Annotated in this window: 44 protein-coding genes, 4 tRNA genes and 1 riboswitch (1 of these 49 cut by a window edge); of the genes, 29 read left to right on the top strand and 19 right to left on the bottom strand. The window is 68.6% G+C overall.

The window, feature by feature from the left end; all coding sequences use genetic code 11:
* The 3 genes from AACH10_RS10790 to AACH10_RS10800 form a co-directional block, all read left to right on the top strand.
* Window positions 1-334, top strand: partial view of an integration host factor subunit alpha gene (locus AACH10_RS10790; protein ID WP_341410393.1) — the 3' portion only. It extends 29 nt beyond the left edge of the window; the window shows 334 of its 363 coding nt (coding positions 30-363); its start codon lies beyond the left edge, outside the window; its stop codon occupies window positions 332-334.
* A gap of 34 nt (window positions 335-368) precedes the next feature.
* Window positions 369-833 (top strand): MerR family transcriptional regulator, encoded by a 465-nt coding sequence (locus tag AACH10_RS10795; protein ID WP_341410394.1) that lies wholly within the window; start codon window positions 369-371, stop codon window positions 831-833.
* A gap of 35 nt (window positions 834-868) precedes the next feature.
* A tRNA-Pro gene (locus AACH10_RS10800) sits at window positions 869-945 on the top strand.
* A 76-nt stretch (window positions 946-1,021) separates the two neighbouring features.
* Here AACH10_RS10800 and AACH10_RS10805 read toward each other — a convergent pair.
* Together AACH10_RS10805 and AACH10_RS10810 are read right to left on the bottom strand one after the other, a co-directional pair.
* Window positions 1,022-1,414, bottom strand: a complete 393-nt coding sequence (locus AACH10_RS10805) for a hypothetical protein (RefSeq protein ID WP_341410395.1) — start codon at window positions 1,412-1,414, stop codon at window positions 1,022-1,024.
* 193 nt (window positions 1,415-1,607) lie between these two features.
* On the bottom strand, window positions 1,608-3,809 hold the full coding sequence (locus tag AACH10_RS10810; RefSeq protein WP_341410458.1) for a sodium-translocating pyrophosphatase: 2,202 nt from the start codon (window positions 3,807-3,809) through the stop codon (window positions 1,608-1,610).
* A gap of 241 nt (window positions 3,810-4,050) precedes the next feature.
* On the opposite strand from AACH10_RS10810, the gene ppa reads away from it, so the two are divergent.
* Complete coding sequence (gene ppa / locus AACH10_RS10815) at window positions 4,051-4,590, top strand: inorganic diphosphatase (protein ID WP_341410396.1); 540 nt, start codon at window positions 4,051-4,053, stop codon at window positions 4,588-4,590.
* A 65-nt stretch (window positions 4,591-4,655) separates the two neighbouring features.
* Here ppa and AACH10_RS10820 read toward each other — a convergent pair whose 3' ends face one another.
* Both AACH10_RS10820 and AACH10_RS10825 read right to left on the bottom strand, forming a co-directional pair.
* The gene (locus AACH10_RS10820; RefSeq protein WP_341410459.1) at window positions 4,656-7,334 is read right to left on the bottom strand and encodes a bifunctional acetate--CoA ligase family protein/GNAT family N-acetyltransferase; all 2,679 of its coding nucleotides are present in this window, start codon (window positions 7,332-7,334) and stop codon (window positions 4,656-4,658) included.
* A gap of 129 nt (window positions 7,335-7,463) precedes the next feature.
* Window positions 7,464-8,585 (bottom strand): GNAT family N-acetyltransferase, encoded by a 1,122-nt coding sequence (locus tag AACH10_RS10825; RefSeq protein WP_341410397.1) that lies wholly within the window; start codon window positions 8,583-8,585, stop codon window positions 7,464-7,466.
* Between the two features lie 207 nt (window positions 8,586-8,792).
* Here AACH10_RS10825 and AACH10_RS10830 point away from each other — a divergent pair, with 207 nt between their 5' ends.
* Entirely contained in the window at window positions 8,793-9,131 is a 339-nt protein-coding gene (locus AACH10_RS10830) for a P-II family nitrogen regulator (RefSeq protein WP_260787924.1), read from the top strand.
* 93 nt (window positions 9,132-9,224) lie between these two features.
* Here AACH10_RS10830 and AACH10_RS10835 read toward each other — a convergent pair whose 3' ends face one another.
* From AACH10_RS10835 to AACH10_RS10860, 6 genes are read right to left on the bottom strand one after another with little or no spacing between them, the layout of a single operon-like run.
* Window positions 9,225-9,815 (bottom strand): LOG family protein, encoded by a 591-nt coding sequence (locus AACH10_RS10835; RefSeq protein WP_341410398.1) that lies wholly within the window; start codon window positions 9,813-9,815, stop codon window positions 9,225-9,227.
* A gap of 48 nt (window positions 9,816-9,863) precedes the next feature.
* Window positions 9,864-10,316, bottom strand: coding sequence for a diacylglycerol kinase (locus AACH10_RS10840; RefSeq protein ID WP_341410399.1), 453 nt, complete (start codon window positions 10,314-10,316; stop codon window positions 9,864-9,866).
* Window positions 10,313-10,885, bottom strand: coding sequence for an RDD family protein (locus AACH10_RS10845; RefSeq protein ID WP_341410400.1), 573 nt, complete (start codon window positions 10,883-10,885; stop codon window positions 10,313-10,315). The genes AACH10_RS10840 and AACH10_RS10845 overlap by 4 nt, the downstream gene beginning before the upstream one ends.
* 10 nt (window positions 10,886-10,895) lie before the next feature.
* On the bottom strand, window positions 10,896-11,693 hold the full coding sequence (locus tag AACH10_RS10850; RefSeq protein ID WP_341410401.1) for a DUF3106 domain-containing protein: 798 nt from the start codon (window positions 11,691-11,693) through the stop codon (window positions 10,896-10,898).
* A 31-nt stretch (window positions 11,694-11,724) separates the two neighbouring features.
* Window positions 11,725-12,186 (bottom strand): DUF3619 family protein, encoded by a 462-nt coding sequence (locus AACH10_RS10855; protein ID WP_341410402.1) that lies wholly within the window; start codon window positions 12,184-12,186, stop codon window positions 11,725-11,727.
* Window positions 12,183-12,749: an RNA polymerase sigma factor gene (locus tag AACH10_RS10860; RefSeq protein WP_341410403.1), complete on the bottom strand. Its 567-nt coding sequence runs from the start codon at window positions 12,747-12,749 to the stop codon at window positions 12,183-12,185. The genes AACH10_RS10855 and AACH10_RS10860 overlap by 4 nt, the downstream gene beginning before the upstream one ends.
* A gap of 262 nt (window positions 12,750-13,011) precedes the next feature.
* Here AACH10_RS10860 and AACH10_RS10865 point away from each other — a divergent pair, with 262 nt between their 5' ends.
* The 7 genes from AACH10_RS10865 to pbpG all read left to right on the top strand — a co-directional run bounded on the left by AACH10_RS10865 (window position 13,012) and on the right by pbpG (window position 22,204).
* Window positions 13,012-14,808 (top strand): acetolactate synthase 3 catalytic subunit, encoded by a 1,797-nt coding sequence (locus AACH10_RS10865; RefSeq protein ID WP_341410404.1) that lies wholly within the window; start codon window positions 13,012-13,014, stop codon window positions 14,806-14,808.
* Window positions 14,809-14,981: 173 nt separating this feature from the next.
* Window positions 14,982-15,473: an acetolactate synthase small subunit gene (ilvN, locus tag AACH10_RS10870; RefSeq protein WP_341410405.1), complete on the top strand. Its 492-nt coding sequence runs from the start codon at window positions 14,982-14,984 to the stop codon at window positions 15,471-15,473.
* 35 nt (window positions 15,474-15,508) lie between these two features.
* Window positions 15,509-16,525: a ketol-acid reductoisomerase gene (gene ilvC / locus AACH10_RS10875; RefSeq protein WP_341410406.1), complete on the top strand. Its 1,017-nt coding sequence runs from the start codon at window positions 15,509-15,511 to the stop codon at window positions 16,523-16,525.
* A gap of 75 nt (window positions 16,526-16,600) precedes the next feature.
* Window positions 16,601-17,458, top strand: a complete 858-nt coding sequence (gene pssA, locus AACH10_RS10880; protein ID WP_341410407.1) for a CDP-diacylglycerol--serine O-phosphatidyltransferase — start codon at window positions 16,601-16,603, stop codon at window positions 17,456-17,458.
* Window positions 17,459-17,740: 282 nt separating this feature from the next.
* Window positions 17,741-19,465 (top strand): 2-isopropylmalate synthase, encoded by a 1,725-nt coding sequence (gene leuA / locus AACH10_RS10885; protein ID WP_341410460.1) that lies wholly within the window; start codon window positions 17,741-17,743, stop codon window positions 19,463-19,465.
* Window positions 19,466-19,497: 32 nt separating this feature from the next.
* Window positions 19,498-21,039: a 2-isopropylmalate synthase gene (locus AACH10_RS10890; protein WP_341410408.1), complete on the top strand. Its 1,542-nt coding sequence runs from the start codon at window positions 19,498-19,500 to the stop codon at window positions 21,037-21,039.
* Between the two features lie 130 nt (window positions 21,040-21,169).
* Window positions 21,170-22,204, top strand: a complete 1,035-nt coding sequence (gene pbpG, locus AACH10_RS10895) for a D-alanyl-D-alanine endopeptidase (protein ID WP_341410409.1) — start codon at window positions 21,170-21,172, stop codon at window positions 22,202-22,204.
* Window positions 22,205-22,309: 105 nt separating this feature from the next.
* Here the strand turns inward: pbpG and AACH10_RS10900 are convergent, their stop codons facing one another.
* The 4 genes from AACH10_RS10900 to hpnC all read right to left on the bottom strand — a co-directional run bounded on the left by AACH10_RS10900 (window position 22,310) and on the right by hpnC (window position 26,203).
* On the bottom strand, window positions 22,310-23,080 hold the full coding sequence (locus AACH10_RS10900; RefSeq protein WP_341410410.1) for an IclR family transcriptional regulator: 771 nt from the start codon (window positions 23,078-23,080) through the stop codon (window positions 22,310-22,312).
* Window positions 23,081-23,155: 75 nt separating this feature from the next.
* On the bottom strand, window positions 23,156-24,451 hold the full coding sequence (gene hpnE, locus AACH10_RS10905; protein ID WP_341410411.1) for a hydroxysqualene dehydroxylase HpnE: 1,296 nt from the start codon (window positions 24,449-24,451) through the stop codon (window positions 23,156-23,158).
* Between the two features lie 22 nt (window positions 24,452-24,473).
* Window positions 24,474-25,340 carry a presqualene diphosphate synthase HpnD gene (hpnD, locus tag AACH10_RS10910; protein ID WP_341410412.1) on the bottom strand — a complete coding sequence of 289 codons (867 nt, stop codon included), beginning with the start codon at window positions 25,338-25,340 and terminating at the stop codon, window positions 24,474-24,476.
* Window positions 25,337-26,203 (bottom strand): squalene synthase HpnC, encoded by an 867-nt coding sequence (gene hpnC, locus AACH10_RS10915; protein WP_341410413.1) that lies wholly within the window; start codon window positions 26,201-26,203, stop codon window positions 25,337-25,339. The genes hpnD and hpnC overlap by 4 nt, the downstream gene beginning before the upstream one ends.
* A gap of 192 nt (window positions 26,204-26,395) precedes the next feature.
* On the opposite strand from hpnC, the gene AACH10_RS10920 reads away from it, so the two are divergent.
* The 10 genes from AACH10_RS10920 (at window position 26,396) to AACH10_RS10965 (ending at window position 39,505) form a co-directional block, all read left to right on the top strand.
* Window positions 26,396-27,514, top strand: coding sequence for an efflux RND transporter periplasmic adaptor subunit (locus AACH10_RS10920; RefSeq protein WP_341410414.1), 1,119 nt, complete (start codon window positions 26,396-26,398; stop codon window positions 27,512-27,514).
* Window positions 27,515-27,542: 28 nt separating this feature from the next.
* On the top strand, window positions 27,543-30,686 hold the full coding sequence (locus tag AACH10_RS10925) for an efflux RND transporter permease subunit (protein WP_341410415.1): 3,144 nt from the start codon (window positions 27,543-27,545) through the stop codon (window positions 30,684-30,686).
* A 90-nt stretch (window positions 30,687-30,776) separates the two neighbouring features.
* Window positions 30,777-30,863, top strand: a tRNA-Leu gene (locus AACH10_RS10930).
* Window positions 30,864-30,890: 27 nt separating this feature from the next.
* Window positions 30,891-32,198: a trigger factor gene (tig, locus tag AACH10_RS10935; RefSeq protein WP_341410416.1), complete on the top strand. Its 1,308-nt coding sequence runs from the start codon at window positions 30,891-30,893 to the stop codon at window positions 32,196-32,198.
* A gap of 154 nt (window positions 32,199-32,352) precedes the next feature.
* The gene (gene clpP / locus AACH10_RS10940) at window positions 32,353-32,961 is read left to right on the top strand and encodes an ATP-dependent Clp endopeptidase proteolytic subunit ClpP (RefSeq protein ID WP_341410417.1); all 609 of its coding nucleotides are present in this window, start codon (window positions 32,353-32,355) and stop codon (window positions 32,959-32,961) included.
* 78 nt (window positions 32,962-33,039) lie between these two features.
* On the top strand, window positions 33,040-34,311 hold the full coding sequence (clpX, locus tag AACH10_RS10945) for an ATP-dependent Clp protease ATP-binding subunit ClpX (RefSeq protein ID WP_341410418.1): 1,272 nt from the start codon (window positions 33,040-33,042) through the stop codon (window positions 34,309-34,311).
* 215 nt (window positions 34,312-34,526) lie between these two features.
* On the top strand, window positions 34,527-36,959 hold the full coding sequence (gene lon / locus AACH10_RS10950) for an endopeptidase La (RefSeq protein ID WP_341410419.1): 2,433 nt from the start codon (window positions 34,527-34,529) through the stop codon (window positions 36,957-36,959).
* Between the two features lie 161 nt (window positions 36,960-37,120).
* Window positions 37,121-37,196 (top strand) — tRNA-Gly (locus AACH10_RS10955).
* Window positions 37,197-37,289: 93 nt separating this feature from the next.
* Window positions 37,290-37,363, top strand: a tRNA-Cys gene (locus AACH10_RS10960).
* Window positions 37,364-37,573: 210 nt separating this feature from the next.
* A riboswitch (cyclic di-GMP riboswitch) is annotated at window positions 37,574-37,674 on the top strand.
* A gap of 40 nt (window positions 37,675-37,714) precedes the next feature.
* Window positions 37,715-39,505 (top strand): S8 family serine peptidase, encoded by a 1,791-nt coding sequence (locus AACH10_RS10965; RefSeq protein ID WP_341410420.1) that lies wholly within the window; start codon window positions 37,715-37,717, stop codon window positions 39,503-39,505.
* A gap of 113 nt (window positions 39,506-39,618) precedes the next feature.
* Here AACH10_RS10965 and bamC read toward each other — a convergent pair whose 3' ends face one another.
* The 5 genes from bamC to AACH10_RS10990 form a co-directional block, all read right to left on the bottom strand.
* A complete protein-coding gene (gene bamC, locus AACH10_RS10970) occupies window positions 39,619-40,791 on the bottom strand; it encodes an outer membrane protein assembly factor BamC (RefSeq protein WP_423228592.1) in 1,173 nt (390 codons plus the stop codon).
* Window positions 40,792-40,874: 83 nt separating this feature from the next.
* On the bottom strand, window positions 40,875-41,756 hold the full coding sequence (dapA, locus tag AACH10_RS10975) for a 4-hydroxy-tetrahydrodipicolinate synthase (protein WP_341410422.1): 882 nt from the start codon (window positions 41,754-41,756) through the stop codon (window positions 40,875-40,877).
* A 110-nt stretch (window positions 41,757-41,866) separates the two neighbouring features.
* Complete coding sequence (locus AACH10_RS10980; RefSeq protein ID WP_341410423.1) at window positions 41,867-42,421, bottom strand: class I SAM-dependent methyltransferase; 555 nt, start codon at window positions 42,419-42,421, stop codon at window positions 41,867-41,869.
* A gap of 22 nt (window positions 42,422-42,443) precedes the next feature.
* The gene (locus tag AACH10_RS10985) at window positions 42,444-42,569 is read right to left on the bottom strand and encodes a hypothetical protein (protein ID WP_341410424.1); all 126 of its coding nucleotides are present in this window, start codon (window positions 42,567-42,569) and stop codon (window positions 42,444-42,446) included.
* 24 nt (window positions 42,570-42,593) lie between these two features.
* Complete coding sequence (locus AACH10_RS10990; protein ID WP_341410425.1) at window positions 42,594-43,820, bottom strand: MFS transporter; 1,227 nt, start codon at window positions 43,818-43,820, stop codon at window positions 42,594-42,596.
* A 132-nt stretch (window positions 43,821-43,952) separates the two neighbouring features.
* Between AACH10_RS10990 and AACH10_RS10995 the strand changes: the two genes are divergently transcribed.
* The 7 genes from AACH10_RS10995 (at window position 43,953) to AACH10_RS11025 (ending at window position 53,956) form a co-directional block, all read left to right on the top strand.
* Window positions 43,953-45,929 carry a DNA topoisomerase IV subunit B gene (locus AACH10_RS10995; RefSeq protein ID WP_341410426.1) on the top strand — a complete coding sequence of 659 codons (1,977 nt, stop codon included), beginning with the start codon at window positions 43,953-43,955 and terminating at the stop codon, window positions 45,927-45,929.
* 49 nt (window positions 45,930-45,978) lie between these two features.
* Window positions 45,979-46,227: an AbrB/MazE/SpoVT family DNA-binding domain-containing protein gene (locus AACH10_RS11000; protein ID WP_341410427.1), complete on the top strand. Its 249-nt coding sequence runs from the start codon at window positions 45,979-45,981 to the stop codon at window positions 46,225-46,227.
* A 14-nt stretch (window positions 46,228-46,241) separates the two neighbouring features.
* Window positions 46,242-46,634, top strand: a complete 393-nt coding sequence (locus AACH10_RS11005) for a PIN domain-containing protein (protein WP_341410428.1) — start codon at window positions 46,242-46,244, stop codon at window positions 46,632-46,634.
* Window positions 46,635-46,680: 46 nt separating this feature from the next.
* Window positions 46,681-49,017, top strand: coding sequence for a DNA topoisomerase IV subunit A (gene parC / locus AACH10_RS11010; RefSeq protein WP_341410429.1), 2,337 nt, complete (start codon window positions 46,681-46,683; stop codon window positions 49,015-49,017).
* 198 nt (window positions 49,018-49,215) lie between these two features.
* On the top strand, window positions 49,216-51,057 hold the full coding sequence (locus AACH10_RS11015) for an FAD-dependent oxidoreductase (RefSeq protein WP_341410430.1): 1,842 nt from the start codon (window positions 49,216-49,218) through the stop codon (window positions 51,055-51,057).
* Window positions 51,054-52,904, top strand: coding sequence for a 2-oxoacid:acceptor oxidoreductase subunit alpha (locus tag AACH10_RS11020; protein ID WP_341410431.1), 1,851 nt, complete (start codon window positions 51,054-51,056; stop codon window positions 52,902-52,904). Before AACH10_RS11015 ends, AACH10_RS11020 begins: the two co-directional genes overlap by 4 nt.
* On the top strand, window positions 52,901-53,956 hold the full coding sequence (locus AACH10_RS11025; protein ID WP_341410432.1) for a 2-oxoacid:ferredoxin oxidoreductase subunit beta: 1,056 nt from the start codon (window positions 52,901-52,903) through the stop codon (window positions 53,954-53,956). Before AACH10_RS11020 ends, AACH10_RS11025 begins: the two co-directional genes overlap by 4 nt.
* Window positions 53,957-53,993 lie beyond the last annotated feature (37 nt).

A 53,993-nucleotide genomic window follows, 5' to 3' on the forward strand; every position in this document is an offset into this window, starting at 1 on the left:
CGTGATCCTGCCGTCGTTGGAGACGCCCACGCTGACCAAGGCCGAACTGGCCGAGCTGCTGTTCGAGCGCCTGGGGCTGAACAAGCGCGAATCGAAGGACATGGTCGAGGCCTTCTTCGAGATCGTGCACCAGACCCTGGTGGACGGCAGCGACGTCAAGCTCTCGGGCTTCGGCAACTTCAACATCCGCCGCAAGGCGCCCCGCCCGGGGCGCAACCCGCGCACCGGCGAGGCGATCCCGATCAAGGCGCGCAACGTGGTGACGTTCCACGCCAGCCACAAGCTCAAGGCCATCGTGCAAGGCGATACCCCGCTGGGGGAGGACTTCGAGTAGAGTCTGAGCTCGCCCGGCTACCGCCTTGATCCATATGGAGAATTCGCTTCCCGCGATTCCCGCCAAGCGCTACTTCACCATTGGTGAGGTGAGCGAGTTGTGCGGCGTCAAGCCGTATGTGCTGCGCTATTGGGAGCAGGAGTTCACCCAGCTCAAGCCCATGAAGCGCCGCGGCAACCGCCGCTATTACCAGCACCATGAGGTGCTGCTGATCCGCCGCATCCGCGATCTGCTGTACGACCAGGGCTTCACGATCAGCGGTGCGCGCAACCAGCTGGGCGAGCTGGCCGCTGCGGCCCGTGCGGTGGGCGCCGCGGGCCTGTCCCTCGACGGCGCGGCGGGTCTGGACATGGGCGATGCCGGGCTGCCGGACGACGAGGTGCTGGCCGATTCGGCGGGGTCGGGCGACGAGCCGATTCCGGTGCCCGAAGTGATGGAACTGGCCCCATCCCAGCTGCGCGCTGAACTGATGTCGATTCGTGCGCTGCTGGCTTTCTGAAACGCGTTTTTTCTGTCTATAATGTGAGGCTCAGTCGGGGTGTAGCGCAGCCTGGTAGCGCACTTGCATGGGGTGCAAGGGGTCGCGAGTTCGAATCCCGCCACCCCGACCATTGAACGAGAGGCCCGAGTTCGCAAGAACTCGGGCTTTGTCGTTTCTGGGCCCTGCCGATTCAGCGGCGTTGCGTGTCAGTGACCCGACCAGAACTGACGCAGCAGGCTCCAGCGGCCATGCTCGGGCAGGTCTTCGGTGGCGCGGTCCAGGTAGTCGCGCAGGCGGCGCAGTTCCAGCGCCACCGGGCGCGGAAAGCCCTGGCGGCCGCCGCGACGGTCGATCAGCAGGTTGTCCAGCACGTCACGCGCCTCGGCGGGATCGCGCCAGTACCAGGCGATCTGGTTGGCCACGCGGGGAAACAGTTCGCACAGTCGCTGCGGCCGACGGCCTGCGGGCAGGCGGCGCAGCCACTGCCGGGTGGTGCCGGTGAGTGATTCATCGGAGTGCCGGCCGGGACGGCGCATGGCCTCCCAGCCCTCCAGCGAGGGCACCGGGGCGGTGGGATCGGAGTTCCAGGGAGCGCGCATCTGCCGGATATCGACGAAGTGCGCGGCAGCTTGAGGGGCTGCATCGGGTGATGCGGGAAAGTCCCTGTGCGTGGCGTCTGGCACTTGATGCTTTGTGTCGTACGAGCTGCAGAAGCGACCAGGCCAGCCCGTGGGCTGGCCTGGCAGGGCACTGCACCGGCCTGGCTGCGCAGGCCGGTGCGCGCTCACGCGGTCATTGCGACGCGGCGGAGGCCGGCGCAGCGGGCGCTGCAGCCGTTGATGCAGCCGGTGGTGTGGCTGTCGGTGTGGCCGTTGCCGTGGCGGCGGGCGCCCCGGCATGGTTGTCGGCCGGCTTGCTGGTACCGGTCATCGGCAGCAGCGGCACGATCAGCAGCGCCACGATGTTGATGATCTTGATCAGCGGGTTGACGGCGGGGCCGGCGGTGTCCTTGTACGGATCGCCCACGGTGTCGCCGGTGACGGCGCTCTTGTGCGCGTCGGAGCCCTTCTTGTGCAGCTTGCCATCGGCGTCGGTGAAGCCTTCCTCGATCAGCTTCTTGGCGTTGTCCCAGGCGCCGCCACCCGTGCACATGCTGATGCCGACAAAGAGGCCCGTGACGATGGTGCCCATCAGCAGGCCTCCGAGTGCGGCCGGACCCAGCAGCATGCCCACCAGGATGGGCACCACCACCGGCAGCAGCGACGGCACGATCATTTCCTTGATCGCGGCCGTGGTCAGCATGTCGACGGCGGCGCTGTAGTCCGGCTTCTTCTTGCCGGCCATGATCTCGCCGCCCTGGAACTGGCGGCGCACCTCCACCACCACGCTGCCGGCCGCGCGGCCCACGGCCTCCATGGCCATGGCGCCGAACAGGTAGGGGATCAGGCCGCCGATGAACAGGCCCACGATCACCATGTGGTTGCTCAGGTCGAAGCTGACGTGCATGCCCTGCGATTCGAGCGCGTGCGTGTAGTCGGCAAACAGCACCAGCGCGGCCAGGCCGGCCGAGCCGATGGCGTAGCCCTTGGTCACCGCCTTGGTGGTGTTGCCCACGGCGTCCAGCGGGTCGGTGACGTCGCGCACGCTGTCGGGCAGTTCGGCCATCTCGGCGATGCCGCCACCGTTGTCGGTGATCGGGCCGTAGGCGTCCAGCGCGACGATGATGCCGGCCATGCTCAGCATGGCCGTGGCACCGATGGCGATGCCGTACAGGCCGGCCAGCCAGTAGGCACCGACGATGGCCAGGCAGACGAAGATCACCGGCCAGGCGGTGGACTTCATGCTGACGCCCAGGCCGGCGATGACGTTGGTGCCGTGGCCGGTGGTGGAGGCCTGCGCCACGTGCTGCACCGGGGCGAACTGCGTGCCGGTGTAGTACTCGGTGATCCACACCATCGCCGCGGTGAGCAGCAGGCCGACCACGCAGGTGCCGAACAGCGCCATCGCCGACACCTTGCCACCGGCGGCCAGTTCAAGGCCGTTCGGGAACAGTGCGGTGGTCACGCCGTAGAACGCCACCAACGAGATGACGCCGGCGATGATCAGGCCCTTGTAGAGCGCGGGCATCACGTTCTTCATGCCGGGGCTGGCCTTGACGAAGCCGCAGCCGATGATCGACGCGATGATCGACACGCCGCCCAGCAGCAGCGGGTACACCGCGGCCGTCATGCTGGCGGCCGTGGTGACCATCAGCGCGCCCAACGCCATGGTGGCGATCAGCGTGACCGCGTAGGTCTCGAACAGGTCGGCGGCCATGCCGGCGCAGTCGCCCACGTTGTCGCCCACATTGTCTGCAATCACCGCCGGGTTGCGCGGGTCGTCCTCGGGGATGCCGGCCTCGACCTTGCCCACCAGGTCGGCGCCCACGTCAGCGCCCTTGGTGAAGATGCCGCCGCCCAGCCGCGCGAAGATCGAGATCAGGCTGGAGCCGAAGGCCAGGCCCAGCAACGGCTTGAGCGTGGCCGGGTCGGCCTTGGCGCCACCGCTCAGGTACCAGAAGAACATGCCCACGCCCAGCAGGCCCAGGCCCACCACCAGCATGCCGGTGATGGCGCCGCCCTTGAAGGCGACATCCAGCGCCGGGCCGATGCCCTTGGTGGCCGCCTGCGTGGTGCGCACATTGGCGCGCACCGAGACGTTCATGCCGATGAAGCCGCAGGCGCCCGAGAGCACGGCACCGAGCACGAAGCCGATGGCCGTGGCCGTGCCCAGTTGCCAGAGGATCAGCACCGCCAGCACGACGCCGACGATGCCGATGGTGCGGTATTGACGCGCAAGGTACGCGGCCGCACCTTGCTGGATGGCGCCAGCGATCTCCTGCATGCGGGCGTTGCCCGCGTCCTGGTTCAAGATCCAGCTTCGCTGTACGAAGCCATACAACACGGCCGCCAGGCCGCACGCAAGCGCGATGTAGAGCGCCATCGTGGTGGAAATCAAGGTATCTCCTTCCTCGTCGGTTCAGGCCCTGTGATTTGCGCCGCGAATCTCTTGGCTACCGGGCAGACCCGGCCATGGCAGCGGTCGCCGGACCAATGTAAGGGAAGCGTCATCGATCGGACCCCGTGTTTTCCTGCGGTAGCGCAAGACCGCTGTCCGTCAGGGCGGGGTCATCCGGCATCCGTAGAATGGGGGTTTCCCCGCAAACTGCACCGGCACTGCCGCTACGAGCACAACCATGAGCCTGCACAACGTGACCCCCGGCGCCAAGGCGCCCGACGAGTTCAACGTGATCATCGAGATCCCGATGAACGGCGACCCGATCAAGTACGAGGTCGACCATGAGTCCGGCGCCCTGTTCGTCGACCGCTTCATGAGCACCTCGATGCACTACCCGTGCAACTACGGCTACATCCCCAACACGCTGGCCGACGACGGCGATCCGGTGGATGTGCTGGTGATCACGCCGGTGCCGCTGATCCCGGGCGTGGTGGTGACCTGCCGTCCGCTGGGCATGCTGAAGATGGACGACGAAGCCGGTGGCGACAACAAGCTGCTGGCCGTGCCCATCGACAAGATCCTGTCGGTCTACAGCCAGTGGCAGAAGCCGGAAGACCTGAACCCGCTGCGCCTGAAGACCATCCAGCACTTCTTCGAGCACTACAAGGACCTCGAAGCCGGCAAGTGGGTCAAGGTGATCGGCTGGGAAGGCCCCGAGGCCGCCAAGGGCGAAGTCACCGAGGGCATGGCCCGCTACCAGGCCGACGCCAAGAAGTAAGCCGCTGCCGCGGCCATGAACAACGGGCCCCGCGGGGCCCGTTGTCGTTTCTGTCGGGTGGGGGGCTACAGCGCCTTGCTCACCAGCTTGAAGTCGGGGTCTTCGGTGAAGCTGCGGGTCTCGAAGCCCAGGCTGCTCATCAGGCGCAGCATGTTGGGGTTGTTGGCCAGCACCAGGCCGTCGATCTCGGCCAGGCCCTTGGCGCGGGCGAAGTCCATGATGCTGAGCATCAGCCGCGAGCCTAGGCCCTGGCCCTTGTAGGCGTCGCTCACCACCAGCGAGAACTCGCAACTGGTCTGGTCGGGGTTGGTGATGTAGCGCGACACGCCGATGATCTGCTCGCGCTCGACGAACACGCCGTCCTCGCCGGCCTCGCGGTTGCGGTGCACGGCCACCAGGGCCATCTCGCGGTCGTAGTCGATGAGCGTGTAGCGCGCCAGCATGCGTGCCGGCAGTTCCTGGATGGTGCTGGCGAAGCGGAAGTAGCGGCTCTCCTCCGACAGCCCGCGCACGAAGGCCTGCAGCATGTCGGCGTCGTCGGGCCGCACCGGGCGGATGGTGTAGAGGCCGCCGCCCTTCATCGGCCACTCGCGCTCGTAGGCGCTGGGGTAGGGCAGGATGGCCAGGTGGTTGTACTCGCCCACGCTGGGCGGGGCGTGATCGATCACCACGCGCGCATCCACGGCCACCGCGCCGGTCTCGTCGACGATGATCGGGTTGATGTCCATCTCGCGCAGTTGTGGCAGCTGGCACACCATCTCCGAGACGCGCAACAGCACCTGCTCGATGGCATCGATGTCGGCCGCCGGGTGGCCGCGCCACTCGCCCAGCATGGCCGCCACGCGCGAGCGCTCGATCAGCCGCCGCGCGAGGAACTGGTTCAATGGCGGCAGCTCCATCGCGCGGTCGGCGATCAGCTCGATCATCGTGCCGCCGGCGCCGAAGGTGATCACCGGTCCGAACGGGTCGTCGGTGGTCAGGCCGATGTAGATCTCGCGGCCACGGCGCTTGGCGGCCATCGGCTGGATGGTCACGCCATTGATGCGCGCGTTGGGCTGGGCACGCTTCACTGCGGCCAGCATGTCGTTGTAGGTGTCGCGCACCTGTGTGGCGGTCATCACGTTCAGCGCCACGCCCTGCACGTCGCTCTTGTGGCTGATGTCGGGCGAGTCGATCTTCAGCGCCACCGGGTAGCCCAGCTGGCTGGCGATCAGCATGGCCTCGTTGGCGCTGCGCGCCAGCATGGTGCGCGTCACCGGAATGTGGAAGGCCGCCAGCAGCGCCTTGCTCTCCATCTCGGTCAGCACCTTGCGGCGTTCGGCCAGCACGCCCTCGATCAGCAGGCGTGCGCCCTCGGTGTCGGGCTGGTTCAGCGTGGACAGCGGCGGCGGCGTCTGCTGCAGCAACTGCTGGTTCTGGTAGAAGCTGGCGATGTTGCCGAAGGCGTCCACCGCCGCCTCGGGCGTTCGGAAGTTGGGGATGGCCGCGGCATTCAGCACGTCACGCGCCTCGCGCACCGATTCGTCGCCCATCCAGCAGGCCAGCACCGGCTTGGCCACCGGCCGGAACACCTCGACGATGGCCCGCGCCACCTCGGCCGGATCGCTGTCGGGCTTGGGGCTCAGGATCACCAGCACGCCATCGATGCCGCGGTCCTTGCCGCAGGCCTGCAGCGCGGCCTTGAAATGCTCGGGCCGGGCATCTTCGCCCAGGTCGACCAGCGACTGCAGCGTGGCGCCTTCGGGCAGGCGCGGCGCCAGGTCAATGCGCGCGGCATCGCCGAAGGCCGCCACCTCCAGGCCGATCTCGTTGGCCCAGTCGGCGGCCAGCACGCCGGGGCCGCCGCCGTTGGTGATGATGGCCATGCGCTTGCCGACCGGCCGGTAGCGTGAGGCCAGGCACTTGGCGGCCGAGAACAGCTGCGTGAACACGCGCACCCTTACCGCACCGGCCCGGCGCAATGCCGACTCGAACACGTCGTCCGAGCCGACGATGGCGGCCGAGTGCGTGAGTGCGGCGCGCGAGCCCGCCGGCTTGCGCCCGGCCTTCATCACCACCACCGGCTTGACGAAGGCGGCGGCGCGCAGCGCGCTCATGAAGCGTCGCGCATGGCGTATGCCTTCCATGTAGACCAGGATGCTCTGCGTGCTGGCGTCGTTGGCCAGGAAGTCCAGCACCTGCGGCAGATCGACCGCCGTGTTCGGGCCCAGTGACACCACGGCCGAGAAGCCCACGCCGTTGCGGCCCGCCCAGTCCAGGATCGACGAGGTGAGGGCGCCCGACTGCGACACGAGTGCCAGCGGCCCCGGCGCCGCCAGCGGGCCGGCAGCGGCCGCGTTGAGCTTCAGGTGCGGCCGCTGGAAGCCCAGGCTGTTGGGGCCCAGCATGTGCACGCCATGGCGCCGCGCGATGGCGTGCAGCTCGGTGCACTGCGCGCCCGACACACCGGCACCCAACACCAGCGCGGCGCGGCAGCGGATGCGGCCGGTCACCTCCAGCGCAGCAGCCACCTGATCGGGCGGCAGCGCGATGATGGCCAGGTCGGCGCGCGAGTGCGCCAGATCGGCCAGCGTGCCGGTCATCGAGATGTCGAGGAAGGTGACCGGCCCCTTGTAGCCGCGGCTCTGCAACTCGGCCAGCAGCGCGCGGGCATGGGCGGTCTGTGCGGCAGGCTGGTCGGGATCGCCGGCGAAAACGACGATCGATTCGGGCGAGAACAGCGGGGTGAGGTAATGCTTGTCCATGGGCACGGCACGGCGCTCGTGACGCCGGATCAGGGTTTGCCCGAGCATAGACCCCACGGCGTGCCGCACGGGGGCGCTTGGCATCGGGGCTTGCCCTGCATCAAGGGGCGGGCGGCCGGCCCGCGGCGCTCAGGCCTTGAACGGGCTGTGCTCGTGCAATTCGTCGATGTAGGCCGCGATGCCTTGGCCTTCCTGCGCCAGATGTTCGGCCACCGCCCGGTTGAACTCGGGATGCGCCAGCCAGTGTGCCGAGCGCGTGGGCGCCGGCATCAGGCCGCGGGCCATCTTGTGCTCGCCCTGCGCGCCGCCCTCGAAGCGTGTGTAGCCCTGGGCCAGGCACCAGGCCAGCGGCTGGTAGTAGCAGGCCTCGAAGTGCAGGCATGGCACATACTCGGTGGCGCCCCAGTAACGGCCGAAGGCCGCGCGGCGTGCCGGATCCAGCGCCACCAGCGAGGCGGCGACCGGCGTGCCTGCGGCGCCATCGCGCCGCGCCACGAACAGCAGCCAGTGTTCGGGCAAGGTGCGGCCGACGGTCTGGAAGAAGTCCAGGTTCAGGTAGGGCTTGGAATGGTGCAGGCGGTAGGTGCCGGTGTAGCAGGCATGGAAGAAGCGCCACAGGTCATCGCCGATCTCCGCCCCACAGTGCGTGGTGAAGGTGATGCCGGCTTCGGCCACGCGCCGGCGCTCCTGCAGGATCTTCTTGCGCTTCTCGCGCGCCAGGCTGGCCAGGAAGGCGTCGAAATCGGGCCAGGGCGCCTGGGCCTGCTGCTGCCAGTGGAACTGCACGCCGTGGCGCGCCAGGCCGCCGGCCTGTGCCACGGCCGGTGTCTCGGCCTCGGTGTGGAACAGCACGTGCAGCCCCGAGGCCTTCGCCTGCGCCGCCACCGCACGCAGCCCGGCCAGCAGGGCGTGGCGCGCCGCGTCGTCACGGGCCATCAGGCGGGTGCCCGGCACCGGCGTGAAGGGCACGGCCACCAGCAGCTTGGGGTAGTAGCGCAGGCCGTGGCGGTGGTAGGCATCGGCCCAGGCCCAGTCGAACACGTACTCGCCGTAGGAATGCGTCTTCAGGTAGGCCGGTGCGGCGGCCACCAGTTCGCCGTCACGGTGTACGGTGACGAAGCGAGGCGTCCAGCCCGTCTCGGTCGTGGCACAGCCGCTGCCATGCAGGGCCGCCAGATAGGGCAGGCGCATGAACGGGGTGGGCTGGGCCTGTGCGGCCAGCAGGGCGTCCCAAGGGCCGGCATCCAGCATCGATGGATCGTCGTGCACATGCACCACGTGCCCTGGCGCACCAGAGACTGCAAGCCGCCTGTCGGCGCTGCCAATGCCGTCGGTCAACAACTGCCACTCCTTTCACCGTTCACGCATCCGGCCGGGCACTCGTGTAGCGCGCCCATCGGCTTGGCGATCCGTGCTTAAATTCGATCCAATCGATCGCCATTTTCTTCGGAGCCCGCCATGAAGCAGATCACCGCCATCATCAAGCCCTTCAAGCTCGAGGAGGTGCGCGAATCGCTGGCCGACGTGGGCGTCTCGGGCCTGACCGTCACCGAGGTCAAGGGCTTCGGCCGCCAGAAGGGCCACACCGAGCTGTACCGCGGTGCCGAGTACGTGGTCGACTTCCTGCCGAAGGTGAAGGTGGAGGTGGTGGTCAAGGACAGCGATGTCGATCGTTGCGTCGAGGCCATCGTCAAGGCCGCCAAGACCGGCAAGATCGGTGACGGCAAGATCTTCGTTACCCCGGTCGAGCAGGTGGTGCGCATCCGCACCGGTGAGACCGACGAGTCCGCGGTCTGAGTTCCGCGTCGCACTGACAAGACAACGGGGCCATCGGGCCCGTTGTTCATGGTGCATCCCGCCTTGCGGGTCGGTGGACTGGCCGATGCGCGGTCAGATGCGGTCCAGCGTGTCGTCGCGCTTGTCGCCGCGGTGGGCGTGCAGCGCGTCCAGCAGCATGGCGATGTCGTCGGCCTGATGCAGCATGGCCATCTGGCCGTCGTCCATGAATCCCTCGGTCACCGAGTGCCGCAGGAAGGTCAGCAGCGGGTTCCAGTAGCCCTCGGCGCCCAGCAGACCGATGGGGCTGTCGTGGTAGTTCAGGTGGCGCCAGGTCCACACTTCGAACAGTTCCTCGAAGGTGCCGATGCCGCCCGGCATCGCGATGAAGGCGTCCGCGCGCTCGGCCATCAGTTGCTTGCGCTGGTGCATGGTCTGCACCACATGCTGCTCGTGCAGGCCGGCGTGGCCCACCTCCAGCCGCATCAGTGATTCAGGAATCACGCCCACCACGCGGCCACCAGCGGCCAGCGTGGCATCGGCCACCGCACCCATCAGGCCGGCGCGCCCGCCGCCGTACACCAGTTGCCAGCCACGCTGGCCGATGGCCGTGCCCAGTGCACGGGCCAGGGCCGTGTAGGCCGGACGCGAGCCGGGGCGCGAACCGCAGTAGACGCAGACGCTGAAGGGGGGCTGGGTGGTCATGTGGGGATGGCGCGCAGGATGTGCGGGATACGGTAGACCGGTGGGGTGTCAGGCGCCGAGCAGGCGGTTGGCCAGTGCCGCGATCCACACGCCACCGCACCACAGCAGCGACAGGAACACGGCGGCGCTGCCGTAGTCCTTGGCGCGCTTGCTCAAGGGGTGCAACTCGAACGACACGCGGTCCACCGTGGCCTCGATGGCCGAGTTCAGCAGTTCGACGATCAGCACCACCAGCACCGAGCCCAGCAGCAAGGCGCGTTCGATCCAGTCGCTGCCCAGCCAGAACGCGGCCGGCAGCATCAGCAGGCCCAGCAGCGCCTCCTGGCGGAAGGCGCTCTCGTGCCGAAGCGCGCTGCCGAAGCCCTGCATCGAGTACACGAAGGCATGGGCCACGCGCGACAGGCCGGTGCGGCGCTTGTGCGGGTTGTCCTGATGGGTGTGGGGGGCCGGCTGCGCGGCCGCGGCGGGCGGTCGCGCCGGCGAGCCGTCGGCTGGCGTCATGCCTGGGATTGTGCCTGCGCCGATCGGGTGGGCCGGGCCGGGCGCCAGGTGATCAACCGGGTGCCGCAGACGGCGTCGTGCCAGAACTGCCGGTCGGGCCGCAGGAAGGCCAGCGACGCATAGCCGGCCACGCCCGCCATCAGCACCGCCGACACCACGCCACCGCCATGCAGATCGGCCAGCCACACCGCCAGCAGCGCCGGCAGGAACCACAGCCACGACAGCAGGTAGCGCGCGAAGGCCCGCGCCTGGCTGACCGGCGCACCCGCGGCATCCACCAGCCGCACATGCCAGGCCTTCATCGCCACGGTCTGGCCGCCGCGCGACCAGAACCAGGTGAAGTAGATCCCCAACACCACGAACAGGAAGGCCTGGAGGCCCGCCTTGCCCTGCAGCGCATGGCGCTGCTGCGTGAGGCTGGAGTACAGATACCCGGCGATCATCAGCACGCCGAACAGCAGCACGCCTTCGTACAGGAAGGCGGCCATGCGGCGGCGCAGTGTGGGCGCCGTGAAGTCAATCGCGCCGGGCGCGGCAGGACCTGCGCCCGCATCGGCTGGCTGCGTCACACCCGTGGCCTCACGGGTGGCCGCTGTCGCCGGCTGCCGAGGCCGCCGCCTGCGGGCCGGTCTTGGGCAGCAGGGTGCTGCGGTCCACCTGGCTTGGCTTGGCCGCGATCTTGGGCTGGCCGGGCTGCTGGTGGGCCGGCGGCGTGGGCGTCTGCGTCATCAATGTGGTGGTGGCGCCGGGCTTGGCCTGCACGATGGTCGGCGCCACCGGCTTGATCAGCGGCGCCGAGGCGGCGGCCGGCTTGGGCACCAGGTTCTGCTTGGGCTGCGCCACGTAGATCGGCGCGGGGGCCGACGCGGCGGGCTTGGCCTTGTTGTCCGCGCCAGCGGGGCGGCTGCGCGCGGCCAGGGCCTGGCGCTCTTCGGCCGGCAGTGCCTGGTAGGCCTCCCAGCGGGCCTGCTTCTCCTCGCGGGAGAGTTGCTTGGTTTCCTGGAAATTCAGCCGCGCGCTGGTGCGTTCGGCCGGCGACAGACGTGCCCACTCGGCCATGCGGGCCTGCACGCGCTGCTGCTCGTCGGCCGGCATGCGCGGAAAGCGCGAGGCCACCTCCAGCCACTTGGCCTTGGTGTTGGCGGCAATGGTCGGCCAGTCGCGCGCCAGCGGCGCCAGCGCAGTGCGTTGCTGGCTGGTCAGGCTGTCCCAGGTGGGGCCGCCGGTGCTGGCCACCGGCACCGGCACCGGCGTTGCGGCCGGTCCGGCGCCAGGCGCCGGTTGTGCGCTGCCCAGGCCGGCGGCGCACGCCAGCACACCGGCCGCGGCAAGGCGTCGCAGGGTGGCAGGCAGGTGCAGGCGGGGCAGGGGGCTCAAGGCGCTCAGACGGTCGGCAGCAGGGCTGGGCTCAGGGCGCCTCGGCGACGCGCAGGTATTCCAGGAAGCCCGGGTCGCGGTAGGCGGCGGGCGGCAGTTCGTCGGCCAGCAGCGCGCTGTCGATCTCGGCGGCGGCGGCAATCTGCTCGGCGTCGTGGTGGTGCTGGATCACCACCAGGCCGACCAGCAGCATCACCAGCGGCAGGGCCGAGGCCATGCGCAGCCACACCGACGGCGGGCCGCCCAGCGCGGCGCTGCGGCCGGCCGCCACCAGCACCGGCGCGGCCTGGGCCACGGACTCGGTGCGGCGGCGCTGCTGGGCCACGGCCACGGCGCGCTCGCGCGCGAAGCGCAGACGCTCGGAAATGTCGTGCGGCAGTTCCTCGGCGCCATGGCTGAGGCGCGCCGTCAGGCGCATGGCCACCTGGCCTTCCAGGCTGTCGCCTGCGGGCCGCGGCGCCGGCGGTGCGTAAAGATGTTCGATGTTGTTCACGGCGCGATTCCCTTTGCGCGGAGGGCTTTGGCCAAGGCGTGCACGGCTCTGGAGCAGTGCGTCTTGACGCTGCCTTCCGAACAGCCCATGACAGCCGCCGTCTCGGCGGTGTCGAGCTCTTCCCAGTAACGCAGCAGGAAGGCTTCTCGTTGACGCGCCGGCAGGTCGGCCACTTCTTGTTCGATGAGAAGCAGGATCTGGGCCCGTGACACCGAATCGGCCGCGCTTTCGGCGCCGAGCATGCCGTCGGCAGACTCCAGGCTTTCGAGCAGGTCGAAGTCGTCGGAATCGGCATCGCCTTCGAAGTCCGACATGTTCTGCATCACAGCGCTGCGCACGCGCTGGCGGCGGAACCAGTCCATCGTCGCGTTCGACAGGATGCGCTGGAACAGCAGCGGCAACTCGGCCAACGGCCGGTCGGCGTACTTCTCGGCCAGCCGGATCATGGCGTCCTGCACGACATCGAGCGCGGCGTCCTCGTCACGCACGGCATACACCGTGCGCTTGAAGGCCCGTTTTTCGACGCTCTTGAGGAAATCCGAGAGTTCTTTGTCGCTCGCCAAGGTTCACCCGACCCCGGCGTGGGGGTGGCCGAAATCGGCGCGGATTATGGCACCCACCAATCGATGCACCAGGGCGATCCGCCGCGGGGCCCGAGGCTGGTGCAATAATGCTGCTTCGCACAAAGCGATTTAGGGTCTCAAGCCGGCCCGCCGACCCCGGCGGGCGAGTTGTTTTTGATCGCGCAGGTTCCGAGTCCGCCTCACGAGGGCGCGAGGAGGGGCACCGATGGTTTTTCGTCAGAGAAATTCACAAAGGTTCGAAATGGACATGTCTGCCGCGGAAGTCAAGCGTGCCACCACGGGTTCGGCACAACCGCAAATCTCCCCCTCTTCCTCCTCCCAGCACCCCGAGATCAACGGCTCGGAAATCCTGGTTCGCTGCCTGCAGGCAGAGAACGTCAAGTACATGTGGGGCTACCCGGGTGGGTCGGTCCTGTACATCTACGACGCGCTGTACAAGCAGGACACCATCCAGCACGTGCTGGTGCGCCATGAGCAGGCGGCCGTGCACGCTGCCGACGGCTATGCCCGCGCCACCGGCGAGGTGGGCGTGGCCCTGGTCACCAGCGGCCCGGGCGTGACCAATGCCGTCACCGGCATCGCCACCGCCTACATGGACTCGATCCCGATGGTGGTGATCACCGGCCAGGTGCCCACGCCGGCGATCGGCCTCGACGCCTTCCAGGAATGCGACACGGTGGGCATCACGCGCCCCATCGTCAAGCACAACTTCCTGGTCAAGGACGTGCGCGATCTGGCCAGCACGATCAAGAAGGCCTTCCACATCGCCCGCACCGGCCGTCCCGGCCCCGTGGTGGTGGACATCCCGAAGGACGTGTCGCTGAAGACCACGGCCTTCCACTACCCCGAGCGCGTGGAAATGCGCTCGTACAACCCGGTGAAGAAGGGCCATGGCGGTCAGATCCGCAAGGCCATGCTGCTGCTGCTGTCGGCCAAGCGGCCGTACATCTACACCGGCGGTGGCGTGATCCTGGGCAACGCGGCGGCCGAGCTGCGCGAGCTGGCCGACCTGCTGGGCTTTCCGTGCACCAACACGCTGATGGGCCTGGGCGCCACGCCGGCCAGCGATCCCAAGTTCCTGGGCATGCTGGGCATGCACGGCACCTACGAGGCCAACATGACCATGCAGCACTGCGACGTGCTGCTGGCCGTGGGCGCGCGCTTCGATGATCGTGTGATCGGCAACCCCAAGCACTTCGCCTCGGTGGAGCGCAAGATCATCCACGTGGACATCGACCCCTCGTCGATCTCCAAGCGCGTGAAGGTCGACATCCCGATCGTCGGCGACACCAAGGAGGTGTTGCAGGAGATGATCGCCCACCTGAAGGAAACCCAGGCCAAGCCGGATAACCAGGCCCTGGCCGCGTGGTGGAAGCAGGTGAACGACTGGCGCAAGCGCGAGTGCCTGTCCTACCGCAAGAGCGACGAGGTCATCAAGCCGCAGTACGTGGTCGAGACCCTGGCGCGCCTGACCAAGGGCACGGATGTCTACGTCACCAGCGACGTGGGCCAGCACCAGATGTGGGCGGCGCAGTTCTTCCCGTTCGAGGAGCCGCGGCGCTGGATCAACAGCGGTGGCCTGGGCACGATGGGCGTGGGCCTGCCGTACGCCATGGGCATCAAGCTGGCCAAGCCCGACAGCGATGTGTTCTGCATCACCGGCGAAGGCTCGATCCAGATGTGCATCCAGGAGCTGAGTACCTGCAACCAGTACAAGACGCCGGTCAAGATCATCGCCTTGAACAACCGGTACCTGGGCATGGTGCGGCAGTGGCAGGAACTCGACTACGAGGGCCGCTACTCGCACAGCTACATGGATGCGCTGCCTGATTTCGTCAAGCTCGCCGAGGCCTATGGCCACGTGGGCCTGAAGATCGAGAAGCCGTCCGATGTGGAGCCGGCGCTCAAGGAGATGATCCGCCTGAAGGATCGGACCGTCTTCCTCGATGTGCGCACCGACCCGACCGAGAACGTCTGGCCGATGGTGCAGGCCGGCAAGGGCATCACCGAGATGCTGCTGGGCTCGGAAGACCTGTGAGCGCCTGAGGGCTGCCGGGCAGCTGCCGTTACCGCGGCGGCTGCGGCAGGCGGTCCGCGCAGGCGCGCACGCGTTCGCAGCCCAATCCCTTTTCTCAACGCTTTTTTGATGGTGCGGCCAAGGGCCGGCGCTTACCGGCGCCGGTCTGAAGAACCGCGCTGCAAGGACGAAGCATGAAACACATCATCGCCGTGCTGCTCGAGAACGAGCCGGGCGCCCTGTCGCGCGTGGTGGCGCTGTTCTCCGCCCGCGGCTACAACATCGAGAGCCTGACGGTGGCGCCGACGGAAGATCCGTCGCTGTCGCGCATGACCATCGTCACGACCGGCTCCGACGAGGTGATCGAGCAGATCACCAAGCACCTGAACCGCCTGATCGAGGTGGTGAAGGTGGTCGACCTGACCGAAGGCAGCTACACCGAGCGCGAGCTCATGCTGATCAAGGTGCGCGCGGTGGGCAAGGAGCGCGAGGAGATGAAGCGCATGGCCGACATCTTCCGCGGCCGCATCATCGACGTCACTGAAAAGAGCTACACGATCGAGCTGACCGGCGATGCCGGCAAGCTCGACGCGTTCATCGAGGCCATCGACCGCACGGCGATCCTCGAAACCGTGCGCACCGGCACCAGCGGGATCGGTCGCGGCGAGCGGATTCTCCGCGTCTAACCTCTCTCCCGCCAGAAAACTCATTGGAGAACCCCATGAAGGTCTACTACGACAAGGACGCCGATCTGAGCCTGATCAAGGGCAAGAACGTCACCATCATCGGCTACGGCTCGCAGGGCCACGCCCACGCGCAGAACCTGAACGACAGCGGCGTGAAGGTCACCGTCGGTCTGCGCAAGGGTGGCGCCAGCTGGGCCAAGGCCGAGAAGGCCGGCCTGAAGGTGGCCGAGATCGCCGACGCGGTGAAGAGCGCCGACGTGGTCATGATCCTGCTGCCCGACGAGCAGATCGCCGGCGTGTACGACAAGGAAGTGGCGCCGAACATCAAGCCCGGCGCCTCGCTGGCCTTCGCCCACGGCTTCAACGTGCACTACGGCCAGGTGCAGCCGCGCGAAGACATCGACGTGTGGATGGTGGCCCCCAAGGCCCCGGGCCACACCGTGCGCAACACCTACACGCAAGGTGGCGGCGTGCCGCACCTGATCGCCGTGCATGCCGACAAGACCGGCAAGGCGCGTGATCTGGCCCTGAGCTACGCCGCGGCCAACGGTGGCGGCAAGGCCGGCATCATCGAGACCAACTTCCGCGAAGAGACCGAGACCGACCTGTTCGGCGAGCAGGCCGTGCTGTGCGGCGGCACCGTCGAGCTGATCAAGGCCGGCTTCGAGACGCTGGTGGAAGCCGGCTACGCGCCCGAGATGGCCTACTTCGAGTGCCTGCACGAGCTGAAGCTGATCGTGGACCTGATCTACGAAGGCGGCATCGCGAACATGAACTACTCGATCTCGAACAACGCCGAGTACGGTGAGTACGTCACCGGCCCGCGCGTCGTGACCGAGGACACCAAGAACGCCATGCGCCAGTGCCTGAAGGACATCCAGACCGGCGAGTACGCCAAGTCCTTCATCCTCGAGAACAAGGCCGGCGCCCCGACGCTGATCAGCCGCCGCCGTCTGACCGCCGATCACCAGATCGAGCAGGTGGGCGAGAAGCTGCGCGCCATGATGCCCTGGATCAAGGCCAACAAGCTGGTGGACAAGAGCCGCAACTGATGGCGCCTCGCGCCATCCGGAAGGGCCGCCTCGTGCGGCCCTTTTTCATGGCAATCACTGCGTTATGCTTCCCGCATGAATGAACTCCAGGACAGCGTGCTCGAGCCGCAAGACGGCGTAGAGGCCGCTGACAACACGCCCGAGGCACGGCCTCGTCCGCGCCGCAAGGGCATCTATGTGCTGCCCAACCTGTTCACCTTGGCCGCGCTGTTCGGCGGCTTCTACGCCATCGTGATGGCCATGAACGGCCGCTTCGATTCGGCCGCCATCGGCATCTTCTGCGCCATGGTGCTCGACAGCCTGGACGGCCGCGTGGCGCGCATGACCAACACGCAGAGCGCCTTCGGCGAGCAGATGGACAGCCTGGCCGACATGGTCAGCTTCGGCGCCGCACCGGCGCTGATCGTCTACGAGTGGGCACTCAAGGGCCTGGGCAAGGCCGGCTGGGCCGCGGCCTTCGTCTATTGCGCCTGTGCCGCGCTGCGGCTGGCGCGCTTCAACACCAACATCGGCGTGGTCGACAAACGCTTCTTCCAGGGCCTGCCCAGCCCGGCGGCGGCGGCGCTGGTCATCGGCTTCATCTGGATCATGGACGACGCCGGCTTCCGCGAAGGCGTGAAGGACATCCCCTGGCTGGTGTGGGCCACCTGGACGCTGACCATCTACGCCGGCCTGACGATGGTGACCAACGTGCCGTTCTACAGCTTCAAGGACTTCGGCCTGAAGAAGTCGGTGCCCTTCGTCACGCTGGTGGCCATCGCACTGGGCATGGCGCTGATCAGCCAGCATGTGCCGGGCATGTTGTTCGGCCTGTTCATGCTCTACGGCCTGTCGGGCTATGCGATGTACGTGTACCGGCGCATGAAGGGCAAGCACGTCAGCGTGATCGCCACCTCCACCGACGAGCCCGACGAGAAGGGCCTGCACCAGTGAGCGCCGCGGCCTGATCTGGCGTCGCGCACTGGGGTTGATCGCCAGACCAGTCCGGCCAGCGCCCGTGCTACATTCCAGACCCATGTCGACGAACACCCAGCACTTCCCGCTGCTGCTACTAGGCGTGCCACTGGCGCGCTGATCGTCCACGACCCGGTTTCAGACCACCCCTTCCGGACAAACGGCCCGCCAGCTTCGCTGCAGCGGGCCGTTTGCTTTCCAGGGCTCATCCCACCCACCGCTGCGGTGACATCACCACCCCGATGGAGCTTTCCGATGACCCTGCTCGCCAATCCTGCCGCCAAGTACCGACCGTTCCCGCCGGTGCACCTGCATGACCGCACCTGGCCCGATGCGGTGCTGACCCGCGCGCCGATCTGGCTGAGCACCGACCTGCGCGACGGCAACCAGGCGCTGATCGAGCCGATGGACGGCGAGCGCAAGCTGCGCCTGTTCGAGACGCTGGTGAAGATCGGCTTCAAGCAGATCGAGGTCGGCTTCCCGGCTGCGTCGCAGACCGAGTTCGACTTCGTGCGCCGGCTGATCGATGAGGGCCGCATCCCCGATGACGTGACGATCCAGGTCATGACGCCCGCGCGCGAGGAACTGATTCGCCGCAGCTTCGAGGCGCTGCAAGGTGCGCCCAGGGCCATCGTGCACCTGTACAACGCCATCGCGCCGGTGATGCGCCGCGTGGTGTTCGGGCTCAGCCAGGACGGCGTGGTCGACCTGGCCGTGCAGCATGCGCAGTTGGTGAAGGAACTGGCCGCCGCCCAGCCCGACACGCAGTGGACCTTCCAGTATTCGCCCGAGACCTTCTCGGATGCCGAACTGCCGTTCGCCAAGCGCGTGGTCGATGCCGTCACCGGTGTGTGGCAGCCCACGGCCGCGCGGCCCTGCATCATCAACCTGCCCACCACCATCGAGCACAGCACGCCCAACATCTTCGCGGACATGGTGGAGTGGATGCACCGCCACATCGCGCGGCGCGAGGCGGTGATCCTGTCCATCCACCCGCACAACGACCGCGGCACCGGCGTTGCCGCCGCCGAGTTCGCGCTGATGGCCGGCGCTGACCGCATGGAAGGCTGCCTGTTCGGCAATGGCGAGCGCACCGGCAATGTCGACCTGGTGAACCTGGCGCTGAACCTCTACACCCAGGGCGTGAGCCCGGGCCTGGACTTCAGCGACATCGACGCCATCCGCCGCACCGTGGAGCATTGCAACCAGCTGCCGGTACACCCGCGCCACCCCTATGCCGGCGATCTGGTCTACACCTCGTTCTCGGGCTCGCACCAGGACGCGATCAAGAAAGCCTTCGCAGCGCGGCGCGAGGGCGACATCTGGGACATGCCCTACCTGCCGATCGACCCCAAGGACCTCGGCCGCAGCTACGAAGCGGTGATCCGCGTCAACAGCCAGTCGGGCAAGGGCGGCATCGCCTACCTGATGGAAGCCGAGTACGGGCTGAGCCTGCCGCGGCGGCTGCAGATCGAGTTCGCCTCGTCGGTGCAGGCGGTGATGGACGCACAGGGCCGCGAGCTGACGGCTGCCGACATCTGGCAGCTGCTGGCCGAGGCCTACCAGGTGAGCGACGACGCCATCCGCGTCGACCGGCTGCACATCGACGACCTGCCCGACGGCCGCAGTCGCGTGCGCCTGCGCCTGACGGCGCAGGGCCACGCCATCGACCTGACGGGCGAGGGCCGCGGCCCGGTGGATGCGCTGGTGCAGGCGCTGCGTGCCGCCACCGGCGTGGCCATCGAGGTGCTGGACCTGCACGAGCACGCCATCACCGACGGGCCGCTGGCCGCGGGGCAGGGCGCCCAGGCCCGAGCGGTGGCCTACCTGGAGCTGCGCATCGCTGATACTCGCACGCTGTTCGGCGTGGGGCTCGATGCGAGCATCGTCACCGCGTCGATGAAGGCCGTGGTCAGCGGGCTGCTGCGTGCGGGCATCGCGCTCGCGCCGCGCCGCCAAGCCACCATCGACATCTTCAACGCCTGAACACCGATCACAACGACAAGGAGCCACATCCCATGTCCGACCAACTCATCATCTTCGACACCACCTTGCGCGATGGCGAACAGTCGCCCGGCGCCTCGATGACCAAGGACGAGAAGCTGCGCATCGCGCGCCAGCTCGAGCGCCTGCGCGTGGACGTGATCGAGGCCGGCTTCGCGGCCAGCAGCAACGGTGACTTCGAGGCCGTGAAGGCGATCGCCAGCCACATCAAGGACAGCACCGTGTGCTCGCTGGCCCGCGCCAATGACCGCGACATCGGCCGCGCCGCCGAGGCGCTGCAAGGTGCCGCGCGCTCGCGCATCCACACCTTCATCGCCACCAGCGAACTGCACATGGAGAAGAAGCTGCGCATGACGCGCGACCAGGTGTATGAGCAGGCCAAGCTGGCGGTGCGCTTCGCCCGCAACCTGTGCGGCGACATCGAGTTCAGCCCCGAGGACGGCTACCGCAGCGACCCCGACTTCCTGTGCCGCGTGCTCGAAGCCGTGATCGCCGAGGGCGCCACCACCATCAACGTGCCCGACACCGTGGGTTACGCGGTGCCCGAGTTGTACGGCAACTTCATCAAGATGTTGCGCGAGCGCGTGCCCAACAGCGACAAGGCGATCTGGAGCGTGCACTGCCACAACGACCTGGGCATGGCCGTGGCCAACTCGCTGGCCGGCGTGAAGATCGGCGGCGCCCGCCAGGTTGAATGCACCATCAACGGCCTGGGCGAGCGCGCCGGCAACACCAGCCTCGAAGAGGTGGTGATGGCGGTGAAGACGCGCCGCGACTACTTCGGCCTGAACGTGGGCATCGACACCTCGCAGATCGTGCCGGCCAGCCGCATGGTCAGCCAGACCACCGGCTTCGTGGTGCAGCCGAACAAGGCCGTGGTGGGTGCCAATGCCTTCGCGCACGCCTCGGGCATCCACCAGGACGGCGTGCTGAAGGCGCGCGACACCTACGAGATCATGCGCGCCGAGGATGTGGGCTGGAGCGCCAACAAGATCGTGCTGGGCAAGCTGAGCGGCCGCAACGCCTTCAAGCAGCGCCTGCAGGAGCTCGGCATCGAGCTCGAGAGCGAGGGCGAGATCAACGCCGCCTTCGCCCGCTTCAAGGATCTGGCCGACCGCAAGGCCGAGATCTTCGACGAGGACATCCTGGCGCTGGTCAGCGACGAGAGCGTCACCAAGGAGCAGGAGCACTACCGCCTGGTGTCGCTGAAGCAGTCGTCCGAGACCGGCGAGCGCCCGCAGGCCTCGGTGGTGTTTGCCGCCGGGCCGGCCGAGCACACGGCCACCAGCGACGGCAACGGCCCGGTGGATGCCAGCCTCAAGGCCATCGAGAGCCAGGTGCAAAGCGGCGCCGAAATGCTGCTGTATTCGGTCAATGCGATCACCAGCGGTTCGACAGAATCGCAGGGCGAAGTCACCGTGCGCCTGCAACTCGGTGGCCGCGTGGTCAATGGCGTGGGTGCCGATCCCGACATCGTCGTGGCCTCGGCCAAGGCCTACCTGGCGGCGCTGAACAAGCTGCATGCCAACACCGACCGGGTGGCCGCGCAGGGTTGATGGCAGGCTGCTGGCCCGCTCTTTAAGAAACGCACGCAAGCTTTTGATCTTGCGTGCTTTTCGGGCCTCACCTACACTGCGGCCCAGCGTAAAGTTTTCTGACAATTTCGTTGGGTTCCCCCTGTCAAGCATGAAGCCTTCCTTGTCGTCCCTGCTGCTGGGTGTGGTGTTGTCGGTCTCGCTGGCGGCGCCGGCCAGTGCCCGTGTGCAAACGCGCAAGCCCAACGCCAAGGCGCCCGCTGCAGCCGCCGCCGCGCCGGCCAAGCGCGCCGGCAAGGTGGTGGGCGGCAAGGGCCTGCGCCGCGCCGCGCTGGTGGGGGCCGCCGGGGTGGCCGCCGCCGCACCGCTGCGTGCGTCCTTCGGCCAGATGCAGGGCCTGCATGCCAACAACGACCCGCTGGATCTGAAGTCCAGCGTGGCCCTGGTCGTCGACCAGGACACCAACGAGGTGCTGTTCAGCAAGAACCCGTCGGCCGTGCTGCCGATCGCCTCGATCACCAAGCTGATGACCGCCCTGGTGGTCGTGGAGGCGCGCCAGTCGCTGGACGAGGTGCTCACCGTCACCCAGGACGACATCGACACCGAGAAGGGCAGCCGTTCGCGCCTGGCCGTGGGCACGCAGCTCACCCGCCGCGAGATGCTGCACCTGGCGCTGATGTCGTCGGAGAACCGTGCGGCCAACGCGCTGGGGCGGCACTATCCGGGCGGCCTGGCCGCCGCGGTGGCCGCGATGAACAAGCGCGCCGACAGCCTGGGCATGCGTGACACGCGCTATGTCGAGCCCACCGGCCTGTCCAGCCAGAACCAGTCCAGCGCGCAAGACCTGGCCAAGCTGGTCAAGGAGGCGCACCACGTGCCGCTGCTGCGTGAGTTCTCCACCTCGCAGGAAGCCCAGGTGGCCGTGGGCAAGCGCATGATGCAGTTCCACACCACCAACGGCCTGGTGCGCAGCCCCAACTGGGACATCGGCCTGCAGAAGACCGGCTACATCTCCGAGGCGGGCCGCTGCCTGGTGATGCAGGCCCAGCTGGCTGGCCGCAAGCTGATCATGGTGCTGCTGGATTCGACCGGCAAGTACTCCCGCATCGGCGACGCCGAGCGCATCCGCCGCTGGCTGGACCACGCCACGGCCGAGGCCGGCGCGGCGCGCCGACCGGCGTCCTGATCGTCCGCAGCGCCCAAGCGCCAACGGCCACCGCGAGGTGGCCGTTGTTGTTTGGGGCCGCGCCTGGGGCCTTGCCGCCGACCTGCCGGGCCGGCGGCCGAAATCTCAGCCGCGGTAGCCCAGCGCCGACGAGATCTGTGCCGCGGTGGCCTTCACGCGGTCGGCCCAGCTGTCCTCGATGCGGTCGGCCGGCGCCGACACCGACAGGCCGGCCACCAGCCGACCTTGGTCGTCGAAGATGCCGGCGGCAATGCAGCGCACGCCCAGCTCCAGTTCCTCGTCGTCGCGCGACACGCCGGTCTGGCGCAGCTGCGACAGCTCGCGCTCCAGGCGGCCGACGTCGGTGATGCTGTTGCGCGTGTGGCCCGCCAGGCCGGTGCGCGTGGCGTAGGCGCGCACGCGCTGCGGGTCGTCATGGGCCAGGAACAGCTTGCCCACCGAGGTAAGGTGCAGCGGTGCGCGGCCGCCGACGGCGCGCACCACCTGCATGCCCGAGCGTTCGCTGTAGGTGCGCTCGATGTAGACGATCTCGTCGCCCTGGCGCACCGACAGGTTCACCGGCTGGTGGGTGAGCTTGTGCAGCTCGCGCATCGGTGCCAGCGCGGCGTCGCGCACGTCCAGCCGGGCCTTCACCAGGTTGCCCATTTCCAGCAGGCGCATGCCCAGGCGATAGCTGCCGGCCTCGGGGCGGTCGACATAGCGGCCGATGGCCAGGTCGTTGAGGATGCGGTGGGCGGTGGACGGGTGCAGGCCGGTGCGCTCGCTCAGTTCCTTCAGCGACACCGGGTCCTGGTGCGCGGCCAGCACGTCGAGCAGCGAGAACATGCGCTCGATCACCTGGATCGCCGGCGTCTGACCTTCTTTCTTCGTGCTCATGGATGGGTCTCGGAGAGTTGCCGCCATTTTTGCATGGCGAAACCGCAATCGGCGTGCCGGAATGGGTTGTGCAGCTCAGCAGAGCTGGCGTGCGGCCCACAGTCCGGCGCGCACCGCGCCTTCCAGCGTGGCCGGGTAGGGGCCTTGCACATGGTCGGCCGCCGCCATCAGGCCGGGGGCGATGGTGGCGCTGGGGCGCTGGAGATTCGGCGTGCAGGCAAAGGTGGCGCGGCGTTCGGCGGCCAGGGCGGTCAGCACCAGATCGTCCGCACCATTGAACGCGCCGGGAAAGGCCTGGCGCGCCTGGCGCAGCACCGCGGTACCGGTGGCCGGCAGCCCCCGTTCCACCCAGGGCGCGGCGCCGCTGACGACGAAGGCGAATTCGCCGGCGGCCAGGCCCAGCGCGCCCAGATCGAACACGAACTGGGCCGGTTGCTCGGCTTCGGCGGCCAACGCCAGCATCGGCCGCGGCAGGCGCAGCGCGGGGTCGTGCAGCCAGGCGGTGACGATGGGCTCATGGCGCATCGCCGCCGCGCTGGCGGACCAGGCCGGCGCCACCTCGGCGCTCAGGCGCGCGGCTTCGCCCGCGGGGCAGGCCAGCACCACGGCATCGAAGGCCTCGCCATCCACCTGCCAGCCACCGGCGCGTGGCGCCAGCATCTGCACGCGGTGGCCCAGGCGCAGCGCCGCGCCGTGGGCGGCCAGCCAGGCCAGCGCGGGGGTGGGCAGCAGGTCGGACAGCGGCGCGCGCGGCAGCAGCAGGTCGGCGCTGCCGCGGCCGGCGAACAGGGCGTCGCGCATCACGCGCAGAAACACCGTGCCACTGGCCTGGGCCATCGGCGTGTTCAGCGCCGCCACGCACAAGGGGTCGATCAGGTCGCGCTGCACGCTGGGCGGCAGGCTGCCGCACAAATCGGCCACCGTGGCGTGCGCGTCGCAGCGAAAGCCGCGCAGCAGCCAGCCCGTGGCCACGCGCAGCAGCGCCAGCCGGTCACGCAGGCGCCAGCCACGGGCGGCCAGCACGCCGCGCATGAAAGCCGGCACGGGTGGCCCGGCGGGCAGTTGCAGGCCGTGGCCATCCGGCGTGGTCAAGGCCAGCGGTCCGCGCCACAGCAGTTGCGCCGGATCGGCACCGACGCGGCGCATCAGGGCCAGCGTCTCGGTGTAGGCGCCGATCAGGATGTGCTGGCCGTTGTCGCGCGGCGTCTGGCCCTGGCGCATGGCCGCGCCGCCGGTGCTGCGGGCGCGGCCGCCGGCGGCATGGGCCATCTCGAACAGCGTGACCTGGGCGCCGCGGCTGGTGGCTTCCACCGCCGCAGCCAGGCCGGCCCAGCCGGCGCCGATCACCGCCAGGCGGCGTGCCGTCGTCACCGCGGGTGCGGCCGGCGACGCCTCAGCGCCCACGCCAGTGCGTGCACATCGCGATCCACAGCTTGCGCAGCGGCGTCAGCGAGGTGCGCTGGTGCAGCACCTGGAAGTGGTCGGCCTCGATCTCGCGCAGCAGCGTGCGGTAGATGTTGGCCATCATCAGGCCCGGCTTCTGCGCCTGGCGGTCGGCCTCGGGCAGCAGGGCCAGCGCCTCGTCGTAGCAGCGGTGCGCGCGCTCGGCCTGGAAGCGCATCAGCGCGGTGAAACGCTCGCTGTAGCCCCAGGGCGATTCGCGCTTCAGGATCTCGTTCGCCTTCACGTCGAACTGCTGCAGTTCGCTCACCGGCAGGTAGATGCGGCCGCGGCGCGCGTCGTCGCCCACGTCGCGGATGATGTTGGTGAGTTGCAGCGCGAGGCCCAGGCGGTGGGCGTATTCGATCGTCGCGGGATCGGTGTGGCCGAAGATGCGCGCCGCCACCTCGCCGACCACGCCGGCCACCAGGTGGCAGTAGCGGCGCAGGCCGGCGAAATCCAGGTAGCGGGTCTGCGTCAGGTCCATCTCGCAGCCCTCGATCACCGCGTTCAGGTGCTCTGCGCGGATGGCGTAGTCGGCCGTCAGCGGCATCAGGGCCTGCATCACCGGGTGGCTGGGCTGCCCGGCAAAGGCGCGTGTCACCTCCTGGCGCCACCAGGCCAGCTTGGTGGCGGCCACGCCGGGGTCACTGACCTCGTCGACCACGTCGTCCACCTCGCGGCAGAAGGCATAGAAGGCGGTGATCGCGGCGCGGCGCGGCGGTGGCAGGAACAGGAACGCGTAATAGAACGACGAGCCGCTGGCGGCGGCCTTGTCCTGCACGTACTGCTGCGGCGTGGTGATGGCCGGCGCGCTCATCGCGTGGCCACTCCCGCCGCAGGCAGCGCGGATTGCATGCGCCAGGCGCGCCACAGCAGCACCGGGCCATCCAGGGGGCCCAGCACCGGGCGCTGGCTCAGGCTGCAGAACTGCATGCGCTCGATTTTCTCAAGGATGCGCAGCCCGCCTTGCACCACCAGGCGCAATTCCCATCCCAGCCTCCCGGGCACACGCAGGGCCAGCGGCGCGCCCTGCTGCATCAGCGCGCCGGCCCAGGCGCACAGTTCGCGCATCAGCGCGCGGCTGGCGCTGCTGTCTCGGCCCTCGGCGGCCAGGCGGGCCAGGTCATCGAGCGTGAGGCCGTGGCGCCGGGCGTCGGCCTCGGGCACGTAGTGGCGGCCGCGTGGCAGGTCGCGGCTGGGGTCCTGCCAGAAGTTGATCAATTGCAGCGCCGTGCACACGGCATCCGACTGGGCCAGCGAGCGCGCATCCACCACGCCGGCCAGGTGCAGCATCAGCCGGCCCACCGGATTGGCCGAGTGGCGGCAATAGTCGAGCAGGGCGGTGCGGTCGGGGTAGCGCGGGTTGTGCGTGTCGCGCTCGAAGGCGGTGAGCAGGTCGTTCAGCGGGGCCAGCGGCAGGCGGTGGCGGGCGATGGCCGCGGCCAGCGGCTGAAAGACCTGCGGCCAGTCGGCCGCCGGGGGCGTGCCCAGCGCCGCCGCATGCAGCGCAGCGCAGTAGCGCGCCAGGGCGGCGCGGCGGACGTCGGGCGCCGCATCACCCTCATCGGCAATGTCGTCCGCCGTGCGGGCGAAATGGTAGACGGCCACCACCGCAGCGCGCATGGCCGGCGGGCACAGCCAGCTGGCGACGGGAAAGTTCTCGTAATGGTCGACGCTCACGCCGCCGATTGTCCGCTGCGCGGCGGGCCCGCGGCGTGGCTTCCAGGGTTTGACACAGGTCAGTTTGGGCACGTACATTACTGACCGGTCAGTCATTAAAAAGACGTGTGCCGCCCGTGCACCGTCGGTCGAGCGATGCCCCAAGCCCAGCGTCCCCTGTTGTCCGCCCTGTTTCGCGCCTTGTCTCCGGCCATGCTCGCCCTGCCGCTGCTGTGGGCCTGCAGCCCGCCGCCACCGGCCGAGGCGCCGCTGCGTGCGGTGCGCACGATGACCGTCCAGCCCGGCCAGGCGGGCTTGACCCATGAGTACGCCGCCGAGATCCGTGCCCGGGTCGAATCGCGGCTGGGCTTCCAGGTGGGGGGCAAACTGGTCGAGCGCATGGTCAATCTGGGCGACCAGGTGGCGGCCGGCCGCGCGCTGGCGCGCATCGACACCCGAGACCTGGCGCTGGGCCAGCAGGCCGCACGCGCCGCCGTGCAGGCCGCCCAGGTGCAGGTGGAGCTGAACCAGGCCGACTTCCAGCGCTACAAGGAGCTGAAGGACAAGGGCTTCATCAGCGGTGCCGAACTGGAGCGCCGCGAAACCACGCTCAAGGCCAGCCGCGCGGCGCTGGAGCAGGCTCGCGCCCAGGCGGGCGTGCAGGACAACCAGGCCGGCTACGCGGTGCTGACGGCCGGCGCCTCAGGCGTGATCACCAGCGTGGACGCTGAGCCGGGCGCTGTGCTGGCGGCCGGCACGCCGGTGCTGCGCCTGGCCCACGACGGCCCGCGCGACGCGGTGTTCAGCGTGCCGGAGGACCGCGTGGACAGCGTGCGTGCACTGCTGGGCAAGCCCGGCGCGCTGGCACTCAAGCCCTGGGGTGCGGCCGATGCGCCGGTGCCGGCCACGGTGCGCGAGGTGGCCGCGGCCGCCGATGCCGCCACGCGCACCTTCCTGGTCAAGGCCGACATCGGCCAGGCCGCGCTGCGCCTGGGCCAGACGGCCACCGTGGCCATCACGGCGCCCAAGGCCGGTGCGGTGATCAAGCTGCCGCTGCAGGCGGTGTTCGAGCGCGGTGGCCAGCCCATGGTGTGGCGGGTTGACCGGGCCAGCATGCAGGTGCAGGCCCGGCCGGTGACGGTGGCGGGCGCCGAGGGCAACCTGGTGCTGATCGGTGCTGGCCTGGCGGCCGGCGAATCGGTGGTGACCGCCGGTGTGCACACCCTCAACGAGGGGCAGAAGGTGCGCTGGTACCAGGAGCCGGGGGCTGTTGCCGCATCTGGCGCTTCCGCCGCTGCCGCCAGTCCGTCCGCCCCGGCCGCCTCGCGCTGAGCGCGTCGACGCACCCCGAGCCGCCGACATGAGCACCTCGCCGACCCCGGGCGCGCAGCCCAGCCGTTTCAACGTTTCGCGCTGGGCGCTGGAGCATCCGGCCCTCACCCGCTATCTGCTGGTGGTGCTGATGCTGCTGGGCTTTGCCGCCTACTTCCAGCTGGGCCAGGACGAAGACCCGCCGTTCACCTTCCGCGCCATGGTCATCCAGGCCTATTGGCCCGGTGCCACGGCGCAGCAGATGGCCGAGCAGGTCACCGACAAGATCGAGCGCACGCTGCAGGAGGTGCCGCATGCCGACATCATCCGCAGCTACACCAAGCCCGGTGAGTCGCTGACCATCCTGAACGTCAAGGACAGCGCGCCGCCCAAGGATGTGAGCAACACCTGGTACCAGACGCGCAAACGCATCGGCGACATGCGCAGCACGCTGCCGCAGGGCGTGATCGGGCCGCTGTTCAACGACGACTTCGGCGATGTCTACGGGTCGATCTTCGCGCTGTCGGCCGATGGCTTCTCGGACGAGGAACTGCGTGTCTTCGCCGAGAACATCCGCTCACAGCTGTTGCGTGTGCCCGATGTCGCCAAGGTCGAGCTGTTCGGCGTGCAGGCCGAGAAGATCTTCATCGAGATCCCCGGCAAGCGCCTGGCCCAGCTGGGCCTGGACATGAACGCCGTGGTGGCGCAACTGAGCGCGCAGAACGCGGTGGAGGGCGCCGGCCTGCTGGACGGCGGCAGCCAGAACCTGCAGGTGCGCGTGGCCGGCGCCTTCGGCTCGGTGGAGCAGTTGAAGCGTTTTCCGATCCGCGGCGTGAATGCCGCCACCGGCCAGGCCAGCACGATCCAACTGGGCGTCATCGCGCAGATCCGCCGCGCCACCATTGACCCGCCGGCGGTGAAGGTGCGCCACCAGGGCAAGCCGGTGATCGCGCTGGGCGTGTCGATGGCCAAGGGGGGCGACATCGTGGCGCTGGGCGATGCGTTGCGCGCCAAGGCCGACGCCATCCGCACCGAACTGCCGGCCGGCATCACGCTCGACCAGGTGCAGGACCAGCCGCGCGCCGTCACGCGCTCGGTCAACGAGTTCATCCGCGTGCTGGTCGAGGCCGTGGTGGTGGTGCTGGCGGTCAGCTTCATCAGCCTGGGCCTGCACACCAGGCCGCTGCGCATCGACGTGCGGCCCGGTCTGGTGGTGGCCATCACCATCCCGCTGGTGCTGGCCATCACTTTCGTGGCCATGTACTACTGGGGCGTGGGCCTGCACAAGATCTCGCTGGGCTCGCTGATCATCGCGCTGGGCCTGCTGGTCGACGACGCCATCATTGCCGTGGAGATGATGGTGCGCAAGATGGAGGAAGGCTACGACAAGCTGCGTGCCGCCACCTTCGCCTACGAGGTCACCAGCATGCCCATGCTGACCGGCACGCTGATCACCGCGGCCGGCTTCCTGCCCATCGGCCTGGCCAAGTCGACCACCGGCGAATACACCTTCGCGATCTTTGCCGTCACGTCGGCGGCGCTGGTCATCTCGTGGGTGGTGTCGGTGTACTTCGTGCCCTACCTGGGCGCCTGGCTGCTGAAGGTCAAGCCGCAGGTCGACGGTGAGGCGCACGAACTGTTCGACACGCCGTTCTACAACCGCTTCCGTCGCCTGGTGAACGCCTGCGTGGCGCACCGCTGGATCACGCTGGCCGTCACCGTGGGCCTGTTCGCCGCCGGTATCGCTGGCATGGGCAAGGTGCAGCAGCAGTTCTTCCCCGATTCCAGCCGGCCCGAGATCCTGGTCGACCTGTGGCTGCCCGAGGGCAGCACGCAGCGCGAGACCGAGGGCGTGGCGCGGCGCCTGGAGGCGCGCATGCGCGCCGAGCCGGGCATGGAAAGCGTGACCACCTGGGTGGGCAGCGGCGTGCCGCGCTTCTACCTGCCGCTGGAGCAGGTGTTTCCGCAGACCAACGTGGCCCAGCTGATCCTGCTGCCCAAGGACCTGGCGGTGCGCGAGCGCGTGCGCAAGGCCTTGCCGGCCCTGCTCGCCACCGAGTACCCGGAGGCCCGTGGCCGCGTGAAGCTGCTGCCCAACGGCCCGCCGGTGGCCTACCCGGTGCAGTTCCGCGTGATGGGCCCCGATGCGGCCCAGGTGCGGCGCTATGCCGACCAGGTGCGCGCCGTGCTGGCGGCGCACCCGTCGATGCGCGGCGTCAACGACAACTGGAACGAGTCGATCAAGGCCATCCGGCTCGAGATCGACCAGGACAAGGCGCGCGCGTTGGGTGTCACCAGCCAATCCATCGCCCAGGGCTCGAAGGCCGTGTTCTCCGGCGCCACCGTGGGCCAGTACCGAGAGGGTGACAAGCTGGTGGACATCGTGCTGCGCCAGCCGCTGGAAGAGCGCAACGCCATCACCGACCTGGGCAACGCCTACGTGCCCACGGCCAGCGGCAAGGCCGTGCCGCTGACCCAGGTGGCGAAGATCGACTTCGGCTTCGAGCCCGGCGTGATGTGGCGCGAGAACCGCAAGTTCGCCATCACCGTGCAGGGCGATGTCATCGACGGCGTGCAGGGCCCCACCGTCACCAAGGCCGTGTGGCCTCAACTCGAATCGCTGCGCAAGCAGCTGCCGCCCGACTACGAGGTGCGCATCGCCGGCACGCAGGAAGAAAGCAGCAAGGGCCAGGGCTCCATCGCTGCCGGTCTGCCGGTCATGCTGTTCATCATCTTCACGCTGCTGATGCTGCAACTGCACAGCTTCTCGCGCGCCATGCTGGTGTTCCTGACCGGGCCGCTGGGCATTGCCGGGGTGGCGGGGGCGCTGCTGCTGTTCGACCGGCCGTTCGGCTTCGTCGCGCTGCTGGGCGTCATCGCGCTCAGCGGCATGATCATGCGCAACTCCGTGATCCTGATCGACCAGATCGAGCACGACCGCGCGCGCGGCGTGCCCGCCTGGCATGCCATCGTCGAGGCGGCGGTGCGGCGCTTCCGGCCCATCGTGCTGACGGCCGCCGCCGCGGTGCTGGCCATGATCCCGCTGACGCGCAGCGTGTTCTGGGGCCCGATGGCGGTGGCCATCATGGGGGGCCTGATCGTGGCCACCGCGCTCACGCTGCTGGCGCTGCCGGCCATGTATGCGGCCTGGTTCCGGGTGCGGCAGCCGGTGCCGCAGCATGGCGCCGCGTAGCAGGCGCGCGCCGCCCGGCTAGAATCGCCGGTTTTCCGAATCGGGCGGGGGGTCTACCGAGCCCCCGTTCGCGGCGACGATGAGACACCCGCGCGGGTGGCGAAATCGGTAGACGCACCAGGTTTAGGTCCTGACGCCTTCACGGGCGTGCCGGTTCGAGTCCGGCCCCGCGCACCAGACAACGATTCATTTGCGAGTCACACCATGGCTGTCACTGTAGAAACCCTCGAAAAGCTCGAACGTCGCATCACCCTGACGATCCCGGCCCAGGCGCTCAACTCCGAAGTCGAGTCGCGCCTGAAGAAGCTCTCGCGCACCGTCAAGGCCGACGGCTTCCGCCCGGGCAAGGTGCCGATGTCGGTGGTGGCCCAGCGCTACGGCTGGTCGGTGCAGAACGAGGTCATGAACGACCAGATCGGTCAGGCTTTCGCCAGCGCCGCCAACGAAGCCCAGCTGCGCGTGGCCGGCATTCCCAAGGTCACGCCCAAGGAAGACGCGCCCGAGGGCCAGCTGGCTTTCGACGCCACGTTCGAGGTCTACCCCGAGGTCAAGCTCGGTGACCTGGCCACCGTCGAGGTCGAGCGCGTCACCAGCGAGGTGACCGACGCCGCCATCGACCGCACCGTCGACATCCTGCGCAAGCAGCGCCGCACCTTCGCCCAGCGTCCGGCCGCCGAAGGCGCCGCCGAGGGCGACCGCATCACCATCGACTTCGAAGGCAAGATCGACGGCGAGCCCTTCGACGGCGGCAAGGCCGAGGGCTTCCAGTTCCTGATCGGCGAAGGCCAGATGCTGGAGCAGTTCGACAAGGCCGTGCGCGGCATGAAGGTCGGCGAGAGCAAGACCTTCCCGCTGCAGTTCCCCGAGGACTACCACGGCAAGGATGTGGCCGGCAAGGAAGCCGACTTCCTGGTCACCGCCAAGAAGATCGAAGCCCAGCACCTGCCCGAGGTGGACGAGGCCTTCATCAAGAGCCTGGGCCTGGCCGAAGGCACCGTCGAGGCCCTGCGCGCCGATGTGAAGAAGAACCTCGAGCGCGAGGTCAAGTTCCGCGTGCTGGCCAAGAACAAGGCCGCCGCGATGGACGCGCTGATCAAGGTGGCCGAGCTCGACCTGCCCAAGGCCCTGATCGAGAGCGAGACCGAGCGCCTGGTGGCCTCGGCCCGCGAAGACCTGAAGCAGCGTGGCATGAAGGACGCCGACAAGGCCCCGATCCCCACCGAGATCTTCACGCCGCAGGCCGAGCGCCGCGTGCGCCTGGGCCTGGTGGTGGCCGAGCTGGTCAAGGTGAACAACCTGCAGGCCAAGCCCGAACAGCTGCAGGCTCACATCGAAGAACTGAGCCAGAGCTACGAGAAGCCGGCCGACGTGGTGCGCTGGTACCTCAGCGACCGCCAGCGCATGGCCGAGGTGGAGGCCGTGGTCATCGAGAACAACGTGGCCGAGCATGTGCTGGCCAACGCCAAGGTCGTCGACAAGGCACTGCCCTTCGACGAGCTGATGACCGCCTGATTCAGGCCAAGCCGCAAGCCGGGCTGCCGCGCGCAGTCCCGGCCGCAGGCGCGACGGGGCGCACGACTTGCCGGGTCGTCGCCCCGTTTTTCATCGCCTGCAACCGTTTCGCATGCGGGTCATAATCACCCCAGACCGTTTTTCGAGGACTTTCATGAGCGCATTGGAGACGCAAGCCCTGGGCCTGGTGCCCATGGTGATCGAGCAGTCGGGTCGGGGTGAGCGTGCTTACGACATCTACAGCCGCCTGCTGCGCGAGCGCATCGTGTTCCTGGTGGGCCCGGTGAACGACGCCACGGCCAATGTGGTGGTGGCGCAGCTGCTCTTCCTGGAGAGCGAGAACCCCGACAAGGACATCTTCCTGTACATCAACAGCCCGGGGGGCAGTGTCTCGGCCGGCCTGTCGATCTTCGACACGATGAACTTCATCAAGCCCGATGTCTCGACGCTGTGCATCGGCATGGCGGCCAGCATGGGGGCCTTCCTGATGTCGGCCGGCGCCAAGGGCAAGCGCTTCTCGTTGCCCAACAGCAAGATCATGATCCACCAGCCGCTGGGCGGCGCCCAGGGCCAGGCCACCGACATCGAGATCCACGCCCGCGAGATCCTCAAGACCCGCGAGCAGCTCAACCACATCCTGGCCGAGCGCACCGGCCAGCCGCTGGAGAAGATCCAGGCCGACACCGAGCGCGATTACTTCATGTCGGCCGACGAAGCCAAGGCCTACGGCCTGATCGACCAGGTGATCGCGACGCGCGGCTGAGCGCTGCCGCCGCCGTATCATCGTTTCTCACGCTTCGCATCTTTCTACCGCCCTCTCTTACGCACACGCAAATCACCCATGGCCGACAAGAAGGGCGCCCCTGGCGAAAAAGTCCTGTACTGCAGCTTCTGCGGCAAGAGCCAGCACGAGGTCAAGAAGCTCATCGCCGGCCCGTCGGTGTTCATCTGCGACGAGTGCATCGAGCTGTGCAACGACATCATCCGTGACGAGGCCCCGGCCGAAGGCACGGCGGCCAAGGCCGGCAAGAGCGAACTGCCCGTGCCCGCCGAGATCAAGAGCACGCTCGACAACTACGTGATTGGCCAGGACCAGGCCAAGCGCACGCTGTCGGTGGCTGTCTACAACCACTACAAGCGCCTGAAGCACATGGGCGCCAATGCGGCCAAGGACGAGGTGGAGCTCACCAAGAGCAACATCCTGCTGATCGGGCCCACCGGCTCGGGCAAGACGCTGCTGGCGCAGACGCTGGCACGCCTGCTCAACGTGCCTTTCGTGATCGCCGATGCCACCACGCTGACCGAGGCCGGCTACGTGGGCGAGGACGTCGAGAACATCATCCAGAAGCTGCTGCAGAACTGCAACTACGACGTCGAGCGTGCGCAGCGCGGCATCGTCTACATCGACGAGATCGACAAGATCAGCCGCAAGGCCGACAACCCCAGCATCACGCGCGACGTGTCGGGCGAGGGCGTGCAGCAGGCCCTGCTGAAGCTGGTGGAAGGCACGATGGCCAGCGTGCCGCCGCAGGGCGGCCGCAAGCACCCCAACCAGGATTTCCTGCAGATCGACACGACCAACATCCTGTTCATCTGTGGCGGCGCGTTCGACGGCCTGGAAAAGGTCATCCAGAACCGCACCGAGAAGTCGGGCATCGGCTTCTCGGCCAGCGTGCACAGCAAGACCGAGAAGCGCGCGGCCGACCTGTTCCGGTCGGTCGAGCCCGAGGATCTGGTCAAGTTCGGCCTGATCCCCGAACTGGTCGGTCGCCTGCCGGTGGTGGCCACGCTGGGCGAACTGACCGAGGACGCGATGGTGCAGATCCTCACCGAGCCGCGCAATGCGCTGGTCAAGCAGTACCAGAAGCTGTTCGCGATGGACGGTGTCGAGCTCGAGATCCGTTCCTCGGCGCTGTCGGCCATTGCACGCCGGGCGCTCAAGCGCAAGACCGGAGCCCGCGGTCTGCGCTCGATCATGGAACATGTGCTGGTCGACACGATGTTCGACCTGCCCACGCTGGATGGCGTGGCCAAGGTGGTGATCGACGAGCACATCGTCGAGGAAGGCGCCAAGCCGCTGCTGGTTTACCGCGAGCAGAAGGCCAGCGCCTGAAAGCGAGGGGCGCTTTGCTGCTGCGCCCATCGATCCTGATCCTGCGCTGCTCGCCGTACGGGTGTACGGCTGCGCTGCTCAAATCAGCCTCGAAGGGCTCGCGACGCAAATCGCTCCCCGCTTTCTGCGACAACGCTGTACGTCGGCTCCGTTAGGCCTGTTCACTTGCATTCCCCTGCTCGGGCCCCATGTTGGTCTGAGAAAGAGAGGTTCCCATGTCAGGACATCCTGTTCTCCCCCCCGAGCCGATCACGCTGCCGCTGCTGCCGTTGCGTGATGTGGTCGTGTTCCCGCACATGGTCATCCCGCTGTTCGTCGGGCGCCCCAAGTCGATCAAGGCCCTCGAAGCCGCGATGGAAGCCGGCCGGCAGATCATGCTGGTGGCGCAGAAGGCTGCCGGCAAGGACGAGCCCAAGCCCGACGACATGTTCGAAATCGGCTGCATCTCCAGCATTCTGCAGATGCTGAAGCTGCCCGACGGCACCGTGAAGGTGCTGGTCGAGGGCGTGCAGCGCGCCGAGACCCGCGAGATCCACGACGGTGCCGAACACTTCACCGCCGAGGTGGTGCCGGTGCAGCCGTCGGCCGAGACCAGCCCCGAGGTCGAGGCCCTGCGTCGCGCCGTGACGCAGCAGTTCGACCAGTACGTCAAGCTGAACAAGAAGATCCCGCCCGAGATCCTCACCTCGATCGCCGGCATCGACGATCCGGGCCGCCTGGCCGATACCATCGCCGCGCACCTGCCGCTCAAGCTCGAAGCCAAGCAGTCGGTGCTCGACCTGTTCACCGTGGCCAAGCGCCTCGAGAAGCTGCTCGAGCTGCTGGAGCACGAGGTCGACATCCTGCAGGTGGAAAAGCGCATCCGTGGCCGCGTCAAGCGCCAGATGGAGAAGAGCCAGCGCGAGTACTACCTGAACGAGCAGGTCAAGGCCATCCAGAAGGAACTGGGCGATGGCGAAGAGGGTGCGGACCTCGAAGACCTGGAAAAGAAGATCAAGGCCGCGCGCATGCCCAAGGATGCGCGCAAGAAGGCCGAGGGCGAGCTGAAGAAGCTCAAGCTGATGTCGCCGATGTCGGCTGAAGCGACCGTGGTGCGCAACTACATCGACACTCTGGTCAATCTGCCCTGGGCCAAGAAGTCCAAGATCAAGCACGACCTGCCGCTGGCCGAAGCCGTGCTGAACGAGGACCACGCCGGTCTCGAGAAGGTCAAGGAACGCATCCTCGAGTACCTCGCGGTGCAGCAGCGCGTCGACAAGGTCAAGGCGCCCATCCTGTGCCTGGTGGGCCCCCCGGGCGTGGGCAAGACCTCGCTCGGCCAGAGCGTGGCGCGTGCCACCGGACGCAAGTTCGTGCGCATGGCGCTGGGTGGTGTGCGCGACGAGGCCGAGATCCGCGGCCACCGCCGCACCTACATCGGCTCGATGCCGGGCAAGGTGCTGCAGAGCCTGTCGAAGGTGCAGGTGCGCAACCCGCTGTTCCTGCTCGACGAGATCGACAAGCTGGGCATGGACTTCCGCGGCGATCCGTCGTCGGCCCTGCTGGAGGTGCTCGACCCCGAGCAGAACCACACCTTCAGCGACCATTACGTCGAGGTCGACTTCGACCTGTCGGACGTGATGTTCGTGGCCACGTCGAACTCGCTGAATATCCCGCCGGCCTTGCTGGACCGGATGGAAGTGATCCGCCTGTCGGGCTACACCGAGGACGAGAAGGTCAACATCGCCCAGGTGTACCTGCTGCCCAAGCAGCGCACCAACAACGGCGTGAAGGACGAGGAGCTCGAGGTCACCGAGGCTGCCATCCGTGACGTGATCCGCTACTACACCCGCGAGGCGGGCGTGCGCTCGCTCGAGCGTGAGGTCAGCAAGATCTGCCGCAAGACGGTCAAGGGCCTGCAGCTCAAGCAGTACACCGGCAAGGTGGTGGTCACGGCTGAGAACCTGCATGACTTCCTGGGTGTGCGCAAGTTCGACTTCGGTCGCGCCGAGAAGAAGAACCAGGTTGGACAAGTGGTCGGTCTGGCCTGGACCGAGGTGGGCGGCGATCTGCTGACCATCGAAGCCGCGGTGATGCCCGGCAAGGGCGGCATCATCCGCACCGGTTCGCTGGGCGACGTGATGAAGGAGTCGGTCGAGGCCGCACGCACCGTGGTGCGCAGCCGCGCCGCACGCCTGGGCATCAAGGACGAGTTGTTCGAGAAGCGCGACATCCACATCCACGTGCCGGATGGCGCCACGCCCAAGGACGGCCCCAGCGCGGGCATCGCGATGACGACGGCCTTCGTCTCGGCGCTCACCGGCATCCCGGTGAAGGCCGATGTGGCGATGACTGGCGAGATCACGCTGCGCGGCGAGGTCACGGCCATCGGTGGCCTGAAGGAAAAGCTGCTGGCGGCCCACCGCGGTGGCATCAAGACGGTGCTGATCCCCGAGGAAAACGTCAAGGATCTCCAGGACATCCCGGAGAACGTGAAGAACAGCCTCGAGATCATGCCGGTGCGCTGGATCGATCGCGTCATCGAGCTGGCGCTCGAGTCCACGCCGGCCGCGCTGCCGGAAGAGGACCCGGCCGCTGCTGCTGCCAAGGTGGAAGCGCCCAAGCCCGATGTGGCTGGTGGCGCCGCCGTGGACGCGCTGCCGCATTGAGGGCCTGCGGCGCAGACAGGCCGGTTGCGAAAGAATTTTTTGCGGCAGGCTTGCCAAGCCGCTGAATGTCTGTATAGAATGCGAGCTTCGCTGAACAGCAAAGACGACAGTCAAGCGACAGTGAAACGTTGACAAGCAGAGCAATCTGAGCGGTCAGCAACGCGGGAGTAGCTCAGTTGGTAGAGCGCAACCTTGCCAAGGTTGAGGTCGCGAGTTCGAGACTCGTCTCCCGCTCCAGATCTTTGAAAACGGGAAGCCTCGGCTTCCCGTTTTCGTCAGAATGGTCAGCGCGGTTGGCGCATCCGGCGCACACCGCCCCGCACTGAACGCGGCGCGATAGCAAAGCGGTTATGCAACGGATTGCAAATCCGTCTAGTCCGGTTCGACTCCGGATCGCGCCTCCAGATCCTTGGCCCGCTACGGCCACGTCATGAAGCCCCGCACTGCGGGGCTTTTTCGTTTCTTCAAGGATCTGTCGGTGCTGCGTGCACGGTGGGCACGGCTGTTACCGTTCGCTTGCAATTGCGCGGCCTGCTGCGGGCAGAACGCCACGCCGGCCCCGGGTGCGCGGTGCCCTGGCCTTGGCCCCCCAGGATGTGCTGGCTACAGTGTGCGCACCCATCCCGCAAACCACGTGAAAGCGTGGGACGCAAAGCCTCCGGCCTAACGTGTGGATCGTGCCGTCGATCCGCACCACGGTAGCGGGGTTGCCGGCCGGCGCCCGCCGACCGGCCTCGATCCACGAGGCACTCCCGATGACATCCCCATCCTCCCGTCGGCGCCTGCGCGCGGCAGCCACCCTGGCCACGCTGGTGCTCGGCGCGCTGGCCACACCGGCCTGGTCGTTCCAGGTCAGCGCATCGTCCAGCGACCCGGCTGCCGCCACCGCCGGCACAGACCGCCTGATCATCAAGTACAGCGCCAGCGTCGGCCTGATGCCGTCTGCGCGGGGACGGCAGGTGGCCGAGAGCGCCGCCACGCGCCATGGCGTGCGTATGAGCCACTGGCGCCAGACCGCCGCCGGCGCGCAGGTGTACCAGCTCAGCCGGCGCATGAGCCATGCCGACGCCGAGGCCCTGGCCAGCACGCTGCGAGCCACCGATGCCACGATCGAGTACGCCGAGCCCGATCGCCTGCTGCGACCGCAGTTCGTGCCCAACGACGCGATGTATGCGCAGCAATGGGCCTTGTTCGATGCCACCGGCGGCGTGCGTGCGCCGGCAGCGTGGGACCGTGCGACGGGCAGCGGCATCACCGTGGCCGTGATCGACACCGGCGTGCGTCCGCATGTCGATCTGGCGCCCAACCTGCTGGGGGGTTACGACTTCATCACCGACACCAAGGTGTCCAACGACGGCAATGCCCGCGACGCCGATGCCCTGGATCCTGGTGACGCGGTGGCGGCGGGCTTCTGCTACACCGGCTCGGCGGCCAGCAACAGCTCCTGGCATGGCACGCATGTGGCTGGCATCGTGGCTGCCGCAGCGGGCAACGGCGCGGGCGTGGCGGGCCTGGCCTTCAATGCGCGCGTGCTGCCGCTGCGTGCGCTGGGCCGCTGCGGCGGCTACACCTCCGACATTGCCGATGCCATCACCTGGGCGGTGGGCGGTGCCGTGGCGGGTCTGCCCACCAACACCACGCCGGCGCGGGTGATCAACCTGTCGCTCGGCGGCACCGGCAGCTGCGGCGTCACCACGCAGAACGCGATCAACACCGCCCGCGCAGCCGGCGCGGTGGTGGTGGTGGCCGCCGGCAACAGCAACAGCGACGCCACCAAGGCCACGCCGGCCAACTGTAGTGGCGTGGTGGTGGTGGCCGCCACCGGCAAGAGCGGGGCCAAGGCCTCGTACTCGAACTACGGCAGCAACGTGACACTGGCCGCCCCGGGCGGTGACAGCGGCGCGGGCATCCTGTCGACGCTGAATGCCGGCACCAGCGCACCGGGCGCCGACAGCTACGCGGCCTACATGGGCACCTCGATGGCCACGCCGGTGGTCAGTGGTGTCGCGGCGCTGATGCTGAGCGCCAACGCCAAGCTGACGCCCGACCAGGTGGCCAGCCTGCTCAAGAGCACGGCGCGGGCCTTCCCGGCCAGCTGCTCCGGTTGCGGTGCGGGCATCGTGGATGCATCGGCGGCCGTCGCTGCCGCAGTGGGGGCCACGGCGACCACGCCGACGCCGGTGGTCACCGTGCTGGCGGTCAACGAGGTGGAGCCGAACAACACGCTGGCCCAGGCGCAGGCCGTCGCCAGCACACCGGCCAATGTGAGCGGCACGTTGTCGACCACCTCCGACCTCGACCATTTCAAGGTGGCCATCCCGGCCGGCAAGTCGCTGACCGCCACGCTGACCGCGGGCAGCACTTCGGGCTTCGGCCTGACGCTGCTGAACACCAGCGGCCAGACGATCTACAGCGCGCCGGGCGTGGCAGGCCGCACGATCCAGGTCACGGTCAGCAACAGCGGTGCCACGGCGGCCACCGTGGTGCTGCGGGTGCTGCGCAGCACCGGCGCGGCGGGTGCCTACAAGCTGGCCCTGAGCAACTGACGCGGGCCGGCCGACCCCGGCCCGTCGCGTTCGACGCGACGCGACGCATCAAAGACCGCGGGGCCCCTGAGGGCCCCGCGTGCGCTTTCAGGCCGCCGGGTGGCGGCGCTGGATCACTTCAAGGCGTCGCTCAGGCGCGCGATGATCTGGCGTGCGGCGTCGCCGGTCTCGGCATCGCCGGCGCTGGTCTGCACACTCACGCGCGTGGCGTTGCCTTCGGACTTGACCAGCACGCGGTAGCGCACCGGCTTGGCCTCGGCGGCGCTGCCGAACAGCTTGGCGAAGAAGTTGGGCTCTTCCTTGCCGGCGAACTTGGGATCGATGTAGCGCACGAAGTACACGCCGGCGCTGCGGTCGCGGTCTTCGACGCTGAAGCCGCTGCGGTCGAGCGCCAGCCCCACCTGACGCCAGGCGCGGTCGAAGCCTTCGGCCAACGTCAGCGAGGTTTCGGTGGCGGCGGTGGCCGGCTTGGCCGTGGCGGCTGCAAGCGGCGCCGCACCCGCGGCCGGCTTGGCGGCGGCCACCTGCGCGGCGTCATCCTTGCCGCCCAGGCGCACCATCATGCGGGTGAGGAACTCGGCCTCCAGGTCGCGGTCTTGCGCACGCGGGCGCCAGGCGGTCTGGCCTTCGCGGGCTTCGAGGTAGACCTCCTCCAGGCCACGGTGGCTCAGGTAGACCTCGCTGCCGCCTTCGGCGGTGCGCTCCACGCGGGTGCGGAAGCGGTCGCGCGTGCCGGTGTCATACAGGTTCTCGATCACGCGGCCCAGCGTGCGGCGCAGCAGGTCCTGCGGCAGCTTGGCGCGGTTCTCGGCCCAGTCGGTCTCGAGCACGCCCACCTGGGCGTCGTCGACGGTGAGCGTGAAGCCGCGCTCCTGCCAGAAGCTGCGCAGCACCGGCAGCACCTTCTCGGGCGGCAGGGTGGTGACCAGCCAGCGCTCCTGGCCCTGGCGCACCAGGCGCACGTCGCCCACGGTGCTGGGGGCCACGCTGGGGTTGCCGGGTGCGGCGGCGGTGCCGGCCTGCGGCGCTGCGCCCGGTTGGCGCATGGCCGCGGCGCTGACCACGCCACCCTGCGGCTGGTAGCGGCCGTCACGGGCCAGCTGGCTCAGGTCGGGCGGCACATCCAGCGGCTGGGTCTTGGCGCTTTGCGAGCGGTAGTCCACCTTGCTGTCGCCACCGAGCGACAGCGAGCCATCCAGCGTCGAACAACCGGCCAGCGCCATGACCAGCGCCAGGGTGGCGCCGCGCAGCGGGGTGGCGGCAAAGGGGGCTTTCACGGGGGACATCTCCTGGGGCAGGGCGGTCGGCCGAACCGCCGCCGGGGCCGCGCGGTGCGCGGTGGATGAGGGGAACATGCGCTCGGGCAATGTCACAGCAGGCCGGCGTCGCGAAGCGCGGCGTCGACCAGGCCCTGGCCGGCCGGTGTCAGCGGCGTGATCGGCAGGCGCACGTGGTTGCTGCTGATGCCCAGACGCGACAGCGCGTACTTGGTGGGCGCGGGGCTGGGCTCGCAGAACAGCTGCTTGTGCAGCGACAGCAGGCGCAGGTGGATTTCACGGGCCTTCTGCACCTCGCCGGCAATGGCGGCCATGCACATCTCGTGCATCAGCTTGGGCGCCACGTTGGCGGTGACGCTCACGTTGCCATGGCCGCCCAGCAGCATCAGCGCCACGGCGGTGCCGTCGTCGCCCGAGTAGATCGAGAAGCCGGCCGGCGCGTGCTTGATCAGCTGCGCGGCACGCTCGATGTTGCCGGTGGCCTCCTTGATGCCGATGACGCCGGGCACCTGGGCCAGGCGCAGCGCGGTCTCGGGCGCCATGTCGGCCACGGTGCGGCCGGGCACGTTGTATAGCACCACCGGCAGGTCCACCGCCTCGGCGATGGCCTTGAAGTGCTGGTAGATGCCTTCCTGCGAGGGCTTGTTGTAGTAGGGCACGACCTGCAGCGTGCAATCGGCGCCCACTTCCTTGCTGAAGCGGGTGAGCTCGATGGCCTCGCGCGTGCTGTTGGCGCCGGCGCCGGCCATGATGGGCACGCGCCCGGCGGCATGCGACACCGCCACGCGGATGATCTCGCAGTGCTCTTCCACCGACACGGTGGGCGATTCACCGGTGGTGCCGACGACACCGATGCAGTCGGTGCCTTCGGCGATGTGCCAGTCGATCAGGCGGCGCAGGCCGGGGTAGTCGACGCTGCCGTCTTCGTTGAACGGGGTGACGAGGGCGACGATGCTGCCAACAATGGGTCTCATGCGGATTCCTTGCGAACACGCGATTTTAGCCGGCCGGGCGGGGGCTTCCCGGCGGGCCGGGGCGGTGTTTGTGCGGTGGTGGCCGGCGGGCCGCTGACCAGGTGGCCGGATCAGCCCAGCCGGTGGCGCGGCGGGGCTGCCGGGTCGGCCGCCGGTGCGCAGGCCACGATGCGCTGCACGAAGCGCGGTGGGCTGTCGAGGAAGCCGTCTTCGTAGGCCACGGTGCGCAGGTGGACGCAGCGCTGCAGCAGTTCGCCCGGCTGCAGCAGGAAGTCGGGCCGCGAGGGCTTGCCCACGGTCTCGTTGCCGGCGGCAAAGGTTTCGTAGACCAGCCAGCCGCCCGGCGCCAGGCTGTCCAGGATCTGCGGCCACAGCGGGCGCCACAGGTAGTTGGTCACCACCACCAGGTCGAAGCGCCGGCCGGCCAGCGGCCAGGGGCCGTTCTCGATGTCGGCCTCGATGCGTTCAACCGCCGCGCCCGGGTCGGTCAGGCTGGCCAGCGCCGCGGCGTCACGGTCGACGCCGGTGCAGCGCAGGCCACGTGCCGCCAGCCAGCGCAGGTGGCGGCCGCTGCCGCAGGCCAGGTCGAGCGCCGAGGCGCCCGCACCGGGTAGCAGGTGGGCCCAGCGCAGCAGCCAGGGCGAGGGGGGCGAGGTGCCGTGCATGCGGATCAGGTGAACGGGGAGGTCAGAAGCAGGCCCACAGCCGTGCGGCCAGGTCCACCGCCAGGTGTGGGTTCAGGTAGGCGGCGAACACGCCGGCCAGCACCAGCGCGGCGGCGCACCACAGCAGCAGGCGGGCAGGGCGGCGCATGGCGGATGGGGCCGGTTGTGGGGGTCAGGCCGGCTGCGGCGCCGGCTGGCGCTGGATGGCCGACTCGCGCACCGGCAGGTTGGCCAGTGCCGCGAAGACGCCCAGCGCCACGGCGATCCACCACACCACGTCGTAGCTGCCGGTGGCGTCGTACAGCTTGCCGCCCAGCCACACGCCCAGGAACGAACCCACCTGGTGGCTGAAGAACACGAAGCCGCCCAGCATCGACATGTACTGCACGCCGAAGATCTGCGCGATCACCGCATTGGTGGGCGGCACGGTGGACAGCCACAGAAAGCCCATGGCGCTGGCGAACAGGTACACCGACCAGGGCGTCAGCGGCGCCCACAAGAAGGCCACGATGACCACCGAGCGCAGCGCGTAGATGGCGGCCAGGATGTGGCGCTTGGCCAGCGTCTGCCCCAGCACGCCGGCCGTGTAGGTGCCGAAGATGTTGAACAGGCCGATCAGCGCCAGCGCCGTGGTCGCCACCGAGGGGTCCAGCCCGTGGTCCTTCAGGTAGCTGGGCATGTGCACGCCGATGAACACCACCTGGAAGCCGCAAACGAAGTAGCCCGCCATCAGCCAGCGGAAGCTGGGATAGGCAAAGGCCTCGCGCACCGCGGCGCCCACGCTCTGGGTCTGGGCCGTGACCGGGCGCGGCGGCTCCTTCAGCCCACGCGCCAGCGGCAGCATCAGCAGCGCCATGGCGCCCAGCACGAACAGCGCCTGTTGCCAGCCCAGGCCGCGGATCAGGCCGCTTTCCACCGGCACCATCAGGAACTGGCCGAACGAGCCGGCCGCCGCCGTGATGCCCATGGCCCAGCTGCGCTTGTCGGCCGGCACATTGCGGCCGATCACGCCATAGACGATGGCGTAGGTGCAGCCCGCCTGGGCCGTGCCCACCAGCAGGCCGGCCGCGCCGGTGAAGGCCAGGCCGGTGGTGGCCAGGGCCATCAGCACCAGGCCGCCGGCGTACATCAGCGCCGCGGCCAGCAGCACGCGGTAGGCGCCGAAGCGGTCGGCCAGCATGCCGGCGATGGGCCCGGCCACGCCCCAGGCGATGTTCTGCACCGCGATGGCGAAGGCGAAGGTCTCGCGCGTCCAGCCGCGCTCCATCGTGATCGGCTGCAGCCACAGGCCGAAGCCGTGGCGGATGCCCATGCTGAGCGTGACCACCATCGCGCCGCAGATCAGCACCTGGGCCAGGGACAGTGGGGGCGGTTGCAGTGGGGACGTGCTTGAATTCATGCACAGACTGTAGCCAATACCGGCGCCTCGCTTGCATCGCCGCACGGACATCCCGCGGACGGCCACGGACATTGCCGCCCGGCCCCGGGTTGACCCGGGGCGTGCAGGAGCGCCTCCCTACAATGCCGCGCCATGGCAACCGCACCCAAGCAAGGCAGTTACGGCGAGGCCTCGATCCGCGTGTTGAAGGGCCTCGAGCCCGTCAAGCAGCGGCCGGGCATGTACACCCGCACCGACAACCCCCTGCACATCGTGCAGGAGGTGATCGACAACGCCGCCGACGAGGCGCTGGCCGGCTTCGGCAAGAAGATCGCCGTCACGCTGCATGCCGACGGCTCGGTGAGCGTGGACGACGATGGCCGCGGCATCCCCTTCGGCCTGCACCCCGACGAGCAGGTGCCGGTGGTGGAGATCGTGTTCACGCGCCTGCATGCCGGGGGCAAGTTCGACAAGGGCGCGGACGGCGCCTACAGCTTCTCGGGCGGCCTGCACGGCGTGGGCGTGAGCGTGACCAATGCGCTGGCGCAGCGCCTGCAGGTGACGGTGTGGCGCGACGGCCAGGTGGCCACGCTGGCCTTCAGCGGTGGCGACGTGATCGAGCCGCTGGTGGTGCGCAAGGCCAACCCCGGTGAGAAGAAGCAGGGCACGCGGGTGCAGGTTTGGCCCGATGCCAAGTACTTCGAGGCGGCCGAACTGCCGCGCAACGAGCTGACCCACCTGCTGCGCAGCAAGGCCGTGCTGATGCCCGGCGCCATCGTCACGCTCACCACCGAGAAGACTTGCGACACGCAGACCTGGCACTACAAGGGCGGCCTGCGCGACTACCTGGGGCAGGGCCTGGCGGCCGATCCGCTGATCCCGCTGTTCGAGGGCGAGGCCTATGCCTCGGGCAGCGAGAGCGAAAACTTCGCCGAGGGCGAGGGCGCGGCCTGGTGCGTGGCCTTCACCGAGGAAGGCGCGATCCTGCGCGAGAGCTATGTGAACCTGATCCCCACGGTGGCTGGCGGCACGCACGAGAGCGGGCTGAAGGACGGCCTGTTCGGCGCGATCAAGGCCTTCATCGAACTGCACAGCCTGCTGCCTAAGGGCGTGAAGCTGATGCCCGACGACGTGTTCGGCCGCGCCAGCTTTGTGCTGAGCGCCAAGGTGCTGGACCCGCAGTTCCAGGGTCAGACGAAAGAGCGCCTGAACAGCCGCGACGCGCTGCGCCTGGTGAGCCAGTTCACCCGCGCGCCGCTGGAGCTGTGGCTGAACCAGCATGTGGAGCACGGCAAGAAGCTGGCCGAGCTGGTGATCAAGCAGGCGCAGACGCGCCAGCGCGCCGGCCAGAAGGTGGAAAAGCGCAAGGGCAGCGGCGTGGCCGTGCTACCCGGCAAGCTGACCGACTGCGAGAACCGTGACACCGCCCACAACGAGGTGTTCCTGGTCGAGGGCGACTCGGCCGGTGGCAGCGCCAAGATGGGCCGCGACAAGGAGACGCAAGCCATCCTGCCGCTGCGCGGCAAGGTGCTGAACGCCTGGGAAGTCGAGCGCGACCTGCTGTTCAAGAACAACGAGATCCACGACATCTCGGTGGCCATCGGCATCGACCCGCACGGGCCGAACGACGAACCCGATTTCTCCGGCCTGCGCTACGGCAAGGTGTGCATCCTGAGCGATGCCGACGTGGACGGCTCGCACATCCAGGTGCTGCTGCTCACGCTGTTCTTCCGCCACTTCCCCAAGCTGATCGAGCGCGGCCATGTCTACATCGCCAAGCCGCCACTGTTCCGCATCGACGCCCCGGCGCGCGGCAAGAAGCCGGCCGCCAAGATCTATGCGCTGGACCAGGGCGAGCTCGACGCCACCCTCGACAAGCTGCGCAAGGAAGGCGCCCGCGAAGGCAGCTGGAGCATCAGCCGCTTCAAGGGCCTGGGCGAAATGAGCGCCGAGCAACTGTGGGAAACCACGCTCAACCCCGACACCCGCCGCCTGCTACCGGTGGCCTGGGGCGCGATGACTTTTGACGAAACCGTCGGCTCGTTCAACCGGCTGATGGGCAAGGGCGAGGCGGCTTCGCGGCGCGAGCTGATGGAGATCCACGGGGATGCCGTGGAGATCGATATCTGAGTCTGGATCTACAATTCGTTCTGTGTAGATCCAACTCCAAGAGGCCTGCATGCAAGTCTCCAAATGGGGCAACAGCCTGGCTATCCGCCTGCCGGCCGCGGTGGTCGATGTGCTCGACCTGAAGGAAGGCGACGACATCGAGGTGTGCGTGGATGCCGGCCCCAGCTTGGCCATCCGCCGCAAGCCGGCCGCGAAGGAACTGCTGGCGCGGCTGCGGCAATACCGTGGCAGCCTGCCGGCCGACTTCAAGTTCGACCGGCTGGAGGCCAACGCGCGCGGTGCGGCAGACGGCAACTGAGCGTCGCGCGCGCCATGCCGGCCTTCTTCGACACCAACATCGCGCTGTACCTGCTGTCGGCCGATGAGCGCAAGGCGCAGATCGCCGAGGATTTGATCGCCGCCGGCGGTACGGTGAGCGTGCAGGTGCTCAATGAGTTCGTCGCCGTGGCGCGGCGCAAGTACGACGTGCCCTGGGAACGTGTTCAGGCCGTGCTGGATGCGTTGGCTGCCGTGTGCCAGGTGCAGCCGCTGAGCGTGGGCGCCCAGCGGCAGGCGGTGGCCTGGAGCCGGGAACACGGGTTTTCCATCTACGATGCCACCATCCTGGCCAGTGCGGCCGAGGCCGGCTGCGACCGGCTCTACACCGAGGATCTGCAACATGGCCGCCGTCTCGGGCCATTGCAGGTGCTGAACCCTTTCGCCTGATGTCTTGCCTGGCTGCCGCCCTTGTGCGTGTTGGCCCCTGTCTGCCATGTCCGACCAACTCTCCCTGCTGACCCCGCCGCCCGAGGATTCGGGTGATGCCATCACGCTGGCGCATTACGCCGAGCGCGCCTACCTGGAATACGCGCTCAGCGTGGTCAAGGGCCGGGCGCTGCCCGATGTGTGCGACGGTGCCAAGCCGGTGCAGCGGCGCATCCTGTACGCCATGCAGCGCATGGGCCTGGGCTGGGGCGCGGCTGCCGGTGGCCCCAAGCCGGTGAAGAGCGCGCGCGTGGTGGGCGATGTGCTGGGCCGTTTTCACCCGCACGGTGACCAGGCGGCCTACGACGCGCTGGTGCGCATGGCGCAGGATTTTTCGCTGCGCTATCCGCTGATCGACGGCCAGGGCAACTTCGGCAGCCGCGATGGCGATGGTGCGGCGGCCATGCGCTACACCGAGGCGCGCCTGACCCCGATCGCCCGCCTGCTGCTCGACGAGATCGACGAGGGCACGGTGGATTACGTGCCCAACTACGACGGCAGCTTCGAGGAGCCCTCGCTGCTGCCGGCACGCCTGCCCTTCGTGCTGCTGAACGGCGCCTCGGGCATTGCGGTCGGCATGGCCACCGAGGTGCCCAGCCACAACCTGCGCGAGGTGGCCGCCGCCGCGGTGGCGATGATCCGCCACGACGGCCTCACCGACGATGAGTTGTACGGCCTGATTCCCGGCCCCGACTTCCCGGGCGGTGGCCAGATCATCAGCCCCGAGGCCGACATCCGCGAGGCCTACCGCGGCGGCCGTGGCTCGCTGAAGGTGCGCGCGCGCTGGAAGATCGAGGACCTGGCGCGCGGCCAGTGGCAGCTGGTGGTGACCGAGCTGCCGCCGGGCACCAGCGCGCAGAAGGTGCTGGAAGAGATCGAGGAACTGACCAACCCCAAGATCAAGACCGGCAAGAAGGCGCTGACGCAGGAGCAGACGCAGCTGAAGGCCTCGGTGCTGAGCGTGCTGGACGCCGTGCGCGATGAATCCGGCAAGGAAGCCGCCGTGCGCCTGGTCTTCGAGCCCAAGAGCCGCGCCATCGAGCAGAGCGACCTGATCACCACGCTGCTGGCCCACACCAGCCTGGAGACCAGCAGCTCGATCAACCTGACGATGATCGGCCGCGACGGCAAGCCGGTGCAGAAGGGCCTGCGGCAGATCCTCACCGAGTGGATCGACTTCCGACAGGTGACGGTGGCGCGGCGCACGCGGCACCGGCTGGACAAGGTGCTGGACCGCATCCATGTGCTGGAAGGCCGGCACACCGTGCTGCTGCACATCGACGAGGTGATCCGCATCATCCGCGAGAGCGATGAGCCCAAGCCGGCACTGATCGCGCGCTTCAAGCTCAGCGAGCGGCAGGCGGAAGACATCCTCGAGATCCGGCTGCGCCAGTTGGCGCGGCTGGAGTTCATCAAGATCGAGCAGGAACTGGCCTCGCTGCGCGAGGAGCAGGGCAAGCTGGAAGAGATCCTGAACAGCCCGGCGGCACTGAAGCGCCTGCTGATCAAGGAAATCGAGGCCGACGCCAAGGCCCATGGCGACGAGCGCCGCACGCTGATCCAGGCCGAGAAGCGCGCGGTGGCCGAGATCAAGGTGGTGGACGAGCCCGTCACCGCGGTGATCAGCACCAAGGGCTGGGTGCGTGCGCTGAAGGGCCACGACATCGCCGCCAGCGCCTTGCAGTTCAAGGCCGGCGACGGCCTGCTGGCCAGCTTTGCCTGCCGCAGTGTCGACACGCTGCTGGTCTTCGGCTCGCCCTCGGGTGGCGATGGCCGGGTGTACTCGGTGGCCGTCAGCAGCCTGCCCGGCGGCCGTGGCGATGGCGTGCCCATCACCACGCTGATCGACCTGGCGCCCGGCACGCAGCCGGCGCACTACTTCGCCGGCAACGCCGACACCACGCTGCTGCTGGCCAACAGCGGCGGCTTCGGCCTGCTGGCCAAGGCCGGCGACATGCACGGCCGCAACCGCGCCGGCAAGGCCTTCCTGACGCTGGCCGACAGCGACCAGCTGCTGCCGCCCACCGTGGTGCTGCCGGCCCACCACAGCGTGGCCGTGCTGGCGCAGGACGGGCGCCTGCTGGTGTTCCCGCTGGATGAGCTGAAGCTGCAGCCCAACGGTGGCAAGGGCCTGACGCTGATGGACGTGGACGCGCAGTGCCCGCTGATCTCGGCCGCCACCGTGGCCGACCAGGTGCGCGTGGATGGCCTGGGCCGCGGCGGCGCCAAGGCCAAGGACGAGACGCTGCGCGGCAGCGGCCTGGCCGTGCACCGCGGCAAGCGCGCGCGCAAGGGCGTCAAGGTCGAGGGCTTTCCGAAGCCGATGCGCGTCTCGGCGGGCTGATCTGGCCTGTTGGTTCGCACGCGGCTTGCGCCGCCGCAAGTCGCTGTCACCTCCAGCACACGGGGGTTTGTCCGCAAATGCGTGCCAGGGCCCGGCGGGCTTAGACTGGTCCGCATCCAACGACAAGGGGGCTCGGCCGCGGTGCCGATCAGCGGCGCCGGGGTTCAGTGGCTTCCGACAGCCAGGAGACTCCCGAGCGTGCGTTCCACCGATGTGGCCGACCCGGACTACTTCCACCGGGTCGTCGATTGCCAGTGGGCCTGCCCGGCCCACACCCCCGTCCCCGAGTACATCCGCCTGATCGCCCAGCGTCGCTACGACGATGCGTACATGGTGAACTGGGTCTCCAACGTGTTCCCCGGCGTGCTGGGCCGCACCTGCGACCGGCCCTGCGAGCCCGCCTGCCGGCGTGGCCGGGTGGAAGACCACAATGCCGCCAAGCCGGAGCCGGTGGCCATCTGCCGCTTGAAGCGCGTGGCGGCCGACCTGAAGGGCGACGATGTGCGGGCGATGATCCCGCGCGCACTGCCGCGCAACGGCAAGCGCGTGGCCTGCGTGGGCGCCGGACCGGCCTCGTTGACCGTGGCGCGTGACTTGGCGCTGCAGGGCTATGCCGTCACCGTGTTCGATGGCGAGCGCAAGGCCGGTGGCTTCATGCGCAGCCAGGTGCCGCGTTTTCGCCTGCCCGAGCGGGTGATCGACGAGGAGGTGGGCCACATCCTGCACCTGGGCGTCGAGTTCCGCAGCGGCCAGTACGTCAGCTCGATGAAGGCGCTGCTGGGGGAGGGTTTCGATGCGGTGTTCGTCGGCAGCGGCGCGCCGCGCGGGCGCGACCTGAAGATCCCGGGCCGCGACGAGGCGGCCGCGCAGATCCGCATCGGCATCGACTGGTTGGCGTCGGTCTCGTTCGGCCATGTCACGGCGGTGGGCAAGCAGGTCATCGTGCTGGGCGGCGGCAACACCGCGATGGACTGCTGCCGCTCGGCGCGGCGCCTGGGCGCCGAGCAGGTGACGGTGCTGGTGCGCTCGACCTACGAGGACATGAAGGCCTCGCCGTGGGAAAAAGAGGATGCCGAGCATGAGGGCATCCCGATCAAGCCGTGCCACAGCCCCAAGGCCTTCTTGCTGGAAGGAGGCAAGTTGGTCGGCATGCGTTTCGAGATCGTCGAGTCGGTGTACGACGACAAGGGCCGCCGCACGCTGAAGCCCAGCGGCCAGCCCGATGTGGATGTGCCGTGCGACGAGGTGCTGGTGGCCGTGGGCCAGGAGAACGCGTTCCCGTGGATCGAGCGCGATGCCGGCATCGCCTTCGATGAATGGGGCCTGCCGGTGCTGGATGCGGTGACGCACCAGTCCTCGTTGCCGCAGGTGTTCTTCGGTGGCGATGCAGCCTTCGGGCCGAAGAACATCATCACCGCCGTGGCCCATGGGCATGAAGCGGCCGTCAGCATCGACCGCCTGCTGCACGGCGAGCCGGTCACGCAGCGGCCGCCGCCGCATGTGAACCTGGTGTCGCAGAAGATGGGCATCCACGAGTGGAGCTACGACAACGCGCCCAGCAACGACCTGCGCTTCAAGGTGCCCTGGGCCAAGGCCGAGCAGGCGCTGGCCAGCATCGCGGTGGAGGTGGAGCTTGGCTTCGATGCCGCCACGGCGTTCAAGGAGGCCGCACGCTGCCTGAACTGCGACGTGCAGACCGTGTTCACGCCCAAGGCCTGCATCGAGTGCGATGCTTGCGTGGACATCTGCCCGATGGACTGCATCAGCTTCACCGACGATTCGCCCGACGAGGCCACGCTGCGCCAGCGGCTCAAGGCCCCGGCGCTGAACCTGGCGCAGGGCCTGTATCTGGGCCTGCCGCTGAAGACCGGCCGCGTGATGGTCAAGGACGAGGACGTGTGCCTGCACTGCGGCCTGTGCGCCGAGCGCTGCCCCACGGGCGCCTGGGACATGCAGAAGTTCCTGCTGCTGACCACCAAGGCCGGCCCGGCCTGCCGCGATGGCAAGCCGGCTTCTACCAAGAAGGAAGTGGTCGCATGAAGCGCATCGAAGCCCTCAACGACTTCGTCGTCAAGTTCGCCAATGTCAACGGCTCGGGCTCGGCCTCGGCCAACGAGTTGTTCGCCAAGGCCGTGCTGCGCATGGGCGTGCCGGTCAGCCCGCGCAATATCTTTCCCAGCAACATCCAGGGCCTGCCCACCTGGTACGAGGTGCGGGTGAGTGAGCGCGGCTGGCTTGGGCGGCGCGGCGGCATCGACATGATGGTGGCGATGAACCCGCAGACCTGGGACCAGGATGTCAAGGAGGTCGAGCCCGGCGGCTACCTGTTCTACGACAGCACGCGCCCGCTGCCGCCCAGCGCCTTCCGCGACGACCTCAACGTCATCGGCATGCCGGTCACGGCGATCTGCAACGCCACCTACGAAGACCCGCGTCAGCGCACGCTGTTCAAGAACATCATGGTTCTGGGTGCGCTGTCGCAGCTGATGGGCGTGGATCCGGCCGTGATCGAAGCGCTGTTCGGCGAGCAGTACCGCGGCAAGGAGCGGCTGCTGGAATCGAACGTGCGCGCGCTGCATGCCGGCCGCAGCTTTGCGGCCGACCACCTGAAGCCACCGCAGGTGGCCGAGATGGGCCTGCAGGTGCGCCGCGCCAATGCGGTGGGCGAGCGCATCTTCGTCGAGGGCAATGCCGCCGCCGCGCTGGGCTGCGTGTACGGCGGCGCCACGGTGTGCGCCTGGTACCCGATCACGCCCAGCTCGTCGGTGGCCGAGGCCTTCGAGAAGTACTGCCGCAAGTACCGCGTCGATGCAGCCACCGGCGAGAACCGCTTTGCCATCGTGCAGGCCGAGGACGAGATCGCATCCATCGGCATGGTGGTGGGCGCGGGCTGGAACGGCGCGCGTGCCTTCACCGCCACCTCAGGGCCCGGCGTCAGCCTGATGACCGAGTTCATCGGCCTGGCCTACTTCGCCGAGATCCCTGTCACCATCATCGACGTGCAGCGCGGCGGGCCGTCCACCGGCATGCCCACGCGCACGCAGCAGGCCGACCTGATCAGCAGCGCCTATGCCAGCCACGGCGACACCAAGCATGTGATGCTGCTGCCGCAGGATCCGACCGAATGCTTCGAGTTCGCAGCCGCCGCGCTCGACCTGGCCGACCGCCTGCAGACGCCGGTGTTCGTGATGACCGATCTGGACATCGGCATGAACCAGCGCCTGTGCGAACCCTTCGCCTGGGACGACAGCCGCGCCTATGACCGCGGCAAGGTGATGACCGCCGAGATGCTCGAAGCCGGCAAGGAGTTCGCACGCTACAAGGACGTGGACGGCGACGGCATCCCCTGGCGCACCTATCCCGGCACGCATCCGAGCAAGGGCGCCTACTTCACGCGTGGCACCACGCGCGATCCGCAGGCGCGCTACTCCGAGGCCGGGCCCGATTACCTCTACAACGTGCAGCGCCTGCTGAAGAAGTTTGCCACCGCGGCCAACCTGGTGCCGCAGCCGGTGCTGCGTGCCGCCGGCCAGAAGACGCGCCTGGGCGTGCTGTACTTCGGCAGCACGGCGCCGGCGATGGACGAGGCGCTGGAGGCGCTGGCTGCCGACGGCATCCATGTGGACGCGATGCGGCTGCGCGCCTTCCCGTTCCCGGCCTCGGTCAAGGCCTTCATCGCCGCGCACGACCATGTCTTCGTCGTCGAGCAGAACCGCGATGCGCAGATGCGCACGCTGCTGATCAACGAGCTGGAGCTCGACCCGGCCTGGCTGATCGCCGTGCTGCACTGCGACGGCACGCCGATCACCGCACGCTTCATCACCCAGGCCATCACCACCCATGTGCACGCGCTGGCCGTGGCCCCGCGGAGGGAGAAGATCCTGTGACGTACATCGCCAAACCCACGCTGCACCACCCCAGCCTGACCCGCAACAAGGTTGGCTACACGCGTCGCGACTACGAAGGCCGTGTCTCGACGCTGTGCGCCGGCTGCGGGCATGACAGCATCTCGGCGGCCATCATCCAGGCCTGCTGGTCGCTGGACATCGCGCCGCACCGCGTGGCCAAGCTCTCGGGCATCGGCTGCAGCAGCAAGACGCCCGACTACTTCCTGGGCGCCAGCCACGGTTTCAACACCGTGCACGGCCGCATGCCCAGCGTGCTGACCGGCGCCAACCTGGCCAACCGCGAGCTGCTGTACCTGGGGGTCAGCGGCGATGGCGATTCGGCCAGCATCGGCCTGGGCCAGTTTGCCCATGCCATGCGGCGCGGTGTGCGCATGGTCTACATCGTCGAGAACAACGGCGTCTACGGCCTCACCAAGGGCCAGTTCAGCGCCACGGCCGACCGCGGCAGCCAGAGCAAGAAGGGCGCGGTCAACCACGACTCGGCCATCGACCTGATCGGCATGGCGCTGCAACTGGGCGCCACCTATGTGGCACGCAGCTTCTCGGGCGACAAGGCGCAGCTGGTGCCGCTGATCGAGGGCGCCATCCGCCACGGCGGCGCGGCCTTCATCGACGTGATCAGCCCCTGCGTGGCCTTCAACAACCACGCCGGCAGCACGCGCAGCTACGACCATGTGCGCGCCCACAACGAGGCGCTGAACCGCATCGACTTCATCGACCTGGCGGCCGAGGTGAAGGCCGAGCCGGCACCGGGCGAGGTGATCACGCTGCCGCAGGCCGATGGCACGCAGATGCAACTGCGCAAGCTGCACGCCGAACACGACCCCACCGACCGCATCGCGGCGATGAACGTGGTGCAGGCGCACCAGGCCAAGGGCGAGATCGTGACCGGGCTGATCTATGTGCAGCCCGAGGCGCAGGACCTGCACGCCGCGCTGAACACCACCGCCGCGCCGCTGAACACGCTGAACGCGCCTGAGCTGTGCCCGGGGCGTGCGGCGCTGGACAAGCTCAACGCATCGCTGCGTTGAGCCTGGAGGAGTGGGGGGGGGGGGGGGGGGGGGGGGG

Origin of the sequence: Pseudaquabacterium inlustre, assembly GCF_038066595.1 — a bacterium.
In the GTDB taxonomy this organism is placed as follows: domain Bacteria; phylum Pseudomonadota; class Gammaproteobacteria; order Burkholderiales; family Burkholderiaceae_C; genus Pseudaquabacterium; species Pseudaquabacterium inlustre.

Excerpts from the sequence above, each read along its gene's own strand:
- AACH10_RS10795 (WP_341410394.1), top strand. The coding sequence starts at position 369 with ATGGAGAATTCGCTTCCCGCGATTCCCGCCAAGCGCTACTTCACCATT.
- AACH10_RS10805 (WP_341410395.1), bottom strand. The coding sequence starts at position 1,414 with ATGCGCGCTCCCTGGAACTCCGATCCCACCGCCCCGGTGCCCTCGCTG.
- ppa (WP_341410396.1), top strand. The coding sequence starts at position 4,051 with ATGAGCCTGCACAACGTGACCCCCGGCGCCAAGGCGCCCGACGAGTTC.
- AACH10_RS10820 (WP_341410459.1), bottom strand. The coding sequence starts at position 7,334 with ATGGACAAGCATTACCTCACCCCGCTGTTCTCGCCCGAATCGATCGTC.
- AACH10_RS10825 (WP_341410397.1), bottom strand. The coding sequence starts at position 8,585 with ATGCTGGATGCCGGCCCTTGGGACGCCCTGCTGGCCGCACAGGCCCAG.
- AACH10_RS10830 (WP_260787924.1), top strand. The coding sequence starts at position 8,793 with ATGAAGCAGATCACCGCCATCATCAAGCCCTTCAAGCTCGAGGAGGTG.
- AACH10_RS10835 (WP_341410398.1), bottom strand. The coding sequence starts at position 9,815 with ATGACCACCCAGCCCCCCTTCAGCGTCTGCGTCTACTGCGGTTCGCGC.
- AACH10_RS10840 (WP_341410399.1), bottom strand. The coding sequence starts at position 10,316 with ATGACGCCAGCCGACGGCTCGCCGGCGCGACCGCCCGCCGCGGCCGCG.
- AACH10_RS10865 (WP_341410404.1), top strand. The coding sequence starts at position 13,012 with ATGGACATGTCTGCCGCGGAAGTCAAGCGTGCCACCACGGGTTCGGCA.
- ilvN (WP_341410405.1), top strand. The coding sequence starts at position 14,982 with ATGAAACACATCATCGCCGTGCTGCTCGAGAACGAGCCGGGCGCCCTG.
- ilvC (WP_341410406.1), top strand. The coding sequence starts at position 15,509 with ATGAAGGTCTACTACGACAAGGACGCCGATCTGAGCCTGATCAAGGGC.
- pssA (WP_341410407.1), top strand. The coding sequence starts at position 16,601 with ATGAATGAACTCCAGGACAGCGTGCTCGAGCCGCAAGACGGCGTAGAG.
- AACH10_RS10890 (WP_341410408.1), top strand. The coding sequence starts at position 19,498 with ATGTCCGACCAACTCATCATCTTCGACACCACCTTGCGCGATGGCGAA.
- pbpG (WP_341410409.1), top strand. The coding sequence starts at position 21,170 with ATGAAGCCTTCCTTGTCGTCCCTGCTGCTGGGTGTGGTGTTGTCGGTC.
- AACH10_RS10900 (WP_341410410.1), bottom strand. The coding sequence starts at position 23,080 with ATGAGCACGAAGAAAGAAGGTCAGACGCCGGCGATCCAGGTGATCGAG.
- hpnD (WP_341410412.1), bottom strand. The coding sequence starts at position 25,340 with ATGAGCGCGCCGGCCATCACCACGCCGCAGCAGTACGTGCAGGACAAG.
- AACH10_RS10920 (WP_341410414.1), top strand. The coding sequence starts at position 26,396 with ATGCTCGCCCTGCCGCTGCTGTGGGCCTGCAGCCCGCCGCCACCGGCC.
- AACH10_RS10925 (WP_341410415.1), top strand. The coding sequence starts at position 27,543 with ATGAGCACCTCGCCGACCCCGGGCGCGCAGCCCAGCCGTTTCAACGTT.
- tig (WP_341410416.1), top strand. The coding sequence starts at position 30,891 with ATGGCTGTCACTGTAGAAACCCTCGAAAAGCTCGAACGTCGCATCACC.
- clpP (WP_341410417.1), top strand. The coding sequence starts at position 32,353 with ATGAGCGCATTGGAGACGCAAGCCCTGGGCCTGGTGCCCATGGTGATC.
- clpX (WP_341410418.1), top strand. The coding sequence starts at position 33,040 with ATGGCCGACAAGAAGGGCGCCCCTGGCGAAAAAGTCCTGTACTGCAGC.
- lon (WP_341410419.1), top strand. The coding sequence starts at position 34,527 with ATGTCAGGACATCCTGTTCTCCCCCCCGAGCCGATCACGCTGCCGCTG.
- AACH10_RS10965 (WP_341410420.1), top strand. The coding sequence starts at position 37,715 with ATGACATCCCCATCCTCCCGTCGGCGCCTGCGCGCGGCAGCCACCCTG.
- bamC (WP_423228592.1), bottom strand. The coding sequence starts at position 40,791 with ATGTCCCCCGTGAAAGCCCCCTTTGCCGCCACCCCGCTGCGCGGCGCC.
- dapA (WP_341410422.1), bottom strand. The coding sequence starts at position 41,756 with ATGAGACCCATTGTTGGCAGCATCGTCGCCCTCGTCACCCCGTTCAAC.
- AACH10_RS10980 (WP_341410423.1), bottom strand. The coding sequence starts at position 42,421 with ATGCACGGCACCTCGCCCCCCTCGCCCTGGCTGCTGCGCTGGGCCCAC.
- AACH10_RS10985 (WP_341410424.1), bottom strand. The coding sequence starts at position 42,569 with ATGCGCCGCCCTGCCCGCCTGCTGCTGTGGTGCGCCGCCGCGCTGGTG.
- AACH10_RS10990 (WP_341410425.1), bottom strand. The coding sequence starts at position 43,820 with ATGAATTCAAGCACGTCCCCACTGCAACCGCCCCCACTGTCCCTGGCC.
- AACH10_RS10995 (WP_341410426.1), top strand. The coding sequence starts at position 43,953 with ATGGCAACCGCACCCAAGCAAGGCAGTTACGGCGAGGCCTCGATCCGC.
- AACH10_RS11000 (WP_341410427.1), top strand. The coding sequence starts at position 45,979 with ATGCAAGTCTCCAAATGGGGCAACAGCCTGGCTATCCGCCTGCCGGCC.
- AACH10_RS11005 (WP_341410428.1), top strand. The coding sequence starts at position 46,242 with ATGCCGGCCTTCTTCGACACCAACATCGCGCTGTACCTGCTGTCGGCC.
- parC (WP_341410429.1), top strand. The coding sequence starts at position 46,681 with ATGTCCGACCAACTCTCCCTGCTGACCCCGCCGCCCGAGGATTCGGGT.
- AACH10_RS11020 (WP_341410431.1), top strand. The coding sequence starts at position 51,054 with ATGAAGCGCATCGAAGCCCTCAACGACTTCGTCGTCAAGTTCGCCAAT.